Source organism: Streptomyces alfalfae (genome assembly GCF_004127445.1).
Taxonomy (GTDB): domain Bacteria; phylum Actinomycetota; class Actinomycetes; order Streptomycetales; family Streptomycetaceae; genus Streptomyces; species Streptomyces alfalfae.
In genome coordinates this window covers 57672-114119 of record NZ_QEXM01000037.1, presented here as the reverse complement: position 1 = coordinate 114119, position 56448 = coordinate 57672, and the positions used below count along the sequence as shown (strand labels likewise).

General features: G+C 71.1%; 45 protein-coding genes and 2 pseudogenes (1 of these 47 cut by a window edge). 24 read left to right on the top strand and 23 right to left on the bottom strand.

Features of this window, described 5'->3' with window-relative positions:
* The 3 genes from DCW30_RS15590 to DCW30_RS15580 all read left to right on the top strand — a co-directional run.
* A protein-coding gene (locus tag DCW30_RS15590) for an ATP-grasp domain-containing protein (RefSeq protein WP_237283594.1) crosses the window boundary here: on the top strand, positions 1 to 1151 show its 3' portion. 103 nt of this gene lie to the left of the window's left edge; only the last 1151 of its 1254 coding nucleotides appear in the window; its start codon lies off the left edge, out of view; its stop codon occupies positions 1149 to 1151.
* Between the two features lie 86 nt (positions 1152 to 1237).
* Positions 1238 to 3274, top strand: coding sequence for a CocE/NonD family hydrolase (locus DCW30_RS15585; protein WP_076687439.1), 2037 nt, complete (start codon positions 1238 to 1240; stop codon positions 3272 to 3274).
* A gap of 38 nt (positions 3275 to 3312) precedes the next feature.
* Positions 3313 to 4869 (top strand): FAD-dependent oxidoreductase, encoded by a 1557-nt coding sequence (locus tag DCW30_RS15580; protein ID WP_076687438.1) that lies wholly within the window; start codon positions 3313 to 3315, stop codon positions 4867 to 4869.
* Between the two features lie 22 nt (positions 4870 to 4891).
* Here DCW30_RS15580 and DCW30_RS15575 read toward each other — a convergent pair whose 3' ends face one another.
* From DCW30_RS15575 to DCW30_RS15550, 6 genes are all read right to left on the bottom strand, one after another.
* Positions 4892 to 5860 carry a sensor histidine kinase gene (locus DCW30_RS15575; RefSeq protein ID WP_076687437.1) on the bottom strand — a complete coding sequence of 323 codons (969 nt, stop codon included), beginning with the start codon at positions 5858 to 5860 and terminating at the stop codon, positions 4892 to 4894.
* The gene (locus DCW30_RS15570; protein WP_076687436.1) at positions 5857 to 6747 is read right to left on the bottom strand and encodes an MEDS domain-containing protein; all 891 of its coding nucleotides are present in this window, start codon (positions 6745 to 6747) and stop codon (positions 5857 to 5859) included. Before DCW30_RS15570 ends, DCW30_RS15575 begins: the two co-directional genes overlap by 4 nt.
* 73 nt (positions 6748 to 6820) lie before the next feature.
* Positions 6821 to 7978, bottom strand: a complete 1158-nt coding sequence (locus DCW30_RS15565; RefSeq protein ID WP_076687435.1) for an XdhC family protein — start codon at positions 7976 to 7978, stop codon at positions 6821 to 6823.
* Complete coding sequence (locus DCW30_RS15560) at positions 7971 to 10094, bottom strand: xanthine dehydrogenase family protein molybdopterin-binding subunit (RefSeq protein WP_076687434.1); 2124 nt, start codon at positions 10092 to 10094, stop codon at positions 7971 to 7973. Before DCW30_RS15560 ends, DCW30_RS15565 begins: the two co-directional genes overlap by 8 nt.
* Entirely contained in the window at positions 10091 to 11083 is a 993-nt protein-coding gene (locus DCW30_RS15555) for an FAD binding domain-containing protein (RefSeq protein WP_076687433.1), read from the bottom strand. Before DCW30_RS15555 ends, DCW30_RS15560 begins: the two co-directional genes overlap by 4 nt.
* Entirely contained in the window at positions 11080 to 11622 is a 543-nt protein-coding gene (locus DCW30_RS15550; RefSeq protein ID WP_062775998.1) for a 2Fe-2S iron-sulfur cluster-binding protein, read from the bottom strand. The genes DCW30_RS15555 and DCW30_RS15550 overlap by 4 nt, the downstream gene beginning before the upstream one ends.
* A gap of 236 nt (positions 11623 to 11858) precedes the next feature.
* Between DCW30_RS15550 and DCW30_RS15545 the strand changes: the two genes are divergently transcribed.
* The 4 genes from DCW30_RS15545 to DCW30_RS15530 all read left to right on the top strand — a co-directional run bounded on the left by DCW30_RS15545 (position 11859) and on the right by DCW30_RS15530 (position 15273).
* Entirely contained in the window at positions 11859 to 12437 is a 579-nt protein-coding gene (locus DCW30_RS15545) for a TetR/AcrR family transcriptional regulator (protein ID WP_076687432.1), read from the top strand.
* Between the two features lie 207 nt (positions 12438 to 12644).
* Positions 12645 to 13340: a type 1 glutamine amidotransferase domain-containing protein gene (locus DCW30_RS15540; RefSeq protein WP_076687431.1), complete on the top strand. Its 696-nt coding sequence runs from the start codon at positions 12645 to 12647 to the stop codon at positions 13338 to 13340.
* A 2-nt stretch (positions 13341 to 13342) separates the two neighbouring features.
* Positions 13343 to 13933 carry a TetR/AcrR family transcriptional regulator gene (locus DCW30_RS15535; RefSeq protein WP_076687430.1) on the top strand — a complete coding sequence of 197 codons (591 nt, stop codon included), beginning with the start codon at positions 13343 to 13345 and terminating at the stop codon, positions 13931 to 13933.
* Complete coding sequence (locus DCW30_RS15530; RefSeq protein ID WP_076687429.1) at positions 13930 to 15273, top strand: aldehyde dehydrogenase family protein; 1344 nt, start codon at positions 13930 to 13932, stop codon at positions 15271 to 15273. Before DCW30_RS15535 ends, DCW30_RS15530 begins: the two co-directional genes overlap by 4 nt.
* 317 nt (positions 15274 to 15590) lie before the next feature.
* On the opposite strand, the gene DCW30_RS15525 is transcribed toward DCW30_RS15530, so the two are convergent.
* Both DCW30_RS15525 and DCW30_RS15520 read right to left on the bottom strand, forming a co-directional pair.
* Entirely contained in the window at positions 15591 to 16955 is a 1365-nt protein-coding gene (locus tag DCW30_RS15525) for an FAD-dependent oxidoreductase (RefSeq protein WP_076687427.1), read from the bottom strand.
* Between the two features lie 300 nt (positions 16956 to 17255).
* On the bottom strand, positions 17256 to 17678 hold the full coding sequence (locus DCW30_RS15520; protein ID WP_076687426.1) for a YjbQ family protein: 423 nt from the start codon (positions 17676 to 17678) through the stop codon (positions 17256 to 17258).
* A gap of 90 nt (positions 17679 to 17768) precedes the next feature.
* On the opposite strand from DCW30_RS15520, the gene DCW30_RS15515 reads away from it, so the two are divergent.
* Positions 17769 to 18878 (top strand): FAD-dependent oxidoreductase, encoded by a 1110-nt coding sequence (locus tag DCW30_RS15515; RefSeq protein ID WP_076687425.1) that lies wholly within the window; start codon positions 17769 to 17771, stop codon positions 18876 to 18878.
* A gap of 55 nt (positions 18879 to 18933) precedes the next feature.
* Here the strand turns inward: DCW30_RS15515 and DCW30_RS15510 are convergent, their stop codons facing one another.
* From DCW30_RS15510 to DCW30_RS15500, 3 genes are all read right to left on the bottom strand, one after another.
* On the bottom strand, positions 18934 to 19494 hold the full coding sequence (locus tag DCW30_RS15510) for a DinB family protein (RefSeq protein ID WP_076687424.1): 561 nt from the start codon (positions 19492 to 19494) through the stop codon (positions 18934 to 18936).
* Between the two features lie 70 nt (positions 19495 to 19564).
* Positions 19565 to 20413 (bottom strand): endolytic transglycosylase MltG, encoded by an 849-nt coding sequence (gene mltG / locus DCW30_RS15505; RefSeq protein WP_076687423.1) that lies wholly within the window; start codon positions 20411 to 20413, stop codon positions 19565 to 19567.
* Between the two features lie 43 nt (positions 20414 to 20456).
* Positions 20457 to 22262 carry an ABC transporter ATP-binding protein gene (locus tag DCW30_RS15500; protein WP_076687422.1) on the bottom strand — a complete coding sequence of 602 codons (1806 nt, stop codon included), beginning with the start codon at positions 22260 to 22262 and terminating at the stop codon, positions 20457 to 20459.
* A gap of 115 nt (positions 22263 to 22377) precedes the next feature.
* Between DCW30_RS15500 and DCW30_RS15495 the strand changes: the two genes are divergently transcribed.
* From DCW30_RS15495 to DCW30_RS15485, 3 genes are all read left to right on the top strand, one after another.
* Entirely contained in the window at positions 22378 to 22821 is a 444-nt protein-coding gene (locus DCW30_RS15495) for a MarR family winged helix-turn-helix transcriptional regulator (protein WP_076687421.1), read from the top strand.
* Positions 22822 to 22870: 49 nt separating this feature from the next.
* Positions 22871 to 25798: an FAD-binding and (Fe-S)-binding domain-containing protein gene (locus DCW30_RS15490; protein ID WP_076687420.1), complete on the top strand. Its 2928-nt coding sequence runs from the start codon at positions 22871 to 22873 to the stop codon at positions 25796 to 25798.
* Between the two features lie 260 nt (positions 25799 to 26058).
* Positions 26059 to 27549 (top strand): Gfo/Idh/MocA family protein, encoded by a 1491-nt coding sequence (locus tag DCW30_RS15485; protein ID WP_076687419.1) that lies wholly within the window; start codon positions 26059 to 26061, stop codon positions 27547 to 27549.
* A 134-nt stretch (positions 27550 to 27683) separates the two neighbouring features.
* Here DCW30_RS15485 and DCW30_RS15480 read toward each other — a convergent pair whose 3' ends face one another.
* Positions 27684 to 29327, bottom strand: a complete 1644-nt coding sequence (locus DCW30_RS15480) for a peptide-N4-asparagine amidase (RefSeq protein WP_076687418.1) — start codon at positions 29325 to 29327, stop codon at positions 27684 to 27686.
* A gap of 76 nt (positions 29328 to 29403) precedes the next feature.
* The gene (locus tag DCW30_RS15475; protein ID WP_076687417.1) at positions 29404 to 30159 is read right to left on the bottom strand and encodes a L,D-transpeptidase family protein; all 756 of its coding nucleotides are present in this window, start codon (positions 30157 to 30159) and stop codon (positions 29404 to 29406) included.
* Between the two features lie 287 nt (positions 30160 to 30446).
* On the opposite strand from DCW30_RS15475, the gene DCW30_RS15470 reads away from it, so the two are divergent.
* The 4 genes from DCW30_RS15470 (at position 30447) to DCW30_RS15455 (ending at position 38391) form a co-directional block, all read left to right on the top strand.
* Positions 30447 to 32495 (top strand): ABC transporter transmembrane domain-containing protein, encoded by a 2049-nt coding sequence (locus DCW30_RS15470; protein ID WP_079250224.1) that lies wholly within the window; start codon positions 30447 to 30449, stop codon positions 32493 to 32495.
* Positions 32492 to 34273 carry an ABC transporter ATP-binding protein gene (locus DCW30_RS15465; RefSeq protein ID WP_076687416.1) on the top strand — a complete coding sequence of 594 codons (1782 nt, stop codon included), beginning with the start codon at positions 32492 to 32494 and terminating at the stop codon, positions 34271 to 34273. Before DCW30_RS15470 ends, DCW30_RS15465 begins: the two co-directional genes overlap by 4 nt.
* Positions 34274 to 34570: 297 nt before the next feature.
* Positions 34571 to 36559, top strand: a complete 1989-nt coding sequence (locus tag DCW30_RS15460) for an ABC transporter ATP-binding protein (protein WP_129299900.1) — start codon at positions 34571 to 34573, stop codon at positions 36557 to 36559.
* Entirely contained in the window at positions 36556 to 38391 is a 1836-nt protein-coding gene (locus tag DCW30_RS15455) for an ABC transporter ATP-binding protein (protein ID WP_076687414.1), read from the top strand. Before DCW30_RS15460 ends, DCW30_RS15455 begins: the two co-directional genes overlap by 4 nt.
* A 44-nt stretch (positions 38392 to 38435) precedes the next feature.
* On the opposite strand, the gene DCW30_RS15450 is transcribed toward DCW30_RS15455, so the two are convergent.
* On the bottom strand, positions 38436 to 39230 hold the full coding sequence (locus DCW30_RS15450; protein WP_076687413.1) for a metal-dependent hydrolase: 795 nt from the start codon (positions 39228 to 39230) through the stop codon (positions 38436 to 38438).
* Between the two features lie 31 nt (positions 39231 to 39261).
* Here DCW30_RS15450 and DCW30_RS15445 point away from each other — a divergent pair, with 31 nt between their 5' ends.
* Together DCW30_RS15445 and DCW30_RS15440 are read left to right on the top strand one after the other, a co-directional pair.
* Complete coding sequence (locus DCW30_RS15445; RefSeq protein WP_237283465.1) at positions 39262 to 41865, top strand: DEAD/DEAH box helicase; 2604 nt, start codon at positions 39262 to 39264, stop codon at positions 41863 to 41865.
* 46 nt (positions 41866 to 41911) lie between these two features.
* Positions 41912 to 42781, top strand: a complete 870-nt coding sequence (locus DCW30_RS15440; protein WP_062776040.1) for an acyl-CoA thioesterase — start codon at positions 41912 to 41914, stop codon at positions 42779 to 42781.
* A gap of 63 nt (positions 42782 to 42844) precedes the next feature.
* Here DCW30_RS15440 and DCW30_RS15435 read toward each other — a convergent pair whose 3' ends face one another.
* Positions 42845 to 43297 (bottom strand): DUF6397 family protein, encoded by a 453-nt coding sequence (locus tag DCW30_RS15435; RefSeq protein ID WP_123985629.1) that lies wholly within the window; start codon positions 43295 to 43297, stop codon positions 42845 to 42847.
* Positions 43298 to 43406: 109 nt separating this feature from the next.
* The gene (locus tag DCW30_RS15430; RefSeq protein WP_062776041.1) at positions 43407 to 43820 is read right to left on the bottom strand and encodes a roadblock/LC7 domain-containing protein; all 414 of its coding nucleotides are present in this window, start codon (positions 43818 to 43820) and stop codon (positions 43407 to 43409) included.
* 92 nt (positions 43821 to 43912) lie between these two features.
* Here DCW30_RS15430 and DCW30_RS15425 point away from each other — a divergent pair, with 92 nt between their 5' ends.
* Complete coding sequence (locus tag DCW30_RS15425) at positions 43913 to 44341, top strand: PPOX class F420-dependent oxidoreductase (protein ID WP_076687412.1); 429 nt, start codon at positions 43913 to 43915, stop codon at positions 44339 to 44341.
* Positions 44342 to 44450: 109 nt separating this feature from the next.
* Here DCW30_RS15425 and DCW30_RS37485 read toward each other — a convergent pair.
* Both DCW30_RS37485 and DCW30_RS37480 read right to left on the bottom strand, forming a co-directional pair.
* A pseudogene (locus DCW30_RS37485) lies at positions 44451 to 44798 on the bottom strand (ATP-binding protein); the annotation flags it as partial.
* A pseudogene (locus DCW30_RS37480) lies at positions 44791 to 44895 on the bottom strand (DUF742 domain-containing protein); the annotation flags it as partial. The pseudogenes DCW30_RS37485 and DCW30_RS37480, both read right to left, overlap by 8 nt.
* An 82-nt stretch (positions 44896 to 44977) precedes the next feature.
* Here DCW30_RS37480 and DCW30_RS15415 point away from each other — a divergent pair.
* Positions 44978 to 45577 carry a class I SAM-dependent methyltransferase gene (locus tag DCW30_RS15415; RefSeq protein ID WP_076689622.1) on the top strand — a complete coding sequence of 200 codons (600 nt, stop codon included), beginning with the start codon at positions 44978 to 44980 and terminating at the stop codon, positions 45575 to 45577.
* Between the two features lie 42 nt (positions 45578 to 45619).
* On the opposite strand, the gene DCW30_RS15410 is transcribed toward DCW30_RS15415, so the two are convergent.
* On the bottom strand, positions 45620 to 46378 hold the full coding sequence (locus DCW30_RS15410; protein ID WP_076687410.1) for an alpha/beta fold hydrolase: 759 nt from the start codon (positions 46376 to 46378) through the stop codon (positions 45620 to 45622).
* Between the two features lie 137 nt (positions 46379 to 46515).
* Between DCW30_RS15410 and DCW30_RS15405 the strand changes: the two genes are divergently transcribed.
* A complete protein-coding gene (locus DCW30_RS15405; protein WP_076687409.1) occupies positions 46516 to 47052 on the top strand; it encodes a PadR family transcriptional regulator in 537 nt (178 codons plus the stop codon).
* Here DCW30_RS15405 and DCW30_RS15400 read toward each other — a convergent pair.
* A complete protein-coding gene (locus DCW30_RS15400) occupies positions 47026 to 47934 on the bottom strand; it encodes an oxygenase MpaB family protein (RefSeq protein WP_076689620.1) in 909 nt (302 codons plus the stop codon). The genes DCW30_RS15405 and DCW30_RS15400 overlap by 27 nt on opposite strands.
* A gap of 103 nt (positions 47935 to 48037) precedes the next feature.
* Here DCW30_RS15400 and DCW30_RS15395 point away from each other — a divergent pair, with 103 nt between their 5' ends.
* Positions 48038 to 48337 (top strand): hypothetical protein, encoded by a 300-nt coding sequence (locus DCW30_RS15395; protein WP_416069306.1) that lies wholly within the window; start codon positions 48038 to 48040, stop codon positions 48335 to 48337.
* 140 nt (positions 48338 to 48477) lie between these two features.
* A complete protein-coding gene (locus tag DCW30_RS15390; RefSeq protein ID WP_076687408.1) occupies positions 48478 to 49293 on the top strand; it encodes a hypothetical protein in 816 nt (271 codons plus the stop codon).
* A 78-nt stretch (positions 49294 to 49371) separates the two neighbouring features.
* On the opposite strand, the gene DCW30_RS15385 is transcribed toward DCW30_RS15390, so the two are convergent.
* Both DCW30_RS15385 and DCW30_RS15380 read right to left on the bottom strand, forming a co-directional pair.
* Positions 49372 to 49554 (bottom strand): hypothetical protein, encoded by a 183-nt coding sequence (locus DCW30_RS15385; RefSeq protein WP_062776135.1) that lies wholly within the window; start codon positions 49552 to 49554, stop codon positions 49372 to 49374.
* Between the two features lie 170 nt (positions 49555 to 49724).
* A complete protein-coding gene (locus tag DCW30_RS15380) occupies positions 49725 to 50777 on the bottom strand; it encodes a fatty acid desaturase family protein (protein ID WP_076687407.1) in 1053 nt (350 codons plus the stop codon).
* 245 nt (positions 50778 to 51022) lie between these two features.
* Here DCW30_RS15380 and DCW30_RS15375 point away from each other — a divergent pair, with 245 nt between their 5' ends.
* Both DCW30_RS15375 and DCW30_RS15370 read left to right on the top strand, forming a co-directional pair.
* Complete coding sequence (locus tag DCW30_RS15375) at positions 51023 to 53902, top strand: DEAD/DEAH box helicase (protein WP_076687406.1); 2880 nt, start codon at positions 51023 to 51025, stop codon at positions 53900 to 53902.
* Positions 53899 to 55221: an SWIM zinc finger family protein gene (locus DCW30_RS15370; RefSeq protein WP_079250223.1), complete on the top strand. Its 1323-nt coding sequence runs from the start codon at positions 53899 to 53901 to the stop codon at positions 55219 to 55221. The genes DCW30_RS15375 and DCW30_RS15370 overlap by 4 nt, the downstream gene beginning before the upstream one ends.
* A 464-nt stretch (positions 55222 to 55685) precedes the next feature.
* Here the strand turns inward: DCW30_RS15370 and DCW30_RS36690 are convergent, their stop codons facing one another.
* Positions 55686 to 56300, bottom strand: a complete 615-nt coding sequence (locus DCW30_RS36690) for a hypothetical protein (protein WP_076687405.1) — start codon at positions 56298 to 56300, stop codon at positions 55686 to 55688.
* Positions 56301 to 56448 lie beyond the last annotated feature (148 nt).

Below are 56448 nucleotides of genomic sequence, written 5' to 3'. Positions count from 1 at the left end.
CGGAGAAGATCCTCGACGCCTTCGACGGCAACATCGACGCGATCGTCGGCTACTGGGACTTTCCCGTCAGCACGCTGGTGGCCATGCTCGGCGACCGCTACGGCACCCGCAGCACCAGCCTGGAGTCGGTCGTCAAGTGCGAGCACAAGTACTGGAGCCGTCTCGAACAGCAGAAGGTGATCGACGAGCACCCGCGCTTCGGCCGGGTGGACCTGGAGGCGGCGGACCCGCGACCCCCGGAGGGCGTGCGCTACCCCATGTGGCTCAAGCCGGCGCTCTCGTACTCCTCGAAGCTGGCCTACAGCGTCCGGGACCCGGACGAGTTCCGGGCGGCCGTGGCCAAGATCAAGGACGGGATCGGCCTGGTCGGCCGGCCGTTCGAGCACATCATGGACCGCGTCGAGGTCCCCGAGGAGATGGCGGGCGTCGGCGCGCAGGTCTGCCTCGCCGAGGAGGCGCTCTCCGGCATCCAGGTCGCCGTGGAGGGTTACGTCCACCGGGGTGAGGTCACCGTCTACGGCGTCCTCGACTCCATCAACTATCCGGACTCCTCCTGCTTCCTCCGCCACCAGTACCCCTCCACGCTGCCGGAGCCGGTGGTGCGCCGTCTGCACGACGTCTCCGAGCGGGTGATACGGCAGATCGGGATGGACTCCGCGACCTTCAGCATCGAGTACTTCTACGACCCGGGCAACGACGAGCTGAACCTCTTGGAGATCAACCCGCGGCACTCGCAGGCCCACGCCGAGCTCTTCGCGTTCGTGGACGGCGTCCCCAACCACCACTGCATGGTCAGCCTCGCCTTCGACGAGGACCCCGCCTTCCCGCACGGCAAGGGCCCGTGCGCGACCTCCGCGAAGTGGTACTACCGCTGGTTCTCCGACGGCGTGGTGCACGACGTGCCCACCCGTGAGGAGATCGACCGCATCGAGCGCGAGATCGGGGACGTGCGCATCGAGGTCCTGGTCGAGGAGGGCCAGCGGCTCTCCGACGGCGGCCACCAGGACAGCTACAGCTTTGAACTCGCCCACATCTCCACCGGGGGCGACAGTGAGGAGGAGCTACGGAGCAAGTACGACCGGTGCGTCGCGGCCCTCGGCCTCACCTTCGACGAGACGGAGCCGGGCGGGCGCGACCTCACCAACGACTGACGGACCAACGACCGACAGACCGACGCCGCAGCAGCACGAACCGCCGGACCCGGCGGAACAGTCGACCGAGAGGATGGCACGGCCACATGCGTTACGTGGGCAATCTCCCGTACGCGACCAAAGAGGAAGAACACGTCGTCGTCCCGATGTCCGACGGCACCCGTCTGTCGGCGCGCGTCTGGCGCCCGACGTCCTCGGACGACGCGCCCGTCCCGGCCGTCCTGGAGTACATCCCGTACCGCAAGCGTGATCTGAGTTCCGTGCGCGACTCGATCCACCACCCCTACATCGCGGGACACGGCTACGCGTGCGTGCGCGTGGACGTGCGCGGCACGGGAGAGTCCGAAGGTGTGCTCAAGGACGAGTACCTGGAGCAGGAGCAGGCCGACGCCGAGGAGGTGCTCGCCTGGCTGGCGGAGCAGCCCTGGTGCGACGGGTCCACCGGGATGATGGGCATCTCCTGGGGTGCGTTCGCCGCGCTCCAGGTCGCCGCCCGTCGGCCGCCGAACCTGAAGGCGATCGTGATCTCCTCGTTCACGGACGACCGGTACGCCGACGACATGCACTACATGGGCGGCGCGATGCTGTCCGACAACCTCGCCGAGGCCGGCACCATGTTCGCCTACGGCACCTGCCCGCCCGACCCGGCCGTGGTCGGCGACCGCTGGCGCGACATGTGGCACGAGCGCATGGAGGGCACCCGCCCCTGGGTCCTCGAATGGCTGCGTCACCAGCGCCGCGACGCGTACTGGAAGCACGCCTCGGTCTGCGAGAACTACCGGGACGTACGCTGCCCCGTCCTCGCCTCCAGCGGCTGGGCCGACGGCTACTCCAACGCCGTGACCCGGCTGCTCGGCAACCTCGACGTGCCGCGCAAGGGCCTCGTCGGCCCCTGGTCGCACAAGTATCCGCACCTGGGCGAGCCGGGCCCCGCCATCGGCTACCTCCAGGAGGTGGTCCGCTGGTGGGACCACTGGCTCAAGGGCGAGGACAACGGCGTCATGGAGGGCCCCATGCTGCGGGCCTGGATGCAGGACAGCGTGCCGCCCTCGACCTCCTACGAGGAGCGCCCGGGACGCTGGGTCGGCGAACCGGAGTGGCCCTCGCCGCACATCAAGGAGATCTCCCACCCCCTGCTGCGCCACCGCATCGCCCGGCAGGGCGAGGTGCCGGAACCGGCGGAGCCCGGCGCGGCCATGACCGTGCAGTCACCGCTGTCGGTCGGCCAGTTCGCCGGGAAGTGGGCCTCCTACAACGCGCCGCCCGACCTCCCCTACGACCAGCGGGAGGAGGACGGCGGCTCGCTGGTCTTCGACTCGCCCGAACTGACCGAGGCGGTGGAGATCCTCGGCTCGCCCTCCGTCGACCTCGACCTGTCCGTCAGCGAGCCGGTGGCCACGGTCGCCGCCCGCCTCTCCGACGTCGCCCCCGACGGCCGGACCACGCGCGTGACGTACGGCGTGCTCAACCTGACCCGCAGGGACGGCACCGGCGAGCCCGAACCGCTGGAGCCCGGAAAGCGCTACCGCGCGACGCTCCAGCTCAACGGCGTGGCCCAGTCGTTCCCGCCCGGCCACCGCATCCGCCTGTCCCTGTCCACGTCGTACTGGCCGCTGGCCTGGCCGCCGCCCCGCCCCGTCCTGCTCAGCGTGTACGAGGGCACCAGCGCGCTGCGGCTGCCGGTGCGCCCCGTCGCCGAGCCCGACAACGCGCCGCAGCGCCCCTTCGAGGAGCCGGAGGGCGCGGAGCCGCTGGCCACGACCCGGCTGACGCCGCCGGACCAGCGCTGGGAGGTCCGGCGCGACCTGGTCACCTACGACTCCGCCCTGGAGATCGTGAAGGACCGGGGCACCGTGCGCTTCGAGGAGATCGGCCTCGACGTCGGCTGCCGCGCCTTCGAGCGGTACACCTCCACCGGGGAGGACTTCACCTCGGTGGGCGGCGAGTCGGCCTGGACGATGACGTTCAAGCGGGACGACTGGGACGTGCGCGTGGAGACCCGCACGGTGCTGCGGTGCGACGAGGACGACTTCCTCGTCGACGCCACGCTCGACGGCTACGAGGGCGAGCGGCGCGTCTTCTCCCGCACATGGAACGAGACAGTGCCCCGCGACTGGCTCTGACGGAGCCCCCGAGAACCCCCGACACCAAGGAGATCCCCATGTCTGGCTCGCCCCCCACTCCGGCCGGTCCACTGCCGGGCCGCCCCGAGTCGTACTGGATGGACACCACCCCGGCGACGTCCTACGCGCCCCTGGCCGAGGACATCGAGGTGGACGTCGCCGTGGTCGGCGGCGGCATCGCGGGGCTCAGCACGGCGTGGGAGGCGGCCCGCAGGGGCCGGACCGTGGCCGTCCTGGAAGCCGACCGCGTCGCCGCCGGGGTGACCGGCTACACCACCGCGAAGCTGTCCTCGCTGCACTCCCTCGTCTACGAGCAGCTCCGCAGCACCCGGGGGCCCGAGGCCGCCCGTCTGTACGCGCGGTCGCAGCAGGAGGCGGTGGAGCGGGTGGCCGCCATCAGCACCGAGATCGGCGTGGACTGCCGTCTCGAACGGGCGCCCGCGTACACGTACACCGTCCTCCCCGAGCGGAGGGACGAGCTGCGGGCCGAGGCCGCCGCCGCCGCGGAGGCCGGTCTTCCGGCGGAGTACACCGAGGCCACCGGCCTGCCCTTCGACGTCGCGGGCGCGGTGCGGGTGGCGGACCAGGCGCAGTTCCATCCCCGCGAGTACCTGCTCGCGCTCGCCGAGGACCTGCGCGCGCGGGGCGGGGTCGTCCACGAGCGCACCCGGGTGACCGGCCTGGAAGAGGGCGCCCCCTGCCGGGTGACGGCCGAGTCGGGGCACACGGTCACCGCGAAGGCGGTCGTCGTCGCGACCCACTACCCCGTCTTCGACCGGGCGCTGCTCTTCGCCCGCCTCTCCGCCAACCGGGAACTCGTCGTCGCCGCGCCGCTGGCCGCGGGGCGGGACCCGCGGGGCATGTACATCACCCAGGACGAGGGCAAGCGTTCGGTGCGCACCGCTCCGTACGGGGACGGCGGGCGGCTGCTGATCGTGACGGGTGAGGGCTTCACGCCCGGCACCGGCGACGCCGCGGCCGGGTTCCGGGCCCTGGACGCGTGGATGCGGGAGCGCTTCGACGTCGGCGGGACGGTCTACCGCTGGGCCGCTCAGGACAACTCCGTCACCGACGGCGTGCCCATGGTGGGCCCCTTCCACCCCGGTGCCCGCAACACGTACGTGGCCACGGGGTTCGGCGGCTGGGGCATGAGCGGCGGCGTCATGGCGGGCACGCTCCTCTCCGGGCTGATCGACGGGGAGAAGTCCCCCTGGTCCGACCTGTACGACCCGCGCCGGCTGCTGAGCACCGTGCGGGAGGCTCCGGCGCTGCTCGGCCAGCAGGCGGAGGTGGCGAAGCACTTCGTCGGGGACCGCCTCAAGTCCTCCCACGTGGACTCCGTGGACGAGATCCCCGCCGGTTCGGGAGCGGTGGTGCGGGTCGAGGGGAGCCGCTGCGCGGTCCACCGTGACGAGGACGGCGCGCTGCACGCCGTCTCCGCGCGCTGCACCCACCTCGGCTGCCTGGTCGCCTTCAACGAGGCGGAGACCACGTGGGAGTGCCCCTGCCACGGCTCCCGCTTCGCCACCGACGGCTCGGTGCTGCAAGGACCCGCGACCCGCCCCCTGGAGCGCAGGGAGCTGCCCGGCTCCTGAATGGCACGCCCCGCAAGAGCCCTCAGCGGCGGAAGTGCAGTCGCAGGACCGCTCCGCCCGCCCCGAAGTCCTCGGTGACCAGGTCACACAACTGCCGTACGACCCACAGGCCGTGGCCCTTCGGGGCGTGCGGGTCGGGCGGGACCCGGCCGAGGAAGCCGGTGTCCCGCACGGCGGGGGCGGTGCCGCCGCCGGCGTCGGCGACCTCGCAGACCACCCAGTCCGAGTCGTTGAACACCCTCAGCACCCCGCGGCCGCCCCCGAACCGGACGGCGTTGACCACCGCCTCGTGGACGGCCGCGACCATGTCCCGCGCACGGTCCTCGGCCATGCCGCACCGCCTGGCGTACTCGGCGACGGCCAGGCGTGCGGCCACCGAGTCCCCGCGCGTGAACGCGACCGTGCGGGGCGCGCCGGAGGCGGCGAGCGGGGCCGGCGACACGCGGTCGAGTTCCGAGCGCTCGGCGTAGAAGTCGGCCGGGTCCGCGTACGGGCCGCGGACGTCCGGCGCGGCGGCCCCCGAGGCCATCTCCGGGTGGGTGCGCCCCACGGTGTCGAGCACGTCGGCGGGCAGCACACGGGTGTCGTAGGGGCAGATGATCCAGTGGCCCGAGTGGGCGAACGCGGCGTTGACCACGGACTCGTAGCGGATCCACTCCCGTGTCTCGGCGGCCGTGCGGCCCGTCCACACCGGTTCCCCGATGACGCGGACGCGGCGGGCGCCGCCCTCGTCCCGTGCGGTGCAGTACGCGTGGTACCTGCCGAGGGTGCGGGAGGGGTAGTGGTACCAGTCGACGGCGTCGAAGAACTCCACGTCTCGCGCGGCGCTGCCGAGGGCGTCCCGCAGGAGCGCGATGTTGTGGCCCGCGACGACGGCGAGCACCGCGTCGTCCGCCGCGAGGCCGTCCCTGACGAAGTCGGCCGTGCCGGCGACGAATCCGTCGTCCGTGGCGTAGGACAGCGCCTGGTGGACGAAGCCGAGGCGCGTCATGCCTCCTCACGCTCCTCTCCCCAGGAGAGGCCGGGCACGCGGTCCCAGCCGGCGGCGTGCAGGACCCTGCGCACCTGCGGGGCCACGCCGTCGAGGACCATGCCGCCGCCCAGCGCGTGGAGGCTCAGCCCGGTGAAGACGAACAGCCGCAGCGCGCAGACGTCGGCGAAGGTCAGCTCGCGCAGGTCGACGCGGGCGCGGTGCGGGTTCTCGGCCCGTCCGGCGGCCCGCCGGGTCTCGGCGCGCAGGGCGCGGGCGACCGCGGTGAGGTTGCTGTCGTCCACCTCGCCGCGCAGGGCCAGGCCCGGCGGGGCGAACGTCCGGGTGATGCGCAGCAGTTCGTCCTGCCAGATGTCGTCGGCGACGACCCTGCCGTGGTGCGGGGCGTCGAGGGCGGCCAGTTCACGCGCGTCGAAGGCGAGGCGGTCGTACTGGCACAGGCCGATCACGGGCAGCACCTGGAAGGCGGGGCCGAGGAGCTTCTCGGCGTCGCCGGGCCCTCCGGGCGCCCCGTCGCCCCGCTGCGAGGCCTCCAAGGCCACCCGCAGGCCGAGGAGGCCGTCCGCGGCCGTGCCCTCGGCCTCGCGGCACACCAGCTCACCGAGGTCCTGGGGGTCCGCGCTCGGGCGCCTCACCCGCAGCCGGCCGTCGGCGAGCGCGTCGGCCACGTCGTGGCCCTGGCGCCGCAGCCGCTCCCGGAGACCTTCCAGGGGGCCGGGCGGCGTCTGGGCGGGCGCCAGGAGCAGTCCGCGGTGGCCGCTCGCGAGGCCGTCCACGAGGAACGCGGCGAGCACCGCCTCGCGTTCCTCCTCCGTCGCGTACCCGTGGAAGAGATGGTCCCCGGGCCGCATCTCTCCCACCGCACGCAGGGCGGGACCGGTGTCCATCCTCACGCACCCCCTCCGTGGCGCCACCGCCGCACCGCTACCCGGTGTGGCCGAACGGTTACACCGTACGCATTCAGGCTCGCGCGCGGGACGGGCTTCGGTGATCCGCCGCCACGGTCACGTCGGGGTGGATCGGCGTGCGGGAGCCGGTCAGCGGACGCCCCGTTCCTCCCTGCCGGACGGCGACAATCTCCGCGGCGATGGACAGCGCGGTCTCCTCGGGCGTGCGGGCGCCGAGGTCGAGGCCGATGGGCGAGTGAAGGCGCGTCAGTTCCGCCTCGGTGAGGCCGACTTCGCGGAGCCTGCGGTCACGGTCCTCGTGGGTGCGGCGGGAGCCCATGGCCCCGACGAACGCGACGGGCAGCCGCAGCGCGGCTTCCAGCAGGGGGACGTCGAACTTGGCGTCGTGGGTGAGCACGCACAGGACCGTGCGCTCGTCCGTGGCGGTGTCCGCGAGGTAGCGGTGGGGCCAGTCGACGACGATGTCGTCCGCCTCGGGGAAGCGGACGCGGGTGGCGAAGACCGGGCGGGCGTCGCACACGGTGACGTGGTAGCCGAGGAACTTCCCGACGCGGACCAGGGCCGCCGCGAAGTCGACGGCCCCGAAGACGATCATCCGGGGCGGCGGCACGCTGGACTCCGCGAGGACCGTCACGGCGCTCCCGCAGCGCGATCCGCTCTCCGAGACGACGAACTGCCCGGTGCGGCCCGCCGCGAGCAGCGCCCGGGTCTCCCCCACCGCCGTGCGGTCCAGGTCGGGGTGGCCGCCGAGACTGCCTTCGGGCGCCGCGTCGGGGCGGACCACGAGGGGCCTGCCGAGCAGTTCGGCCGGCCCCTCGATGACGCGGGCCAGAGCGGTGGCGCCGCCGCGGGCGGCCCCCGAGAGGGCGGCGGCGAACACCGCCCTCTCAGGGGCGTCGGCCCGGACCGGCGTGACCAGGACGTCGATGACGCCGCCGCAGGTCAGGCCGGTCGCGAAGGCGTCCTCGTCGCTGTAGCCGAACCGCTCGACGACGGTCCCGCCCTCGTCCAGGGCAGTGACGCACAGGTCGTACACCGCCCCTTCCACGCAGCCGCCCGAGACCGAGCCGATGGCCGTGCCGTCGCCGTCCACGGCCATGGCGGCGCCGGGGCCGCGCGGTGCGCTGCCGCCGACGCTCACGACGGTGGCGACCGCGAAGTCCCGGCCCTCCTCGACCCAGCGGTTCAGGTCGTCGGCGATGTCAAGCACGCGGGCTGCCCGCCTGGATCACCCGGTCGGGGCGGATGGGCAGGTGCCGGTGGCGGACGCCGGTCGCGTGCCAGACGGCGTTGGCGATGGCCGCCGCGGCGCCCACGATGCCGATCTCGCCGATGCCCTTGATCCCGATCGGGTCGTCGGGGTCGGGGTCGTCGACCCAGTCGGCCTCGATGTGCGGCACGTCGGCGTTGGCGGCGAAGTGGTAGCCCGCGAGGTCGGCGCCGACGTGGGCGCCGGTGATCTGATCCCTGACCGCCTCCTCGTGCAGGGCCATGGAGAGGCCCCACGTCATGCCGCCGACGAGCTGGCTGCGTGCCGTCAGGGGGTTGATGATCCGGCCGGCCGCGTAGATGCCGAGCATCCGCCGCACCCGTACCTCGCCGGTGCCGACGTCCACGGCGGCCTCGGCGAACTGGGCGCCGTAGGAGTGCCGTTCCTTCTGGGCGAGCGCGCCGATGGCGGCGCCGGTGTCCGACCTGACGGTGAGGCCCTGCGCCGGGATGTCACCGCCGAGCGCCAGCTGCTCGCGCAGCTCGATCGCCGCGTCCCGCACCGCCCAGCCCCAGGAGCGGGTGCCCATCGAACCGCCGGCGATCGTGGCGGGCCCGAAGTCGCTGTCGGCGATGTGCACGCGGATACGGCCGGGCTCCACCTCCAGGGCGTCCGCGGCGACCAGGGTCAGCGCCGTACGCGCGCCGGTGCCGATGTCGGACGCGGTGATCCGCACGGTGAACGTGCCGTCGGGCTCGGCGGTGGCGCTCGCCGTGGAGGGGGCGACGATCACGGGGAAGGTGGCCGACGCCACGCCGGTGCCGAGCAGCCAGCGCCCGTCGCGGCGCACCCCGGGGCGCGGGTCGCGCTCGGCCCAGCCGAACCTGCGCGCGCCCTCCTCGAAGCAGGCCGTGAGGTTGCGGCTGCCGAACGGCAGACCCGAGACGGGGCCCACCTCCGGTTCGTTGCGCACGCGCAGCGCGATGGGGTCCATGCCGCACTTCTCCGCCAGCTCGTCGAGCGCGGACTCCAGCGCGAACGAGCCCGGGGCCTCGCCCGGGGCCCGCATGTAGGTGGGCGTCGGCACGTTCAGGCGTACGACGCGGTTGACGCTGCGGTGGGCGTCGGCGGCGTACATCGGGCGTCCGAAGGAGGCGCTCGACTCGACGAACTCATGGACGGTCGACGTCAGGTTCAGCCCCTCGTGGTCGACGGCCCGCAGCCGCCCGTCCGGCTCGGCGCCGAGCCGCACGCGCTGGGCGGTCGGGCTGCGGTAGCCGACCAGGGAGAACACCTGACGGCGGGTCATGACGACGCGCACCGGCCGGTCGAGCACGGTCGCCGCCATCACGGCGAGGACCTGGTGGACGCGCAGGCCCTTGGCGCCGAAGGCGCCGCCGACGTGCTCGGAGCGCACGCGGACCGAGGCCGGGTCGAGGGAGAACAGCTTCGCCAGCTCGTCCGCGATCCAGGTGCTGCCCTGGTTGGAGTCGATGACCTCCAGGCGTCCGCCGTCCCAGCGGGCGGTCGCCGCGTGCGGCTCCATCGCGTTGTGGTGTTCCTCGGGCGTGCTGTACTCGGCGTCCACCACATGGGTGGACGCGGCGAGTTCGGCCTCCACGTCGCCCTTCTCCACGCGCATGCCGTCGCCGTCCGGTGTGTAGCTGCCGGGGCGCCCGGGGAAGAAGTCGACGTCGTGCGGCTCCTTGTCGTAGTGGACGACGAGCGACTCGGCGGCCTCCCTGGCCTGTTCGGAGGTCTCGGCGACGATGAGCGCGACGGGCCAGCCCGCGCAGGGGATCTCGTCGGTCTGGAAGACCGCGACGGTCGGGTCGGGGCGGCCCATCATGCCCTCGTACGCGGCGTCCACCCGCGGGGCGTTGCCGTAGTACAGGACGTCCAGGACGCCCGGCATCCGGCGGACGGGCTCGGCCTCGACCGAGCGTATGCGGCCGCGGGCGACGGTGGAGAGCACCAGCCAGCCGTGGGCGAGGTTCGCGAAGGGCACCTCCGCGGCGTAGCGGGCCGCTCCGGTGACTTTGGCGACGCCCTCGACGCGGGTGTGCGCGGAGCCGACGGCGCCGGTGACCGCGGCGGGTCCGGTGGTCGTGGTCATCGGGCGGCCTCCTCGGTGAGTTCGGTGAGCACGGCCACGGTGAGGTTGCGCAGGAGCGTGACCTTGTAGCCGTTGCGGGGCAGCGGGCTCGCGGCGGCCAGTTCCGCGTCGGCCGCCGCGGCGAACGCCTCGGCGCTCGCTGGGCCGCCGGTCAGCGCCCGTTCGGCGGCGTGGGCGCGCCACGGCCGGGACGCGACCGCGCCGTAGGCCAGGCGCACCTCGCGCACGACGCCGTCGCGCACGTCCAGGGCGGCGGCGATCGAGCCTATGGCGAACGCGTACGAGGCGCGCTCGCGCACCTTGCGGTAGCGGGAGGCGGCGGCGACCGGGGCGGGCGGCAGGGTGACGCCGGTGATCAGCGCGCCGGAGGGCAGCGCGGTCTCCAGGTGCGGGGTGTCGCCGACCGGCAGATAGAAGTCGGCGAGCGGCAACTCGCCGGGCCCTTCGGCGGTTTCGTAGCCGATGACGGCGTCGAACGCAGCCAGGGCCACGCCCATGTCGGAGGGGTGGGTGGCGACGCAGTGCTCGGTGGCGCCGAGGATCGCGTGGTTGTGGTGCTCGCCCTCGACGGCGGGGCAACCGCTGCCGGGTTCGCGCTTGTTGCACGGCTTGGTCACGTCGGTGAAGTAGCCGCAGCGGGTGCGCTGGAGGAGGTTGCCGCCGACGGTGGCCATGTTGCGGAGCTGGCCGGAGGCGCCCGCGAGGACGGCCTGGGCGAGCGCGGGATAGCGGCGCCGGACCTCGGGGTGGGCGGCGAGGTCGCTGTTGGTGACCGTCGCGCCGATCCGCAGGCCGCCGTCCTCGGTGGACTCGACGCTGTCCAGGGGCAGTTCGCGTACGTCGACGAGGCGCGTGGGCCGCTCGACGCCGGTCTTCATCAGGTCGACGAGGTTGGTGCCGCCGCCGAGGTAGCGGGCGTCGGGGTCGGCGCCGAGCAGGGCGACGGCCCCGGAGACGTCGTGGACCCGCTCGTATCCGAAGTCCTTCATACCGTCTCCTCCTCGGCGCGCGCGGCACGCGCGACCGCCTGCACGATCGACACGTACGCCCCGCAGCGGCACAGGTTGCCGCTCATCCGCTCGCGGATCTCCTCGGCGGTCAGTTCGGGCACGCCCGCTTCGGGCCGTATGTCGGTGGTCGCGGCGCTCGGCCAGCCGGCCGCGTGCTCCTCGATGACGCCGAGGGCGGAGCAGATCTGGCCGGGTGTGCAGTAGCCGCACTGGAAGCCGTCGAGGTCGAGGAAGGCCTGCTGCACGGGGTGCAGCCGGTCACCGTCGGCGACGCCCTCGATGGTGGTGATCTCGCGCCCCTCGGCGGCGACCGCGAGCTGCAGGCACGAGACGGCGCGGCGGCCGTCGATCAGGACCGTGCAGGCGCCGCACTGGCCCTGGTCGCAGCCCTTCTTGGTGCCGGTCAGGTCGAGTCGCTCGCGCAGCGCGTCGAGCAGGGTGGTGCGATGGTCGACGGACAGCGTGTGCTTCTCACCGTTGACCTTGAGGGTGAGGGCACTGGACGTCGATGGAGCCATGAGCAGCCTTCTTTCGCGGATCGCGGAGGACGAGGCGGTCCCGGCGGTGGTACGGGAAGCGGTGGCGCTGTGCAGAGGGGGGAGAGGCGCGGCACGAAGGCACGGGCCGCCCCCGGTGGCTGTGTCTGCCGCTATGGTGGGCCCAAGCGGACAGTTGTCCGTTAGCTTCAAGAACTTAGTGGACAGCTGTCCGCTTAGCAAGGTCCAGGCCGGCCACGGCAGGAGAGGTGACGCGAATGGGCCAGCATCGGGACGGCCCCTTGCGCTCCGACGCCCAGCGGAACCGCGAGCGCATCCTGGAGGTCGCCCTCGCCGAGCTGACGCGGGCGAGCGACGCGCCGCTGAGCGTGATCGCCAAGAAGGCGGGCGTCGGCCAGGGGACCTTCTACCGCAACTTCCCCAGCCGCGAGGCGCTCATCCTGGAGGTCTACCGGTACGAGGTGCGGCAGGTCTCCGAAGCCGCCTGCCAGCTGCTTCACACCCGCTCCCCCGACCAGGCCCTGCGGGAGTGGATGGACCGCCTCGTCCAGTACGCGATGGCCAAGGCCGGCCTCGCCGACGCGATCCGCAAGGCGACCAGCGCCCTCGGCAGCCTGGCCGGGGTGGGGTACGGTCCGCTGACCGAGGCCGTCGCCCTGCTCCTGGAGGCGAACGAGAAGGCGGGCACCATCCGCCCCGGCGTCACCCCGGACGACTTCCTGCTCGCCATCGCCGGACTGTGGCAGATCGACCCGCACGGCGACTGGCAGGCGCGCGCGGGACGCCTGATGGACCTGGTGATGGACGGCCTGCGGGCCGGTGCGCCCGGGCGCTGAACCCGTTCGGCGGTACGCCGCCGCACCGGTCCGCGGGCCGCCCTCCCGGCAGCCCCATCGGTTTGCCGATACCTCCCATCGGGTTCCGCATTGGATACCTATGTCCGATCGGTCTACCTTCGAGATGTCGCCGCACTGACGTTCTGCACACGGAATGTCAGACCCTCGGACGACCCGCACCCTCGTCGTCATCTCGGAGAGCACACCATGTCGAAGATCCTTTTCGTTGTCACCGGCGCCGACCAGTGGACGCTGGCGGACGGCAGCAAGCACCCGACCGGCTTCTGGGCCGAGGAGGCCGTCGCCCCCTACAAGGCGTTCAAGGCCGCAGGTCACGAGATCGTCGTCGCCACCCCCGGGGGTGTCGTCCCGACCGTCGACCGCGGCTCGCTCGCCCCCGAGGCCAACGGCGGCAAGGAGGCCGCCGACGAGGTGGCCGCCGCCCTCGACGGCTTCACCGAGCTCAAGAACCCCATCGACCTCGCCGGAGTGGACCTCGCGGACTACGCCGCCGTCTTCTACCCCGGCGGTCACGGCCCCATGGAGGACCTCGCCGTCGACGCCGACTCCGGCAGGCTCCTCGTCACGGCCCTGGAGATCGGCATGCCGCTCGGCGTGGTCTGCCACGCCCCCGCCGCCATGCTCGCCGCCACCAGGGACGACGGCGGCAACGCCTTCGCGGGGTACCGCCTGACCGGCTTCACCAACGCCGAGGAGACCCAGGCCGGCCTCGCCGACAAGGCCAAGTGGCTGCTCCAGGACCGTCTCGTCGAGGCCGGCGCCGACTTCCAGGAGGGCGAGCCCTGGGCGCCGAAGGTGGTCGTCGACCGCAACCTCGTCACCGGCCAGAACCCGGCGTCCTCCGCCCCGCTCGCCGCCGAACTCCTGAAGAAGCTGGCCTGACGATGGCCGCCGACCGGCTCGACGAGGTCCTCGACGCCGCCTACGACTGCCTGACGCGGTACGGCGTGCGACGCACCACGATGGACGACATCGCCACCTCCATGGGCGTGTCCCGGTCAGCGGTCTACCAGTACGTACGCGGCAAGGACGACGCCTTCCGCCGGCTCGCCGGACGCCTGCACGAGCAGGCGCTCCTGCGGGCCCGGGAGGCGGCGTCCGCCGACGCGCCCGCCGAGGAGCGGCTGCACGGCATCCTCGCCGCCAAGCTCGACCTGGTCCTGCGCCTGAGCCAGGACTCCCCGCACGCCGCTGAGCTGGCCGACGGCAGGGCCCGCCTCTTCGGCGGCATCTGCACGTCGTTCACCACGGACCTACGGGATCTCCTGACGGCCCTGTTCGACGAGGAGGGCACCGCCGACGGCGTCGAGCCGCCGCAGGCCGCCGACATCTGCGTGGCCCTCGTCGTCGGCCTCGAATCCGTGCCGGGCGCCCGTGATCTGCTGGGCCCGGCGTCCGCCGCCCTCGCGGCCGGACTGCTCGGCACGGGCCCTCCGCAACCCCACACCCCCACTCCGCAAGGAACGCATCGATGAGCACCACCGCCACCCCCGCCCAGGGCACCGAGGACATCCCCGCCCTCGTCGCCCGCCTCCGCGCCGCCTTCGCCACCGGCCGCACCCGGCCGCTGGCCTGGCGCGAGGAGCAGCTCACCCGGCTGCGCGCGCTCCTGACCGAGAACCGCGACGCGATCACCGACGCCCTCTACAGCGATCTGCGCAAGCCCCGCCCCGAGGCGTCCGCCGCCGAGGTCGACTTCCCCGTACGCGAGATCGACCACACGCTGGCCAATCTGCGGGTGTGGCTGGAGCCGCAGTCCCTCGACCAGGCCGCGCTCGCCGGGCTGCCCGCCGGAACCACGGCGGGCACGCTCTACGAGCCGCTGGGCACCGTCCTGGTCATCGCGCCCTGGAACTACCCGGTCCAGCTCTCCCTGGTGCCGGTCGCGGGCGCGCTCGCGGCGGGCAACGCCGTCGTCCTCAAGCCCAGCGAGGTCGCCCCGGCCACCTCGGCTCTGATGGCGCGCCTGCTGCCGCGGTACCTGGACCCCGAGGCGGTCGCCGTCGTCGAGGGCGACGTGCCGCGCACCACGGAGCTGCTCGCGCAGCGCTTCGACCACATCTTCTACACCGGCAACGGCACGGTGGGCCGCATCGTGATGCGGGCCGCGGCCGAGCACCTGACCCCCGTCACCCTGGAACTCGGCGGCAAGTCACCGGTGTTCGTGGACCGGGACACGGACGTGACCGCGGTCGCCGCCCGCCTCGCCGACACCAAGTTCCGCAACTCCGGGCAGACCTGCGTCGCCCCGGACTACGTCCTCACCGACCCGGCCACCGCCCGCGCCCTGGAGAGCGCCCTCGCCGAAGCGGTGGAGAAACTGTTCGGCCCCGACCCGCAGTCATCGGCCGCTTACGGGCGCATGGTCAACCAGCGGCACTTCGACCGCGTGGCCGCGCTGCTCGACTCCGGCACCACGGCGTTCGGCGGGCAGACCGACCGCGACGACGTCTACATCGCGCCGACCGTCCTGACCGGCGTGACGGGCGACGACCCCGTCATGCGGGAGGAGATCTTCGGCCCGGTCCTGCCCATCGTGGAGGTCGCGGACCTGGATGAGGCCATCGCCTTCATCAACGACCGCGACAAGCCCCTGGCCCTCTACGGCTTCACCGGCAACGACACCACCCGGCACCGCCTCGCCACGGAGACCTCGTCCGGCGGGCTCGGCTTCGGCCTCCCGATGGCCCACCTCCGCGTGCCCGAGCTGCCGTTCGGCGGGGTCGGCGAGAGCGGCATGGGCAACTACCACGGTCCGCACTCGCTCGCCACGTTCAGCCACCGCCGCGCACGGCTCGACGTGCCGCTCGGCTAGGGAACTCTGAGGGGGCGCCGAGGGCGTCGAGCGCGGCCGGCAGGGGCACGGACGCGTTCGTCACCGAGGCCGGAGCAGAGCTGCGACCTCGGTGACCCGGTCCTGTCCGTAGCGGAGTTGGCCGACGCCCACGGGCACCAGCGCCTCGCCCGAGCGGTCGTCCGCGCGGCGGACGCCCGCCGGCCGCCGGTCCCGGGGACAGAGGTCACCGGGACCGGCGGCCTTGAAGGCGCTTCGGCGCTTGACGCCGGCCGGCACCGCATGGCGCTCGGCGCCTGGCAGGCGCCGCACGGTGTTCGGCAGTTGCCCCTCGGCGTTTACGCCCCGCTCGCGTCCAGCATGTCCTCGCGCTCGACGAGCTTCACGCGCTCACGACCCTGCGGCTCGCCCAGCGCCTTCTCGGCGGCGTCGAGGCGGTACCAGCCCTCCCAGGTGGTGAAGCGGACGTTCCGCTCGGCGAGGAAGGCCTCCACGGCCTCCGGGGCGGGCGCCTCCGGGGTGAGCAGCCGACCGTTCTCGTGGTCGTCGATGAGGCTGGCGACCGTCTCGTTGGCGTCGCCCTTGGTGTGTCCGATGAGGCCGACGGGACCGCGCCGGATCCAGCCGGTGACGTACGTCGACGGCATGTGCTCGCCGGACTCCTCGATGACCCGCCCCGCCTTGTCGGGGACGGTCCCGGACGCGATGTCCCAGGGCAGCTTCGGCAGTTCGTCGGAGAGGTAGCCGACGGCACGGTAGACCGCGCCGAGGTCCCAGTCCTTGAACTCGCCGGTGCCCTTGACGTTGCCGGTGCCGTCGAGGGCGGTGCGCTCGGTGCGCAGGCCGACCACCTTGCCGTCCTCGCCGAGGATCTCCACGGGCGACTCGAAGAAGTGCAGGAACAGCTTGTGCGGGCGGTCGCCGACGTCGCGGATCGCCCAGTTCTCCAGCGTCTTGGCGACCATGTCGGCCTGCTTGTTGCCGCGCCGCGTGGCGATCGAGCCCTCGTCGTAGTCGATGTCCTCGGGGTCGACGATGACCTCGATGTTCGGGGAGTGGTCGAGCTCCCGCAGCTCCATCGGGCTGAACTTGGCCTGTGCGGGGCCGCGACGCCCGAAGACGTGCACCTCCAGCGCCTTGTTGGCCTTGAGGCCCTCGTGGACGTTCGGCGGGATCTCGGTGGGCAGCAGTTCCTCGGCGGTCTTGGCGAGGATGCGCGCCACGTCGAGCGCGACGTTGCCGACGCCCAGGACGGCGACCTTCTCGGCCTCCAGGGGCCAGGTCCGCGGCACGTCGGGGTGCCCGTCGTACCAGGAGACGAAGTCGGCGGCCCCATGCGAACCGTCGAGGTCGATGCCGGGTATGTCCAGGGCTCGGTCGGCCGTGGCCCCGGTGGAGAAGATCACGCCGTCGTAGAAGCTGCGCAGGTCGTCGAGGCTGATGTCGTTCGGGTAGTCGACGTTGCCGAAGAGGCGGATCTGGGGCTTGTCGAGCACCTGGTGCAGGGCCGTGATGATGCCCTTGATGCGCGGGTGATCGGGGGCTACGCCGTAGCGGATGAGGCCGAACGGCGCCGGCATCCGCTCGAAGAGGTCGATCGACACACCGGGATCGACGGCCACTGCGGACTTCAGCAGCGCGTCGGCAGCGTAGATCCCGGCGGGGCCGGCTCCGACAATGGCTACCCGCAGAGGGCGAGGCATGTTCAGGTTCCCTTCGAGCGGTTGCGGTGGGTTACGCACCGTAAGCCTAAACTAAGGCAAACCTAAGTCAGTAGCCGGGTCCGGGTTATGACCCCATAAGGCGAGCTTATGAGGCCACCTATGCATGACTTATGACCATGGAGCGGTGGCCCCTCCGCCCCGCACGGCCTGGAGCGCTGAGTGGGCCATCCGCGCGAGTCGCCTCCAACCGAGGCGCTCACGTCGGCGCCGCGCGCAGCGGACGGGATCGATGGCGAGCCCAGGCCCGCGCCTTCGGCAGCCGGCTCGGCGGGGGCGGGCTCAGCCGAGGAAGCTGAGCCGGACCTTCCGGTCGGGGTTGTCCACGTTCGTGTCCACGAGGCACACCGACTGCCACGTTCCGAGCTCCAGCCTCCCGCCGACCACCGGCAACGTCGCGTGCGGCGGAACGAGCGCGGGCAGGACGTGGTCGCGGCCATGACCGGGGCTGCCGTGGCGGTGCTGCCAGCGGTCGTCGGCCGGGAGCAGGGTGTGCAGCGCGGCGAGGAGGTCGTCGTCGCTGCCGGCGCCGGTCTCCAGGACCGCGACGCCCGCCGTCGCGTGCGGCACGAAGAGGTTCAGGAGACCGTCGCGGCCGGCCGCGACCTCGCTCAGGAAGGCCTCGCAGTCACGGGTCAGGTCATGGACCGTCTCGGTGGAGCCGGTGGTGACCCGGAGGACTCGGGTGGTGAACACATCGGACATGGCCCCATTCTCCCCCACCCGGCCTCCCCTCCAGCGATACGGAACGCCCGCTCCGGGAAGATCCGGCCACACCGGCGAGTTAGTAGAAACGTGAACGACATCGGGGTACGAGAAGCAGCGGGCGGCGCGGCTGCGCACGAGGTCGACGTCGTCGTCATCGGCGCCGGGCAGGCGGGCCTGTCCGCCGCCTACCACCTGCGGCGGGCGGGCCTCGAACCCGGCCGGGACTTCGTGGTCCTCGACCACGCGCCACGGCCCGGCGGCGCATGGCAGTTCCGGTGGCCTTCTCTCACGTACGGCAAGGTGCACGGTATGCACGCCCTGCCCGGCATGGAGCTGACCGGCGCCGACCCCACGCGAGCGTCCTCCGAGGTCATCGGGGAGTACTTCACGGCCTACGAGGACCGCTTCGACCTGCGGATACGGCGTCCCGTCAATGTCGACGCCGTGCGGGAGGGCGACGGCGGGCGGCTGCTCGTGGAAACCTCGGCGGGCTCCTGGACGACGCGTGCGCTGATCAACGCCACGGGCACGTGGGACCGGCCGTTCTGGCCCCGCTACCCGGGCCAGGAGACGTTCCGTGGACGCCAGTTGCACACCGCCGTCTATCCGGGGCCCGAGGCCTTCGCCGGACAGCGGGTGATCGTCGTCGGCGGTGGCGCGTCAGGCACCCAGCACCTGATGGAGATCGCTCCCCTGGCGGCGGAGACCACCTGGGTCACCCGGCGTCCACCGGTCTTCCGTGAGGGTCCCTTCGACGAGAACTGGGGCCGCTCGGCCGTCGCCATGGTCGAGGAGCGCGTACGCCAGGGACTGCCGCCACGCAGCGTGGTGTCGGTGACCGGCCTCCCGGTGAACGACGCGATCCGCGAGGCGCGGGCCGCCGGGGTCCTCGACCGGCTGCCGATGTTCGACCGCGTCACGCCGACCGGCGTCGCGTGGGACGACGGGCGCCGGGTCGACGCGGACGTCATCCTCTGGGCGACGGGCTTCCGCGCGGCGATCGACCACCTGGCGCCGCTGCGCCTGCGCGAGCCCGGCGGTGGCATCCGCATGGAGGGCACACGGGCCGCCGCCGATCCCCGCGTCCACCTGGTCGGCTACGGCCCCTCGGCCAGCACGATCGGCGCCAACCGGGCGGGCCGAGCCGCCGTACGCGACATCCAGCGGCTGCTTTCGGGGGCGAGGGCGGTCGTCTGAGGCGCCAGGGGCGGTCCGAGATGCCGGAGGCGGCCTGCGATGACCTGGGCCGGGCCTACTGGCCGACCCGTCCGTCGACGCACTCCCGCAGCAGGTCGGCGTGGCCGCAGTGGCGGGCGTACTCCTCGATCCTGTGCACCATCAGCTCACGTACGGCGACCCGCTCCCTGCCGACGCGTTCGCCCAGGTCCTGGTGCTCGGCCAGCGCCGCGTCGGTCGCGGCCTGCTCACGCTCCAGGGCGGCGAACGCGGCGTCGACCTCGGCGGGGTCGGCGACGGCTCCGTCGAAGTCCGCGTCCTTCTCGCCGTACAGCTTCGGCACCGGGTCGCCGACGGTCACCCAGTTGCGCCAGTCCCGCTCCACCTCGACGAGGTGCCGGACCAGGCCCAGCAACGACATGGTCGACGGCGGGACCGACCTGCGCGCCAACTGCTCGGCGTCCAGCCCCTCGCACTTCATCCGCAGGGTCAGCCGGTAGTTGGCCAGGAAGTCCAGCAGTGTCGCCAACTCGCCGTCCGGGGTCCCTCCGGCGTTCTCACGGGGGTCCTCGTCCGGGTCGGCCCACATGTCGGGGAAGACACTCGCCTGGCTCCATCGTGCCGCTGGGTCACTCATGCGCCCATGGTGGTCCCTCCGGACACGGGCCCGCCAGTGATTTTGGCCTGTGGCCGCGACGGTCCTGCCGTCAGCTCCGCTTGCTCACCTCGTTGAACTCCCTCACGTTCCGCTGGTGCTCCTCGTAGTTCGCCGTGAAGCGCGTGTCGCCCGGCTTCACCGTCACGAAGTACAGCCAGTCCCCGGCCGGTGGGCGAGCCGCGGCCCGCAACGCCTCGTCACTCGGATTGCCGATCGGCGTGGGCGGCAGGCCCATGCGCGCATAGGTGTTGTAGGGACTGTCGACCTTCGTGTCGCGGTCGCTGGTGATCAGCGTGGAGCGGTTGAGCGCATAGTTGACGGTGGAGTCCATCTGCAGGGGCATTCCCTGGTCAAGACGGTTGTAGATGACGCGGGCCACCTTGCCCATCTCCCGCTCGGAGCCCGCTTCCGCCTCGATCATGCTGGCGATCGTGACCGTCTGGTAGACGCTCATCGCGTTGCGGTCGGCGCCCGCCGTGACGCTGCCGCGGCCGTACTTCTGGTTCGCCGTGTTCACCATGTACGAGAGCACGGAAGCCGGGGTCGACCGGGAACTCAGCGGATAGGTCGCCGGGAAGAGGTAGCCCTCGGGATTGCCGCCCGCCTCGACGGGAAGCTTGAGCCCGGCCTCGGGCACCGCCCGCTGCGTGGTCCCCGCCGGCACACGCAGGGCCTCGTCCACCGCCTTGTACACCTGTCCCGCCCGCCAGCCCTCCGGGATGGTCAGGGTCTCGGGCCGTGCGTCGTCGTCCGGCAGCAGCAGTGGGACCGCCACGGCGACGGCGGTGGCCGCCACAACGGCTCCGCCCGCGATCAGGGCGATGCGCCCCCGGCGCGCCAGTCGAGTCCTGCCCCGTCTCGTGCCCCGTGTGCCCCAGCGCGGAGTCTTGGTCTGCATGTCGGAACGTTACCCCGCAAATGGGGGCATTCTCTGCATATCTTCATGTCGCGGGCTCCAGTTGGGCGTCCCGGCGGACGAGGGCGGCGTAACGACCGTCGCGCTCCATCAGTTCCTCGTGCGTACCCCGTTCGGCCGTGCGCCCGCCGTCCAGGACGACGATCTGGTCGGCGCCGCGGACGGTGGAGAGCCGGTGGGCGATGGTCACAGTGGTGCGGTCGGCGGAGAGGGCGTCGATGGCCTCCTGCACCGCCCGCTCCGTACGCGTGTCCAGCGCGCTGGTGGCCTCGTCGAGGATGAGGACCGGCGGATCGCGCAGGATGGTGCGGGCAATGGCGAGCCGCTGCTTCTCACCGCCCGAGAAGCGGTGGCCGCGCTCGCCGACCACGGTGTCGTACCCGTCGGGCAGGGACGCGATGTGGTCGTGGATCTGCGCGGCACGGGCGGCGGCCGCCAGTTCCTCGTCCGTGGCGTCGGGCTTGGCGAAGCGGAGGTTGTCGGCGACCGAGGCGTGGAAGAGATACGTCTCCTGGGAGACCACGCCGACCGCGCGGGCCAGGGTGTCGAAGTCCAGGTCCCGCACGTCGACCCCGTCGAGGGTGACCCGGCCGCCCGTGACGTCGTACAACCGGGGCACGAGGTGGCTCAGAGTGGACTTCCCCGAGCCGGTCGGACCGACCACGGCCAGGCTGCCGCCGGCGGGTATGGTCACGTCGATGCCCTGGAGGGTGGGCGCCGACTTCTCGTCGTAGCGGAACTCGACGTCCTCGAAGCGCACCTCGCCCTTGATCCGGTCCAGACGGACGGGGTTCTCGGGCTCGGTGATGTCGACGTCCAGGTCGAGGTACTCGAAGATGCGCTGGAAGAGCGCGAGCGAGGTCTGGATCTGCACCCCGGTGGAGAGCAGGCTCACGGTCGGCCGGAACAGGCCCTGCTGGAGCGAGACGAAGGCGACGAGCGTGCCGATGGAGACCGTCGGGCCGCCCATCTGGAAGGCGAGACCGGCGCTCCAGTAGATGACGGCGGGCATGGCGGCCATCACGATCGAGATGACGGCCATCCGCCAGCGGCCCGCCATGTTCGAGCGGATCTCCAGGTCGACGAGACGCTCGGACTCACCGGCGAAGGACTCGGTGAGCGAGTCGGCCCGGCCCATCGTGCGGCCGAGGACGATGCCGCTCACGGAGAGCGACTCGGTGACCGTCGCCGCCATCGCGGCCATCTGCTTCTGGCGCTGCGTCGCGATCTTCTTGCGCTCGCGGCCGACGCGGCGGCTGATCCACACGAAGACCGGGAGCAGCAGCAGCGAGACGACCGTCAGCCGCCAGTCGAGGGCGAGCATGGCGACGATCGTGGCGATCACGCTCGTCAGGTTCGACACCAGGGACGTCGCGGTGGACGTGACGGTCGCCTGCATGCCGCCGATGTCGTTGGCTATCCGGGACTGGACCTCACCCGTGCGGGTGCGGGTGAAGAAGGCGAGAGACATGCTCTGCAGCCGGCCGTAGACCGCGGTGCGCAGGTCGTGCATCACCCGCTGCCCCACGGACGTGCTGATCAGGGTCTGCAGCACGCCGAAGACGCTGGTGACCACCGCGCTGAGGATCATGCCGAGCGCGAGCAGGCTCAGCAGGCCCGTGCGCCCCTGCGGGATGGCGGTGTCGAGGATCTCTTTGAGCAGGAAGGGCGTGGCGACCGAGACCAGGGACGCGGCGCAGACCAGCAGGCCCACGAGCGCGAGGCGGCCGCGGTAGGGACGGAAGAGGCGGAGGATGCGGCGCATCTGGCGCGGCGGTTCCTGGCCGGGGGCCTTGGGTGGCGGCGTCCAGGTGGGTTCGTCGTGGCGCATGGGCTCCTTTCGGACGCTGGCCGGACGGCCGGCAGACGTGACCGACGGTGACTCGGAGAGCGTAGCTCACTGTTACCTACACTCACAATGTACAAGGTCCTGGTAAAGTTCCCGCATGAAGACCCCGGATCCCGACGGCCTGCTCGCGGAACAGCTGCTGCGGCTGACCCGCAGACTGCAGCGGATACAGAAGCGCCATCTGGTGCCGGTCGGCATCACTCCCGCGCAGTCCCGCCTGCTGCGCACCCTCGCGCACTACGAGACGCCGCCCCGCATGGCCGATCTCGCCGAGCACCTGGAAGTGGTCCCCCGCGCCGTGACCACCCTGGTCGACGGTCTGGAGACGGGCGAGCTGGTGCGCCGTGTGCCCGATCCCACCAACCGCAGGGTGATCCGCATCGAGCTCACCGACGCCGGCCTCAAGGCCCTCGGGGAGCTGCGCCGCGCGCGCCGGGCCGCCGCGGAGGACATCCTGGCTCCATTGGACACCGAGCAGCGGGCGCAGCTGGGCACTCTGCTGAACGCGCTGTTCGACGTCCCGGACGACCGGCGCCGCTGACACGTCCGGACCGCAGCCCGCGGAACCACCGCCACCGCCGAGGAGAGCCATGCCGCTGCTGGAGCCCGAGCCGGACACCCTGCGCCCCACGACGCGCGAGAAAGGCCCGGCGGCCGACCGCGTGCCGGACGGGCGGGCCGCCGGCACCCCCGAGCCGCTGCGCTCCGAGCTGATCGCGCTGCTCGGCGCGGACAAGGTCCTGACCAAGGTCTCCGACCTGGTGAAGTACGCATCGGACGCGAGCCCGTACCGCTTCCTGCCGCAGGTCGTGGTCGTCCCCGAGGACATCGACGACGTGTCGGCGGTCCTCTCGTACGCGCACGGCAAGGGCCGCGAGGTCGTCTTCCGCGCGGCGGGAACCTCGCTGAACGGTCAGGCGCAGGGCGAGGACATCCTGGTCGACGTCCGCAAGCACTGGTCCGGCATCGAGGTGCTCGGCGGGGGCGAGCGGGCCCGCGTGCGCCCCGGCACGACGGTGGTGCGCGCCAACACCACGCTCGCCCGGTCCGGCCGGGTCCTCGGCCCCGACCCCGCGAGCGCCATCGCCTGCACCCTCGGCGGTGTCGTCGCGAACAACGCGTCGGGCATGACGGCGGGCACCACCCGCAACTCCTACCGCACGGTCGCCTCGCTGACGTTCGTCCTGCCCTCGGGCACGGTCGTGGACACGGCCGCCCCGGACGCCGAGGAGGCCCTGGCACACGCCGAGCCCGCCCTGTGCGAGGGCCTCCTCGCGATCAAACGGGAGATCGAGGCGGACGCCGACCTCGTGGCCCGTATCCGTGCCAAGTACCAGCTCAAGAACACCAACGGCTACCGCCTGGACGCCTTCCTCGACGGCTCGACGCCCGTGGAGATCCTGCGCGGCCTGATGGTCGGCTCCCAAGGCACCTTCGGCTTCATCTCGGAGATCGTCTTCGACACGCTTCCGCTGGACCGGTACACGACCACCGCCCTGCTCTTCTTCCCCTCTCTCACCGCGGCCGCCGCGGCGGTGCCGGTGTTCAACGCCGCGGGCGCGCTCGCCGTCGAGCTGATGGACGGCAACACCCTGCGGGCCTCGGTCAGCGTGCAGGGGGTGCCCGCCGACTGGGCCGAGCTGCCGCAGTCGACGACCGCGCTCCTGGTGGAGTTCCGCGCCCCGGACGAGACGACGTGCGAGGCGTACGAGGCCTCGGCGGCCAAGGCCCTGGAAGGTCTCGAACTGGTGGCGCCCGTGCCTTCCGTGACGAACACGTTCACGCGCGACGCCAAGACCATCGGCGGCTACTGGAAGGCGCGCAAAGCCTTCGTCACCGCCGTCGGCGGTTCCCGCCCCTCGGGGACGACCCTGATCACGGAGGACTTCGCGGTGCCGCCGGGACGGCTCGCGGAGGCCTGCGAGGCCCTTCTGGAGCTGCAGACACGGCACGGCTTCGACACCGCCGTCGCGGGCCACGCGGCCCACGGCAACCTGCACTTCCTGCTCGCCTTCGACGCGGGCCTGCCGTCGGACGTGGACCGCTACGCCGCCTTCATGGACGAGTTCTGCCGGCTGACCGTGGAGCGGTTCGACGGCTCCCTCAAGGCCGAGCACGCCACCGGCCGCAACATCGCGCCGTTCCTGGAGCTCGAATGGGGGCCGAAGGCCACCGAGTTGATGTGGCGCACCAAGCAGGTCATCGACCCCGACGGGGTCCTCGCCCCGCGCGTCGTCCTCGATCGCGACCCGAAGGCGCATCTGCGCGGCCTGAAGACCATCCCCAAGGTGGAGCTCATCGCGGACCCGTGCATCGAGTGCGGCTTCTGCGAACCGACCTGCCCGAGCGAGGACCTCACCACGACGCCGCGCCAGCGCATCGTGCTGCGCCGGGAGATGATGCGCCAGGAGGCGGGTTCCCCCGTGGAGGACGGCCTCGTCGAGGCGTACGGCTATGACGCCGTCGACACCTGTGCGGGCGACTCGACCTGCAAGCTGGCCTGCCCGGTCGGCATCGACACCGGCGCCCTGATGAAGGACTTCCGGCACGCTCGGCACTCGCCCCGAGAGGAGCGGCTCGCCGCGCTGGCCGCGAAGAACTTCAAGGCCGTCGAGGCCTCCGCGCGGCTCGCCGTGGCCGCCGCGGACCGCATCAGCGACCGGCTGCTCACCGCGGTGACGCGTACGGCCCGCAAGGCGGTCCGCCCCGACCTCGTCCCGGAGTGGCTGCCGCAGATTCCCGGGGCCGCCGCACGCAAGCTGCCGCGTACCACGCGCGCGGGGGCGTCGGCCGTCTACTACCCGGCGTGCGTCAACCGCATCTTCGCCGGCCCCGACGGCCACTCCCTGCCCTCACTTCCCGAAGCCGTCGTCGCCGTGTCCTCGCGCGCCGGCAGGCCGGTCTGGATCCCGGAGGACGTCGCGGGCACGTGCTGCGCGACGATCTGGCACTCCAAGGGCTACGAGGCCGGCAACCGGCTCATGGCCAACCGCATCGTCGAGGCCGCCTGGGGCTGGACCGCGGGCGGCCGGCTGCCGCTGGTCGTCGACGCCTCGTCGTGCACGCTCGGCATCGCGCACGAGGTGGTGCCGTATCTGACCGCCGAGAACCGCGCGCTCCACCACGAGTTGACCGTTCTCGACTCGATCGTCTGGGCCGCCGACGAACTGCTCCCCCACCTGACCGTGCGCCGCAGGATCGGCTCCGCCGTCCTCCACCCCACCTGCTCGATGCAGCATCTCGGCGACGAGGCGCAGCTGCGCGCCGTCGCCGAGGCGTGCGCGGACGACGTGACCGTCCCGGACGACGCGGGGTGCTGCGCCTTCGCGGGCGACCGCGGCATGCTCCACAAGGAGCTGACCGAGTCGGCCACGCGCAAGGAGGCCGCGGAGGTCGCGGGCCTCCGCTTCGAGGCGCATCTCTCGGCGAACCGTATGTGTGAGATCGGCATGGACCACGCGACGGGACGGGAGTACTACTCCGCCCTGCTCGAACTGGAGCGCGCGACGCGTCCCTAGTGGCTCCCGGCACCCGGGCAGCCCGGCGCCGAGGGACCGCCATGGGTGAGCGGTGGCCGGTTGTCGCCCGGCCGCTGACGGCTCGCGGCCGCCGGAGCGGTCACGGGTGACCCGCGACCGCCGGCTCCGGAAGTCCATGTAGTCATGGCGGAAGTCCAAGTTCCTGGCCACTTCCGCCCCTTGCGCCCCCGTGGCAGCCCTAACAGGGTGGCTTCCGCCCCAGTGGTAGAGACCAGCCGCCTTTCAGCTACGGAGGTCCGATGCACGACGAGAACGCGACACCGACTCCCGACAGCGCGAACCCCGACGGCCTTGCCGAGGGCATGACGGGTGACGGCCACTCGCGCCGCGCGGTGCTCCGCACGGCGGGCCTCGCCGGGGCGGGGATCGGCATCGGCGCCTTCGCGAGCGGCACGGCGCACGCCGACGCGCCGGGCGCCATGCCGGCCGCCGCGCCGGAGGCCGCTCAAGCCGCCGAGGACACGGCCAAGGCCCCCGTCCGCAAGGGCCGCACGATGATCGGGGTGCCGTTCGAGCGGCGCTCCACGGTCAGGGTCGGCATCATCGGCCTCGGCAACCGCGGCGGCTCCATGATCGACCTGTTCCTCGCGGTCCCGGGCGTACGGGTCGTGGCCCTCTGCGACCCGGTCAAGGACAAGACCGCGGCCGCCGCGAAGAAGGTCACCGCCGCGGGCCAGCCGGCCCCCGCGACGTACACGAAGGGCGAGCACGACTACGAGCACCTGTGCAAGCGCGGGGACATCGACTTCGTGTACGTGGCCACGCCCTGGGACTCCCACTTCGCGATCGCCAAGTCGGCGATGCTGAACGGCAAGCACGTCGGTGTGGAGTGCCCCATCGCCCTGCGCCTCGACGAACTGTGGCAGCTCGTCGACCTGTCGGAGCGGACCCGCAGACACTGCATGCAGCTCGAGAACTGCTGTTACGGCAAGAACGAGATGCGTGTCCTGCGGATGGCCCACGCGGGCAAGTTCGGCGACCTCCTGCACGGCGCGGGCGCGTACAACCACGATCTGCGCGGTCTCATGTTCGACCCCGACTACTACGAGGGCCCATGGCGCCGCCTCTGGCACACCCGGCTCCGCGGCGACCTCTACCCCAACCACGGCTTCGGCCCCGTCGCCAACTACATGGACGTCAACCGCGGTGACCGCGCCACCCACATCTCCAGCTTCGGCACGCCCGCTCTCGGTCTCGCGCAGTACCGCAAGGAGCACATGCCCGCGGGCGACCCCAGCTGGAAGGAGACGTACATCGAGAGCGACCGCACCATCAGCCTCGTACAGACGGCGAAGGGTCGCGTGATCCGCTTGGAACACGATGTCAGCACCCCGCATCCGTACAGCCGCATCAACAGTCTGGGCGGCACGAGGGGCGTCTTCGAGGACTATCCGGAGCGCATCTACATCGAGCCCGACCACACGAACGACGAATGGGGCGACTTCGCCGCGTACGCCGAATTCGACCACTGGCTCTGGAAGGAGCACTCCAACCCGCCGGGCGGCCACGGCGGCATGGACTACATCATGGTCTTCCGGCTGATGCAGACCATGCGGCTCGGCCTCGTGCCGGACTTCGACGTGTACGACGCCGCGACGTGGACGGCGCCCGTACCGCTGAGCCACCTCTCGATCAAGGCCAAGGGCGCTCCGCAGGCGATACCGGACTTCACCCGGGGCCTCTGGAAGAAGGCCCGCCCCGGGATGGACTCAAAGAAGCCGAAGGAGTAGCGGCCGCCGGGCGATTCTCCGGGGCCCTGATGCGGGCCGGGGCCAGCGGCGGACACCCTCCTGCCGCCGCTGGCCCCGGGCCAGCCTGGGGCCACTGCCCACCGCTGCTCCTGGCCTGGCGCTGTCGCCGTCGCTCAGCAGCGGCGCCGGTCGACGGTCAGCGCGCCCTGCTCCGTGGCCAGCGTCCGGTCATAGCAGCCGCCGTCGCCGTACTGCCGGTAGCGCTCGCGCGAGGTGCCCACCGCGTGCCGCTCCTCCCGGGGCGCGGTGGCGGTGTACGTGGCCTCGCCGTCGTAGCGGTCGTCGGTCACCGATCGGCCGGTGCGCCGACCGCCGTGGGTCGTGACGCTCTCGGCGCGGTCACCGAGAGAGATCTCGGTGCGCAACCGGTCGTCGGCGCCCAGTGTCGTGGTGCCGTCCATCGTGTACGTACGATCGGTCCGCACCGCGCGGCCGTTCACGGTGACCGTCTCGCGATCGGACCAGGTGGCCTTGAGCGCGTCCAACGACTCCCCCTCGGCCCACCGGTGTACGGACGTGTTCTTCAGGGCCCGTGTCACGGTCGTCGTGACGCGGCCGTGCGACGTTTTCACGTGGCCGGAGACGGTGAGGCGGTGGCCGCCCTTCGTGTCGAGCCGGTGTGTGCCCTCGGCGGTGGAAGCCGGGGTGTACGCCGTGTCGTTGGCAAGAGGCCCGGCGTCGTGCCTGGTCAGCTCGCCGGTGACGTGCTTGCTCCGCTCGTCCTGCCAGACCAGGACGTTGACCGGGACGCTCCAGCCCGTCTGGGCCTTGGGCACGCCGACGACGGATACCTCGACCTTGTGCGGCCGACCGTCGTTGAGGATCCCGGCGAAGGGGGTCAGGTCGTACTCGATGGGCTTGATGTCGAAGGCGCGGGGCCCCGGAAGCACGTACCAGAGGAAGGGGTTGGACCACCCGCCCGTCCACACCGTCGGGAACGGTGCGGCGATGCCCGCCACCTGCCCGTCCACCTCGACCTGCACCTCACGGTAGGGGCCCTGGTCAGCCTTGCAGGAGTAGGGCGCGGCGTCCGGAACCGTCAGATACCAGTACTCCTCACAGCCCCCACCGGAGCCGGTCGCGTAGACCTCGGCGACGATGCGTTCGCTGTTGCGCGGGGTGGTGAGGGCGGAGTCGTCACCGAGGGGCAGTACGCGATCGGGCGCCGCGCTTCCGGACCCGGTGCCGGGGTTCTTCTCGGGCTCGGCTCCGGTGTTCTTGCCCCGCTCGTAGAACGTCAGTGTCACCTTGACGTCGATGACGCCGGTGTACGTCTCATTGACGACGTTGCCGATCAGCATCTCGACGCTTTGGTTCTGGCGCAGCGTCTCGCTGTAGCGGGTGACGTCCTTCTCCACGGACCAGCTGACGCCGTCGGCGGACGGCTCCGGCGTGGACGTGCGGAAGACCTCTACGCCCCCGATACGCAGGTACCCCAGCCGGTCGTACTGCCTGCCCTTCACCTTGCCGTCCAGGCGCAGCACCACCTTGCCCCAGCGGTCCCCACAGCCGCGCGGCGGCGTGTAGTCGCCCGTGAAGGGCGTGAAGTCCTTGAACTGCGCCTCGGCGACCGTGACGGCACAGGACTTGGTGCGCGGCTTCTCTATCGGGGGCGCGGCGGTGACCGGGTCGTGCCAGTCGGTGCCGAACTCGGGCGGGGCGGGGGGTTTCACGGCCGCCGCGGACGGGCTCGTACCGAGGAGCGTGCCTGCGGCGACGACCACCCCGACGAGCATGGACATGACGCGTCTTCTCATGGGGGTGTTCTATGGGGCAGCGGGCGATCACCGCAATGGGGTGCCCGGCCGGGCGCCACGCATGAGACCGGGGTCCTCACGTCGCGAGGTTGGTCTTGTCCCCCATCACCACGACCGGGTGCTGCTTCGGGTCCAGTGTGCGCAGCAGGTACGCCATGCCCGACTTCGACAGGCTGACGCACCCCGAGGTACCGCTGCCGTGGTCCATGTGCAGCCAGATGCTTCCGCCCTTGGTCTGGCCCTGCGGACGTGTCGGGTCGTTGGGCGGTGTGCCCTTGGCACGGTTGTAGTCGATGGCGATGACGTAGTCGAAGTCGTGCCAGTGCGTCTTGGGCCAGTAGTGAGGCGCCTGCATCGACACGGACTCCGTGTACGGGAGCTTGGCGCCGGGGTCGGCGAGGACACCGCCCGCGTCGGTGAGGGTGAACACGCCGACAGGGCTGCGCTTGTCGTCCTCGCGGTGATCGGTGGTCCAGCCCTTCTTGCCGTTGTGCGCGGGCCAGGTACGCGCCTTCTCCCAAGTGCTGTCCGTCTTGCCGGTCTTCGTGTACAGGACGACGGTCGAATCGGCGGAGTTCACGCCGTCTCCGTAGACCGCGACCACCTGACGTGAGTCCTCGGGGATCTTCGTCTGCAGACGGTCACCGACATCGGGGATCCGCCCGGCTTCGGCCGCGCGCGCCCGGGAGCCGTCCCCATGCTCCGCCCCCTTGGCGTGTCCGGATCGCTGTCCGGCCCCAGAGGCGTCATCGCTTCCGCTCCCGCAGGACGTCAGGAGGACTGCACAGGCCGCCACCGCGACCACCGTTCGCACCGCACCGGCTATACGCATCCGCCCATGGTCGCATTCGGCCCAGGTCACCCCCGCTCAGCCCGGTCCTCCGGGCGAAGAAGGGGCCGATTCTTTACTTCGAGACGGAAAACCGTTTGCTTCGGACCACCGAATGAGGTGAACCTTTCACGGTTTGTTACCGCCGTCCGTTCCGGCTCGTTCCGGTCTCGACTGCGACCCCGGCAGTGATCTCGCGTGCGTACTCGCCCGCGGCATCGGCCGCGTCGTCGCCTTCGACGCCCGCTTCGACGGAGCCGACGGCCACCGCTCACGACTGCTGGGACGACATGCAGATTCGCGATCTTCCCTATCCCGACCCCGGCGTCCCCGATGTCAGGTCGGGCCCGCGCTTCCTGCTGTGGCTTGGCCGGAACCAACTCGGGGGGCAGCTCAGATCCCTCGCCTGGGGCCTGCTGCACTTCGGCTCCATCGCGGGCCTGCCCTACGCCGTCGGCATCGCCGTCGAGGCCGTGCTCGATCGATCCGGCGGGCGGCTCGCGCTCTCGGGCGTGCTGCTCATCCTCCTCGGCCTCGCCATCGCGGCGGGCGACACGATGCTGCACCGCACCGCGGTCACCAACTGGATCACCGCCGCGGCCCGCGTGCAGCAACTGCTCGCCCGCAAGACTGCCCAGCTCGGCTCCGTACTCACCCGGCGCGTGGCCGCCGGTGAAGTCGTGTCCGTATCCACCGGTGACGTCGAGAAGATCGGTTGGTTCGTCGAGGCGCTGTCCCGGTTCGCGGCAGCCGCCTGCACGATCCTGCTGGCCTGCGTCGGCCTCCTCATCTACCAGCCCGCCTTGGGCCTCGTCGTCGCTGTGGGCGTACCGGTGCTCGCCCTCGCCGTGCTCCCCCTGCTGCCGCGCGCCACCCGGCGCGCCGATCTCCAGCGCGAGAAGGCGGGCCGAGCCACGGAACTGGCGTCCGACACCGTCGCGGGGCTACGGGTCCTGCGCGGCATCGGCGGTGAGGACCTCTTCCTCGACCGCTACCGCCGCGCCTCGCAAGAGGTCCGGACGGCCGCGGTCCGCAGCGCCCGGATGTGGGCGGTGATCTCGGCGACGCAGGTCCTGCTGCCGGGGCTGCTGCTGATCGCGCTGGTCTGGCACGGCGTGCACCTCGCCCGCGAGGGCCGCATCACCGTCGCCGAACTGGTCACGGTCTACAGCGCGGTCATGATGCTCAACTATCCGCTGCGCCACTTCGAGGAGATCGCCATGGCGTACTCCTTCTCCCGGCCCAGCGCCAAGCGGGCGGCACGCGTGCTCGCCCTGGAGCGGACGGAACCGGGGGCCGCACCGACGGCCTCCCCCGCGCAGGACCAGCAGGCAGCGGCACCGCCGAAGCAAGGCAAGGCTGCATCGGACTCTCTTGGCGGTGCGACGGCAGTGGCTCCGTCGCAGCGCGTTGACGTGCCGCCGTCCGGCGGCGAGCAACCGCCCTCGCACCGCCGCGAACGTGCCCTGGCAGGCGGTTCCCGGCACCCGGGCGACCTGTTCGACCCGGCGACGGGACTCCTCGCGCCGGCCGGCCGCCTCACCGCCGTGGTCTGCGGCGACCCCGACGAAGCCGGACGGCTCGCCGAGCGGCTCGGCGGCCACCCCACCTTCGAGGACGCGGCGAACCTGCCGTCCGTACGCCTGGGAGATGTCGCGCTGGACGAGATGCCGCTCTTTGACGCCCGCACCCACGTGCTCGTGCAGGACAAGGACCCCGTCCTGCTCTCGGGCACCCTGCAGGCCCTCCTCGACGTGCCGTCATCCGGAACCGTCGCCCCGGCCGAGGCCCTCGCGGCGGCCCAGTGCTCGGACGTTTTGGACGCGCTGGCCCAGGCGTCGGTGAGCGACGATCCGATGGCCGCCCATCTCACGGAACGCGGCCGGTCCCTCTCCGGAGGCCAGCGCCAGCGCCTGGCCCTGGCGCGCTCGCTGGTCACCGATCCCGACACGCTGGTACTCGACGAGCCGACGTCCGCCGTCGACTCGCACACCGAGGCCCGGGTCGCCGACGGCATCCGCCGGCTGCGCTCGGGGCGGACCACCGTGGTGCTCACCTCGTCCCCGCTGCTCCTCGACCGCGCGGAACGTGTCGTGTTCCTCACCGACGGCGCAGTAGCCGCGGTGGGCGCACACCGCGACCTCATGCACAGTGAACCGCGGTACCGCGCGGTCGTGACCCGCGAGACCGACGACGAGCAGACCGCTGTGGCCGAGTCCGGCCCGGCCGGCTTCGACCCCGACTTCGAGGCTGACTTCGAGCCGAAGATCAGCACCGCCACGGCGAGCGCGAACGCGACCGCCAGGACGACCGCCAGCAATCTCGAGGAGACCGCATGATCGGCCTGGCGCCACCGGAGTACGATCCGGCGGCCCCCACCACGGCGGAGACCCTGCCCATCGGCACGCCCACGACGGTACGCACCTACGTCCGCGAGCTGTTCCAGCGCCACCGCACGGCCTTCGTCCTGCTCATCGCGGTGAACACCCTCGCCGTCACCGCCTCGATGGCCGGCCCCTACCTGCTCGGCGACCTCGTGGAGAAGGTCTCGCACGACGCCCGCGACCTCCACCTGGAACGCACCATCGGCCTGTTCGCGCTCGCCCTCGCCGTGCAGTCCTTCTTCGTACGCGAGGTGCGGTTGCGGGGCGCGATGCTCGGTGAGCGGATGCTCGCGGATTTGCGGGAGGACTTCCTCGTACGATCCGTCGGGCTGCCGCCGGGGGTCCTGGAGCGGGCCGGCACGGGTGACCTGCTCTCGCGCATCACCACCGACATCGACCGCCTCGCCAACGCCATGCGTGAGGCCGTGCCGCAACTCGCGATCGGCGTGGTGTGGGTCGTGCTGCTGCTCGGCGGACTCGTCGTGACCGCACCGCCGCTGGCGCCCGCCGTACTCGTCGCCGTGCCGCTCCTGGTGGTCGGCTGTCGCTGGTACTTCAAACGGGCGCCCGCCGCCTACCGTTCGGAGGCCGCCGGATACGCCGCCGTGGCAGCCGCCCTCGCCGAGACCGTCGACGCGGGCCGCACCATCGAGGCCCACCGGCTCGGTGCGCGCCGCATCGAGCTGTCGGAACGCCGCATCAAGGAGTGGACCGCCTGGGAGCGCTACACCCTCTACCTGCGGTCGGTCCTCTTCCCCGTCATCAACTTCACCCACACCGCCGTGCTCTGCTCGACGCTGATGATCGGCGGCGTCTTCGTGCTGCAGGGCTGGATCGGCGTCGGCCAGCTGACCACGGGCGTCCTGATCGCACAGATGCTCGTTGACCCCCTGGGGATCATCCTTCGCTGGTACGACGAACTGCAGGTCGCCCAGGTCTCCCTGGCACGTCTCGTCGGTGTTCGCGACATCGAACCGGACGCCGACGACACCTCCGTCACCCCGCGCGGCCGCCACGTCCGCGCCGACGACGTCCACTTCGGCTACCGCGAGGGCGTCGACGTCCTCCGCGAGGTCTCCCTGGCCGTCGAACCCGGTTCGCGCGTCGCCCTGGTCGGACCGTCGGGCGCGGGCAAGTCGACGCTGGGCAGGCTGCTCGCCGGTATCTACGGACCGCGCACCGGGCAGGTCACCCTGGGCGGCGCGGAGCTGTCGGCCATGCCCGCCGAGGAGGTCCGTGCGCATGTGGCCCTGGTCAACCAAGAGCATCACGTCTTCGTGGGTTCCCTGCGTGACAACCTGCTCCTGGCACGGACCGGTGCGCGGGACGCCGAACTGTGGGCCGCGCTGGGAGCCGTCGACGCCGCCGACTGGGCCCGCGGCCTCGACGAGGGGCTGGACACCGAGGTCGGCTCCGGCGGCTTCGCACTGACTCCCGCCCAGGCCCAGCAGATCGCGTTGGCCCGGCTCGTCCTCGCCGACCCCCACACACTGGTCCTCGACGAGGCGACGTCGCTCCTCGACCCGCGCGCGGCGCGGCACCTGGAGCGTTCGCTCGCCCGCGTCCTGGACGGCCGCACCGTCGTGGCGATCGCCCACCGCCTGCACACCGCCCACGACGCTGATGTCATCGCCGTGGTCGAGAACGGCCGCATCAGCGAACTCGGCAGCCACGACCAACTGGTCGCCGCGGGCGGCGCGTACTCCGCCCTGTGGCGGTCCTGGCACGGTTAGGCGCGGCGGCTCGGTCGGGGGATTCCGCACGGTCGGAGGTGACGGCACGGATACGGGTGCGGGCCGTGGTCTCGCCACCGCGCGACGCCGCCGCGGCCTCGGTCCGGCACCAGTTGGTCCCGCTTTCCGCGCGGATCGGCTGGGGCCGGGCCGTTTCGTGCCGGGCCGCTTCGCGTCAGGTCGGGGCCGCTTCGTGCCGGGCTTCGTGTCGGACCGCTTCGCATCAGGCCGGGGCCGCCGCTTGTCGTGAGGTGAGCCGCCTGTTCCCCTGTGGCCAGGGGTAGTTAGGGTACGTGGATGGCCACTGCATCGACCACGGGCCCCGGCGTCCCGGACCGACGCGGGCCCGCCCGCTACCTCTGGTGGCTGGTCGTCAGCCAGCCCAAGCGGGTCGCTCTCGGCGCTGTGCTCGGCAGCGCGTGGATGGTCGGTCTGACGCTTCCCCCGTACGTCCTTTCGCGTGCCATCGATGACGGGCTGCGCCCCGGCGACGAGGGCGCACTGATCGGTTGGACCGCCGCCCTCTTCATCGTCGGCATCCTCGACGCCTGGCTCGGAATCATGCGGCACCGCACGATGACCCGCATCCGGTTGGACGCCTACTTCCGGACCGTGCGTGTCGTGATGGACCACGCCACCCGACTCGGCGCGGCCCTCCCCCGGCGTGTCTCGGCGGGCGAGGTCGTCACCATCGGCCACTCCGACGTGGGCGTCATCGGCTCGACCCTCACCGTCACCGGGCCCGGGGTGGGCGCGGTGATCGCCTACGCCGTCGTCGCCGCCCTGCTCCTGTCGTTCTCCGTACTGCTGGCCATCGTGGTCCTGCTCGGAGTGCCTCTGCTGGCGCTGTTCGTCGGGCCGTTCCTCAGCAGACTTCAGGGGGCGGAGACCGCGTACCGGGAACGGCAGGGCGCACTGGCCGGCGTGCTCGGCGACCTGGCCGCCGGGCTGCGGGTCCTCAACGGTCTGGGCGGCAAGCAGGTCTTCGCGGCCCGCTACCGTGCGGGGTCTCGAGAGCTGAGGGACGAGGGCCACCGGGTCGGCTCGTCCATGAGCTGGATCCAGGCCTTCGGGATCGGCCTGCCCAGCGTGTTCCTGGCCGCCGTGACCTGGCTCGCCGCCCGCATGGCGGCCCAGGGCGCCATCACCGTGGGCGAACTGGTCGCCGTCTACGGTTACGTCGCCGTCCTCGTGGTCCCGGTGTCGTCCTTCCTCGAGAGCGGCTACGACATCAGCCGTGGTCTGGTCTCGGCCCGCCGGGTCGTGGACTTCCTGAACCTCGCGCCGGAGACGTGGTCGGCGGTGCCCACGAGCGGCGGGAAGAGCGGGACCGTGGCGCTCGGCGCGTCGGGCGAAGCCCCCGGTGTCGGCGAACACGCCCTCGGCGTCCGCGAGGCCACGGTCGGCGCTCCCGAGGCGCCGGCCGTCCTCCACGACCACCTCTCGGGAGTGAAGGTGGAACCCGGCATCCTCACCGCGCTCGCGAGTACTCGTACGTCGGAGGCCACGGAGGTCGTCGATCGCCTCGGCCGATTCACCCTTGGCTCGGTCACCTGGGGAGCGGTCCGCCTGGACGCCGTCCCCCTGGAGCAGGTCCGCGCGCGCATTCTCGTCGCCGACAATGAAGCCGCCTTGTTCGCCGGGACGCTGCGCGCGGCGCTCTCCGGTCGTCTGGCCCCGGACGAGGACGCCCTCACCCATGCAGTCGAAGCGGCTGCGGCCCGTGACATCGTGCTCGGCCTCCCGGACGGCTTCGATGCCCGTCTCGACGCCCACGGTCACAACCTCTCCGGCGGTCAACGGCAACGCGTCCGCCTGGCCCGGGCCCTGCTGGCCGACCCCGAGGTGCTGCTGGCGGTCGAACCCACATCGGCCGTCGACGCCCACACCGAGGCCAAGATGGCTGCCGGTCTCCGCGCAGCCCGTGCCGAGCGCACGACGCTCGTCACCACCACCTCTCCCCTCGTCCTCGACCAGGCAGACGTCGTCTACCACCTGGTCGACGGCCGCGTCTCCGCTGTGGGCAGCCACGCCGGCCTCTTGGCGCGCCATCCCGACTACCGCCGCCTTGTGTCGCGCGACACCGAAGAGGCCACGACGGCCGGGGCCACGGACGTCACGGAGGCCACGGAGATGAGGGGGAGCACCGGCACGGACATGCACCCGACGACGGACGTTGCCGAGAAGGAGGCCGCAACGGCGGCTGATGCGGAGCAAGGCCGACCAGACGACCGCGAGAACTCCCGCCCCTGCTCCCCCGAGCCGACTCACGGGACCCTCCGATGACGCCGCCCCGCAGCGGCAACGCGCCCGAAGCCGCCGTCAACCATCTGCCCGTCGCCGACCCCCGCCAGGTCCACCGCGCCGCCCTGCGGTTGATCCGGCAGGACGCCGGGGCCTTCGCCGCCATGCTCTTCCTCAACGCGCTGGCCGCGGCTGCGGGCCTCGTCGGCCCGTGGCTCCTGGGGCGCATCGTGAACACGGTGAAGGACGGTGGGAGCGTCGCCGCCGTGGATCGCCTCGCCCTCGGCATCCTCATCGGCGCCGTCGCCCAGCTCCTCCTGGCGCGCCACGCCCGCTACCTCGGCCATCGCTTCGGCGAGCGCACCCTCGCCCGCATCCGCGAACAGTTCGTCGACCGCGCGCTCGCCCTGCCCTCCTCGGTCGTCGAGCGCGCCGGCGCGGGTGACCTGACGGCACGCGGTACGTCCGACATCGCGACCACCGGTCAGACGCTGCGGGACACCGGACCCGATGTCTTCGTCGCGGCCGTGCAGGCACTCTTCATCATCGGTGCGGTGCTTCTGCTCGATCCGCTGCTCGGTGTCTGCGGGATGCTCGGCCTCACGGGAATCTGGTTCGCCACCCGCTGGTACCTGCGGCGTGCGCGCTCCGCCTACCTCGCCCAGGGTGAAGCGCACTCCGCGCTGGCCGAGGTGCTCGCCGCCACCGCGTCCGGAGCCCGCACCATCGAAGCCTTCGGCCTGCGGGAGCGGCGCATCGCCGACAGCGAGAGGGAGATCGAGCGCTGCGTCGCCGCTCATGAGCGCACTCTGTACCTGCGGAGCGTCCTCTTCCCCGCCGTCGACATCTCGTACGTGATCCCGGTCGTCGGCATGCTGCTGATCGGCGGTGCCCTGCACGCCCACGGCACGGTGAGCCTCGGCGCGGTCGTCGCCTCGGCGCTCTACCTCCGCCAGCTCTCGCAGCCGCTGGACACGATTCTGCAACGCGTCGAGGAGTTGCAGAGCAGTGGTGCTTCCTTCGCCAGGGTAGAGGGTCTGGCCGCCACCCCTGTGGAACCGACGTCTCCCAGCACCCTCGCTCCCGAGAACGACCGCATCGACGCCGAGGGCGTGCGGTTCTCCTACACCGGAGGCCCCGACGTCCTCCGAGGCGTCGACCTGTCCGTCCGTCCCGGCGAACGTCTCGCCGTCGTCGGCCCTTCCGGCGCCGGAAAGACCACTCTGAGCCGGCTCCTGGCAGGCATCGACACACCTGCCCAGGGTTCGGTGTCCGTCGGTGGGGTCCCGATCGCGGCTCTGCCCTCCGACCGGCTGCGCCGTCAGGTCGTCCTCGTCACTCAGGAGCACCATGTGTTCCATGGCACTGTCCGGGACAATCTGCTGATCGCGTCGGAGTCCGCCACGGACGCCGAGCTGCACGCCGCTCTCACCGCGGTCGGCGCCGAGTGGACCACGGACCTGCCGGACGGCCTCGACACCGAGCTCGGCTCCGGCAGCCATCAGCTGGATGGCGCGCAGGCCCAGCAGCTCGCTTTGGCCCGTGTCGTGCTCGCCGACCCGCACACGGTGATACTCGACGAGGCCACGGCGCTCCTGGACCCGGCCAGTGCCCGGCACACGGAGCGGGCTCTGGCGGCCGTCCTGAGCGGCCGAACCGTCATCGCCATCGCTCACCGCCTGCAGACCGCTCACGACGCGGACCGCGTCGCGGTGATGGAGAACGGCCGCGTCACGGAGCTCGGCAGCCACGACGACCTCGTGAGGGCCGGCGGAGCGTACGCCGCCCTCTGGCACTCCTGGCACGGCGACCAACCCGTCGCCTCCGAGGCCCAGCCGCCTCCCGGCGAGGGTGAGAGCCAGCCCGGCGGCTGACCCTCGGTTCGGCCGGCCGCCGTGGCGGCGTAGGCCGCTCGGCCTCAGATGAAGTTGAGCGCGGCTGCGCCGCCCACTCCGCCGAGCAGCATGAACACCGGCATCAGCACCTTCAGCTCGATCCAGCTGCCGGCCCGGAAGCGCAGTGCTTTCGGCGGCCCGATCGGATACCAGCGCTTCCGGCCTATGGGAATGGGCCACAGGATCGGGCATCCGGAGATCGTCAGTGCGTCCCCGATGTCGTGCACCAGCGCACCGAGCACGATCGGCAGGCCGAGCCACAGGTACTCCTGGCCGGGCGCGGTGAAGAACCAGTCCGAGCCGTTGCCCGGTTTGTCGAGGACGCCGGCGAGGATCCAGGCGCTCGTGGCGGCGAGCAGCCACACCAGCACATCGCTGCTCGACCCGCGCGCCGCCCGCCACAGCAAGCCTTCGATGGCGAGCACCATGTGGACGAAGAGGATCGCGAGCACCGCCCAGCGCCCGCCGAAGATCGCCAGGGCTGAGGCGCCGGCGCCTATGAGCACCGCCCACAGCCAGGTGTGGGTGAGCGTGCGGTGGCCACCGGAACGACGCGGGTCGCCGGCCTTCCGTGTCGCTTTGTAGACGGCATAGGAGAGCTTGTCGACAATTTCGCACAGACCGCGCGAGACGGGTCCAAAAGACCGCGAAATGGTCGCGGACTTGTGATCGAGGTCGGGCGCGAGGGCCGCCCCGGCACAGATGAGCGCCCCCACGAGAAGGACCGGCCAGGGCATCATGCGCCCCGCGGCCGCGGCGGCCGCGCCGACCCCGAGCCAGGCCGCCGCTCCCGACAGTGAGTGTGCCGGTCCCATCATTGCTGCAGCCCGCCTCATTCCCCATGTGCTGATGCCCCGTTGGCGACACAGCGTAGCGTTCGTGATCTTTCGAGAGACCGCCGGTTCCCTGATCCGGTCGGAAGGAAGGCAAGATGGGGGTGTGACCCTTATCGATCAGCTGCCGCCGGATGCCGACCCCGATGCCCTCTTCGAAGCCTTCTCCACGTGGGCCGAGGAACAGGGGATCACTCTCTACCCGGCCCAGGAGGAGGCGCTGATCGAGGTGGTCTCCGGAGCGAACGTGATCTTGTCCACTCCCACGGGCTCCGGCAAGAGCCTGGTGGCGGCCGGCGCACACTTCACCGCCCTCGCCCAGGACAAGGTCACCTTCTACACGGCCCCCATCAAGGCACTGGTGTCGGAGAAGTTCTTCGACCTGTGCAAGCTCTTCGGCACCGAGAACGTCGGCATGCTCACGGGTGACGCGTCCGTCAACGCCGACGCCCCCGTCATCTGCTGCACGGCCGAGGTCCTCGCCTCGATCGCCCTGCGGGACGGCAAGGACGCCGACATCGGCCAGGTCGTGATGGACGAGTTCCACTTCTACGCCGAGCCGGACCGCGGATGGGCATGGCAGATCCCGCTGCTCGAACTGCCGCAGGCACAGTTCATCCTCATGTCGGCGACGCTCGGCGACGTCAGCATGTTCGAGAAGGACCTCACGCGCCGCACCGGCCGCCCCACCTCGGTCGTCCGCTCCGCGACGCGCCCCGTGCCGCTGTCGTACGAGTACCGGCTGACGCCGATCACCGAGACGCTCACCGAACTTCTGGAGACCAAGCAGGCTCCGGTCTACATCGTGCACTTCACACAGGCACAGGCCGTCGAGCGCGCCCAGTCGCTGATGAGCATCAACATGTGCACACGTGAGGAGAAGGACAAGATCGCCGACCTGATCGGCAGCTTCCGCTTCACCACCAAGTTCGGCCGCAACCTCTCGCGCTACGTGCGCCATGGCATCGGCGTGCACCACGCCGGCATGCTGCCCAAGTACCGCCGCCTGGTGGAGAAGCTCGCCCAGGCCGGTCTTCTGAAGGTCATCTGCGGTACGGACACTCTCGGCGTCGGCGTCAACGTCCCGATCCGCACCGTCCTCTTCACCGCGCTGACCAAGTACGACGGCAGCCGGGTCCGCACTCTGCGTGCGCGGGAATTCCATCAGATCGCCGGCCGGGCCGGACGCGCGGGCTTCGACACCGCGGGCTTCGTGGTCGCGCAGGCGCCCGAGCACGTCATCGAGAACGAGAAGGCGCTCGCGAAGGCGGGTGACGACGCGAAGAAGCGCCGCAAGGTGGTCCGCAAGAAGGCGCCGGATGGCTTCGTCGGCTGGACCGAGAACACCTTCGAGAAGCTCATCGCCTCCGAGCCGGAGCCGCTGACCTCCCGCTTCCGCGTCACGCACACCATGCTGCTGTCCGTGATCGCCCGCCCGGGCAACGCCTTCAAGGCGATGCGTCACCTGCTGGAAGACAATCACGAGCCGCGCAAGGCGCAGCTGCGGCACATCCGCCGCGCCATCGCGATCTACCGCTCGCTCCTGGCCGGCGGTGTCGTGGAGAAGCTCGACGAGCCGGACGCCACGGGCCGCGTCGTGCGCCTGACCGTCGACCTGCAGCAGGACTTCGCGCTCAACCAGCCCCTGTCGACCTTCGCCCTCGCGGCCTTCGAGGTCCTCGACCCGGACTCCCCCTCTTACGCCCTCGACATGGTCTCGGTGGTCGAATCCACCCTTGACGACCCCCGTCAGATCCTCGCGGCCCAGCAGAACAAGGCGCGCGGCGAAGCGGTGGCGTTGATGAAGGCGGACGGTGTCGAGTACGAGGAGCGGATGGAGCGGCTCCAGGACATCACCTACCCCAAGCCGCTGGAGGAGCTCCTCTACCACGCCTACAACACCTACCGGACGAGTCACCCGTGGGTCGGCGACCACCCGCTGTCCCCGAAGTCCGTCATCCGTGACATGTACGAGCGGGCGCTGTCCTTCACCGAGTTCACCTCCTTCTACGAACTCGCCCGCACCGAAGGCATCGTGCTGCGCTACCTGGCCAGTGCGTACAAGGCTCTTGAGCACACCATCCCGGACGACCTGAAGTCGGAGGACCTGGAGGACCTGATCGCCTGGCTCGGCGAGATGGTCCGCCAGGTCGACTCCAGCCTCCTCGACGAGTGGGAGCAGCTGGCCAATCCCGAGGTCATGACGGCCGAGGAGGCCCAGGAGCGGGCCGACCAGGTCAAGCCGGTCACGGCCAACGCCCGCGCCTTCCGCGTCCTGGTGCGCAACGCGCTGTTCCGCAGGGTCGAGCTGGCCGCCCTCGACCATGTCGAGGAGCTGGGCGAGCTGGACGCCGAGTCCGGTTGGGACGCGGACGCCTGGGGCGAGGCCATGGACAAGTACTGGGACGAGTACGAAGATCTCGGGACCGGACCCGACGCGCGCGGCCCCAAGCTGCTCTCCATCGAACAGGACCCGGAGCATGGTCTGTGGCGCGTCCGCCAGACGTTCGCCGACCCGAACGGCGATCATGACTGGGGCATCAGCGCGGAGGTCGATCTCGCGGCATCCGACGAGGAGGGCCGCGCCGTCGTGCGGGTCACGGACGTCGGCCAGCTCTGAAGTCCGCCAGTAATCGTGTGTCCCCGACAGGAGTCGAAGAAGCGTCATGAGCAACCCCGCCGAACGGCTGGTCGACCTGCTGGATCTGGAGCAGATCGAGGTCAACATCTTCCGGGGCCGCAGCCCCGAGGAGTCCCTGCAGCGTGTGTTCGGCGGGCAGGTCGCCGGGCAGGCCCTGGTAGCGGCGGGCCGCACCACGGAGGGCGACCGCCCCGTGCACTCACTGCACGCGTACTTCCTGCGCCCCGGCCGTCCGGGCGTGCCCATCGTGTACCAGGTCGAGCGGGTCAGGGACGGGCGCTCCTTCACGACGCGTCGCGTCACCGCCGTCCAGCAGGGCCGCACGATCTTCAACCTCACCGCCTCCTTCCACAAGCCCGAACAGGGTGCTTTCGAACATCAGCTGCCGCCGCGTATCTCCGCTCCTGACCCGGAGTCGCTGCCGACCGTGGCCGAGGAGATCAAGGAGCACTTGGGCGCGCTCCCCGAGCAGCTGGAGCGCATGGCCAGACGCCAGCCCTTCGACATCCGTTACGTGGACCGGCTGCGTTGGTCCACCGAGGAGGTCAAGGACGCCGAACCGCGCAGCGCGGTGTGGATGCGCGCCGTCGGCCCGCTGGGTGACGACCCGCTCGTGCACACCTGCGCGCTCACCTACGCGAGCGACATGACGCTGCTCGACGCCGTACGCATCCCGGTCGAACCGCTCTGGGGACCCCGTGGCTTCGACATGGCGTCGCTCGACCACGCCATGTGGTTCCACCACCCGTTCCGCGCCGATGAGTGGTTCTTGTACGACCAGGAGTCCCCCATCGCGACGGGGGGCCGCGGCCTCGCCCGCGGCCGTATCTACGACACCGAGGGCCGGCTCCTCGTATCAGTGGTGCAGGAAGGCTTGTTCCGCCCCCACGCGTGACGTCACTGGACCGGCATCAGCGGCCTTTACATATGGCCCTGGCGTTGCACGTCGTCGCGCGCGTCACTCGCTCTGCACCTGCCTACGGCGCAACCACTTCCTCATCAGGCCGCGCGACTCGTGTTCCGACACGCCGATCGCGTCGTCCCTCCGGTGCTCGGGCTCCGCGCGAGCCGAAGCCGAGTCGACTACTGCGACTGGAGCGGCTAGAGCTGTTGCCGGTGGACCTGGGGGCCGGGGCGCCGGGCGTTCCGAGCGGGCCTGGGAGAGGCCGAGCTGAAGGCTGGCGTGCAGCGCGCCGGGATAGCTCTCGCTGTCACGTACACGGTCGATCTCCGCACGGGTGACACGGCGCTGTGTTCCCTGTGGGCCGCCGATGACGCGGATGCGTCCGAGCGATACGGCGAGATCGAACTCGCCGCGTTTCAGGCCCAGCTCTTTCGCCGCACCACTCAGTGCGACGGAGGGCGGAGCCGCTGTCGCCGTGGGCGGCTGTGTGGTCATGACGTCCGTCATGTTCGTTCTCCCCCGTGAGACGTTTTGCTCTCGGGAAAGACCGTAGCCCGGTTGCCACGACCTTCGCTGAGCCTGTGGATAACTCCTGACAGGGCAGCGTCAGGACTGGTCAGAGGTCCACGACGGGCGCTCGCTCAGGCTGCCGTGCCCCTACGGCCAAGTGCTCTCCGACGCGATTCACGAGCAGCGTCATCTCATAGGCGACCTGGCCGATGTCAGCCTCCGCCGCGCTCAGGACGCACAGACAACTGCCGTCGCCCGCCGCGGTGACGAAGAGGACTGCGTCATCGAACTCGATCATCGTCTGGCGGACGTTGCCCGCGTGAAAGTGGCGCCCCGACCCCTTGGCGAGGCTGTGCAACCCCGACGAGACCGCCGCCAGGTGTTCCGCGTCCTCGCGCCGCAGGTCCGAACTGGCACCGGTGACCAGCCCGTCGTTGGACAGCACCAGCGCATGGCGAACGTGCTCCATCCGCTGCGTCAGGTCGTCCAGCAGCCAACCCAGCCCCGTGCTCTGCGCCATCGTTCCCGTCTCCCCGAGTCGGTCCTCCTGGCTGGAGGATCTGACCTGCCAGCCTTCCCCACGACCGGCGCCCCGGCAAGCATGATGGGGGCATGGCACAAAAGATGACCGATGACCAATGGCGGGCATTCGTCTCACACGGCACGCGAACCGGCAAGCTCTCGACCGTCAGGGCCGACGGCAGCCCGCACATCGCACCGATCTGGTTCCTTCTCGACGGAGACGACCTGGTGTTCAACACCGGCAAGGAGACCGTCAAGGGCCGTAACCTCGCCCGTGACGGCCGCGTGGCCCTGTGCGTGGACGACGACCAGCCACCATTCGCCTTCGTTGTACTGCAGGGCCGCGCCGAGCTGGTAGAGGAGCTCGACGAGGTCCGCCACTGGGCGTCCAGGATCGGCGCACGTTACATGGGCGAGGACCGGGCCGAGGAGTTCGGCGAGCGCAATGGTGTGCCCGGCGAGCTCCTGGTACGCATGAGTATCGACAAGGTGCTCGCACACACCGGAATCTCCGAGTGAGGGTTCGCGCCGCCGCTGGACGCACCTCATGCCGGAATTCGGCCTGAAGACTCCCCGACCACCGGCCGGAGGTCCGGCTGGTGGTCCGAATCTCCGGACGGACCGGCGCTCAGCCCACCGAGTCGAACGCCGGGCGGCGTGCATCCGCCCGGCTGCTCGACCAGCCGAATCAGCACCTCTTTCCCCGAGTCACGGTCCCGTGCGTCACAGAGCACCATGGGGCGCCGCGGTCGAAGTCCAGGGCTCGTGGAACCTCCTGCGCGCCGTATGTACGTGCAGACCCACCCTGATGGTGATGCGCCCGAAGTCCATGACGACAATCGTCGTGGTCTTCCGGGCGACGCCCTCGGTGTCCGTCCACCATCTGGCCCGCCTCGCTGAGCAGTTCCTCGGTCCGTAGGGAGCGGATCTCGCTGACCGCGCCGACCAAGGTGGTCTTGCCGACCTCGAAGCCGCCGGTCGGGAAGCTGTGCGGGCCGAACCGGTCGACCGACCTCGACGTGCCCCAACTTGAGCAGGTCGCCGAGGAGCATTCTCACCACACCCACACCCACACCCACACCCACACCCACACTTACGCCCCGCTCGACCGAGTGCGCCCCCGCGCGCGCGGCGCTCTACGCAATCATGGGTCGCATGAGTGACGACCACACGAAGGTCCAGGAGTTCTTCACGGCCCGAGCCGCCGACTGGGACGCTCGTTTCCCCGATGACGGCCCCGCCTATCGAGCCGCGGTCGCCGAACTCGGCCTCCGTAAGGGCGCGCGGGTGCTCGACGCGGGCTGCGGTACAGGGCGTGCCCTGCCGGCGCTCAGGGACGCCGTCGGACCTTCGGGAGCGGTGCTGGGCGCCGACCTGACTCCCGCGATGCTGGAGGCCGCCAGGCAGGCGGGAAGGGACCGTTACGGGCAACTCCTGCTCGCCGATGTGACACGCCTGCCGCTGGCCGCCGCGTCGCTCGACGCCGTCTTCGGCGCCGGGCTGATCTCGCATCTTCCCCAGCCGACGAAGAACTTGACGGAGTTGCGGCGCGTGGTGCGCCCCGGAGGGCTGCTCGCCCTCTTCCACCCCATCGGCCGTGCGGCGCTCGCGGCCCGACAGGGCCGGCAGATCACACCGGACGATCTGCGCGCGGAGGCCAACCTCGCCCCACTGCTCGCAAGCTCGGGTTGGCTCATGACGTCGTACGTCGACGAGGACGCGCGGTTCCTCGCGCTCGCCGAACGCGTGGCTTGAACAAATCGATCGCCGACCCGGCCGGCGGCTGCATGCAGTGGGTCAGGGGCGCCCGGAGACCGCGGCGACGAACGCGTCGGCGTTGTCGAACATGATGTTGTGCCCGGCGTCCGGCACGGTCATGACCGTGACTCCGGATGCCTCCAGGACTTCGCGCCCCGCGAGGTCACCGCTCGACGCCCCCTGCAAGTAGACACGTTCGATGGTCAGTTCTTCGAGCATCCGGCGCATCGTGGGCCGCGTGCCTCTGATGAGACCGACGGCGCTCCGGTGCAGGGCACGGGGGTCGGCCAAGCGCATGGTGGCCGCCCAAGTGGGGCCGACTTTCTCCAGCACGCGCGCGTAGCCGCCGCTTTCGACGAAGTCGCGTTCCTCGTAGGAGGCTATCCCGCTACTGCCCGCCGTCGCCGGCGGATGCGGATCGAGATTGGCCTCCGTGAGGACGAGGCGTGAGACCAGTTCGGGACGCCTGTACGCCAGGACGACGGCGATGGAACCGCCCATGCTGTGAGCGATGATCTCCGCTCCGGCCACGCGGGCCTCATCGAGAACCGCGGCCAGTGCCTCCGCATGGTCTTCCAGCGTGTAGCCGAAGTCCGCAGGCCGGTCGCTGATGCCGTGTCCGGGGAGGTCGACGAAAAGTGAACGTCGCCCCACCAGTTCGGGCCTGGCGGCGATATGCGCGTGGTAGATCGTCGACGCCGCGCCGAGACCGTGCACGTATACGCGAGCAGCGTCGGCGCCGGCGACCTCCGTCCATCGCACTCGGCTGCCCCCAGCGTCGAACCGTGCTTCACGCATCGTCGAGTCCCTTCCATGCGGTGCCGTCATGCTGTGGCCCACCTCGGTCGGGCCCATACCAACAATACATCGGTGTCGATGTACAACGTGGGTGATGTACACCGTGCAGAACGGCGAGATGCGGCAGAATGCGAACCATGCTCGAACTGGCCATCCTCGGTTTCCTTTACGACAGCCCCCTGCACGGCTACGAGCTGCGCAAGCGCATCACCGCGCTGACCGGTCACGTACGACCCGTGGCCGAGAGCACTCTGTATCCCGCCATCAAGCGCCTGGAGAAGGCAGGGCTACTGGCCCGGGAGACACAGCCGGGGGCGGTGGCCGCGCCGCGTCACGTCCTGAATCTCACCGCTGGCGGCAGGCAGGAGCTGCGCAGACGTCTCGCGGAACCAGCGACGGGGGACATCACCGACGAGAACCGCTGGTTCACGCTCCTCGCCTTCCTCCGTCACTTGGACGACGCGGCGGCCCAGGCCGCTGTACTGCGCAGACGGCTGGCCTTCCTGGAGGAACCCGCCAGCTTCTTCTACGACGGGGAGCGGCCGCTGCGTGCGGAGGAGCTCGACGACCCCTTCCGGCGAGGCATCCTCACGATCGCGCGCGCGACCAGCCGAGCCGAGCTGGAATGGCTGCACTCGACACTGGCGTCACTCGGCGACGGGGCCAGCCGCTGAGCTGCCCCCGTGCGGCACCGGGCACCCCCGGACGCCGGGGACCGGGAATGTCCCGAGCGCGGAGATCCGGTAGCCGTCCGGGTACCCCTTGATCTCACGGTTCTGCCGTGCGTGGTGCGGGGCCCGGCGTGGAGGCATCAGGCGCACCGCGCGCCCCCTGAGCCTCACCGCGCCCCTGACCAGCGAACGAGTGGCGGCACCCGGCCGCTCATAGCGGAACGCCCGCAGCAAGGGCTCGTCGAGGAGCGCGAGAGTGGCGGTGCGCAGCATGGGCGCCATCGGGCGTGGATACCACGATGCCATCAGATCGAGGGTCGCGTCGGACACCTCGCGTGCTCCCTGGTCCCAGCCGAAGTGAGCCGCTTCATAATCGTCCAGGCATCTTTCGAACTCGGCGTACGAGGCCGGGATTCCCTTGATGCCCATGTGCTGCCCGAGCGTACGGTAATAGACGGCTGCAGCGGTCGTCTCGTGGTGTGAGAGCCTGCGCCAGCCGTAGGCGTCGATCCAACGCTTGGGCACCACGACGAAGGTGCACAGTACGTAACGCATGTCGTCATTGCTGATGTCGTAGCTGCGATGCATCTGATTGATGCGCCGGATCGCGGTCCGGCCTTCGTCGCTGGTGAAACCGTGCTCCACGACGGCGTCCAGCAACAGCACCGTATCGTCGTACCTCTTCTGCGTACGGGCCGTCAGCTCGGCTGTCCTGGCGAGCAGGCGGCCGATGCCGGGAACGGCGTAGGTGCGGTAAAGAGCCAGTTCGAGGGCGCGCGTGTAGTCCCACGGGAATTCGAAAGTGGCGGTGAGCCGGTAGATCTCGAGGAAGTCCTTCTCCGGGTCGAGGCGCCTGATCTGCTCAAGTCGCTGGAAACGCTTCACCGCGAAGTCCCCCTTCTGCCACCGGAGCACTCACTCTACGTTGGGAGAAGGCCGCGTAGGCCTCCAGAGGCGGGATGCTGTGCTCGGGAGAAGGTAGTCCAAAGTGATCGACAAGCTCCGTAAGTTCTGGCGTGCCGACAAACCTGCCGATGAGCGGGGCGTACACACCGCCGGGGAACCGAAGCGCACGCACAATCTCTTCGAGGCGGCCGCCGTCTACACCGCGGCGTGCGCCGAGGACGATCAGGACGAGATGGACCGAGCCAGGCAGTGGGTCTCTCCGGAGGCCTTGTCGTTCGGCCTCAGTGAGCTCGCCTGCCGAGCGGTCATCGCCCTCGCCCGAGAACGCGACCAGTCACCCCAGGATGTGGCCCGCTCGCTCATGGGGCTGCCCGCCGCGTGAGCATCGGCTGCGGTGGCGGGCGCGTCGAAAGTCGTCGGACGGGTCCGGTCCTCGGTGATTTTCCTGGTCATGCTCCTCTCGACGATCTCTGGGGCGACTGGTTAGGGTGCGCCGACGGACGAAGCGAAGGGGAGGCAGCCATGGCCGGGACGGATGACGCCGTCGGCACCGACGACGACGCGCTGTACGTGCTGACCGCGGTGCTGCTGACACCCGCGAAGTTCCCCAGCGTGCTGGGCGACGACTATCCGGAGGCGTGTGCGGCGCTCGGCCTCGCACCACTCGCCGCGGGCTACGGCCTGGTCCTGGGCCAGGATGGCGAGGGTGCGCGCTGGACTGTCGTCGTCGACGATGTCTCCCTAGTGGCCGTCGCGATCGCGTCCTGGGACTGCGGCATGGAGTACGACCTGTCGCCCGATGAACGCACCGTGGTCACCGCACGGCCCGGCTGGCCCCTCGCGGTCGCCGTCGCGGCACCGGGCGTCCCCGCTCCGCACGACCCGGAACCGGGGGCCGGCGACGGGCAGCCGCTCGCGCCGCCGCCCTCCGACATCTGGGGGCCGGCTCAGCGGCGGCAGGGAGCCGACGAGATAGCGCTGCAGTGGGCGACCTGGCGGGAACAACTCGACGAGGCCGACTTCGCCACGGAGGGTTCGCCAAAGCTTTCGAGCAGCCTGGACGAGGCCCCGCTGACCGGTGTGCGACGTGTCATGGCCGAAGCTCGTTCGTACATCGACTCCCCGCCGCCTCTGGGACGAGTCCGGTCGTCCTTCGCCTCCGGGGGAAGCCGCATCCTGCGTGCCGACGGGCCCGGTTGGTCGCTCGTCGCGAGGACCGACGACATCGCGTTCGTCCTGTTGGACGAGGAGCCCGGCGAAGTGCTGCCGGTCGGCCGCGGCCCAAGACTCCCCGCTCTTCTGGAAGCCCTCGACAAGATGGCGGTCCGCCCTTCGTGAGCCGGTCCGCCACCCCCTGGGACATCGACCGGTCGGTCCCATGAACAAAGCGCTCACCGGCTCACGGCTCCAGAGCCCTCAGTGGCCTATCTCCTTGCGTGTGACACGACGCAGTCTGCGCCGCTGACCGGAATCGAGCGCGAGATAGGCAGCGGCGGGAACCCCGAGCACGATCAGAAGTGCGGCCCACCACGGCAACCAGATCAACAGGATGATCCCGGCCGCCACGCCCCCTGCGGCGATCTTCGCCTTCTTCGACATGTGCGTCGCCTCCTCCGCGGCTACTGCCGCTCTCTGTCGTGAAAAACGGCCGCGGCCCTGCCTCAGTTCCACGCAGCGCCCCTGAGAGATCCCTGACTCCAGCCCCTACTGGTTCCCGGGCCGCTTCCCATCACGGGTCACGTCCACCCCACCCGTCCGACCCCCTCGCCCTACTCGACGCGCAGGGGCTCGCCGACCTCGTACATGTGGCGCAGCACCTGTCGGTAGGAGTCGACGAAGCCGGCCTCCGTGTAGGGGATGCCCACGGCGGCGCAGTGGGCACGCACGGCCGGCTTGGCGAGCCGCAGATGGGGGCGGGGCATGCTCGGGAACAGATGGTGCTCGATCTGGTGGTTCAGCCCACCGAGGAACCAGTCGATGACCGGGTTGCCGCGGATGTTGCGCGAAGTCAGCACCTGGCGATGGAGATGCCCCCAGCGCTCGCCGTCGGGGTCCGGCATTTCCATGCCCTTGTGGTTCGGGGCGAAGGCGAGACCGAGGTGCAGCCCGAACAGCGCCTGATGCACGGCGGCGAAAGCGAGTGCATGGCCGACCGGCATGGCGGTGAGCAGCAGCGTCACGTAGCCCACCAGGTGGGCGACGAGGAGGACGCCTTCCACCAGGCGCTCGCGCGGAGGCTGGCGGCGCAGATCCTGGAAGCCGTAGATCTTCATGGCGACGCCCTGGAGGAGCGTGAGCGGAAAGAAGAGCCAGGCCTGGTTCCGGGTGAGCCAGCGACGGAAGCCCATGCGGACTCGGGCCTGCTTGCTCGTCCACACGAGGACGTTGGCGGCCACATCAGGGTCCTTCTCGATGTGGTTGGGGTTGGCGTGGTGCCTGTTGTGCTTGTCGTTCCACCAGGCTGAGCTCATCCCGAGCAGGAGGTTGCCGTGTATGAGACCGATGGCACGGCTGACGGACCGCTTGCCGGTGATCTGAGAGTGCCCGGCGTCGTGCCCGATGAATGCCGTACGGGCGCACAGGACGGACAGCACCGGGGCGAGGAGCAATACCCACCAAGAGCCGCCCACGAAGTACATCGCGATGCATACGGCCGTGAGTGCGATGGCATTGACCGCGATGGTGCGCGTGTACCAGCCGATGCGGCGATCCAGGAGGCCCTGCCCCTTGACGGTACGCAGGAGGGGCGCGAAGTCGCTTCCGACGGGCTGTCGGCCAGTGGATGATGGGGAGCGTTCCGCTACTGCTGCGGCCTGGGGCATGGATGGGTCTCCGGTCTCCGTAACGACGGTCTGACCCGTTGAAACGTACGGACCGGCACTCTATGGCGGCCATGGCGCCACCACCCGGATCCGGGCGGGGGCCAGCACCGCCGCGATGGGGGGTTGACTCCACCCCGCCAACTACAGTGACGCGGATCACTTGCGAGTCGCTTCCGGGCGACCTCGCCCATCATGTACTCTCGGCCGCCCCACAAGTAGTCAAATTTGAGGAATGCGCTATCGCTGTGCAGAGGCTTCCCGTCGTCTCCCCTTCCGAGATCTCCGAACTATCGGAATGTTCCGTTCTCTTCGCACCCGCCGACCCCGCTCGCGGCGGCCGGGTCGCCTTTTGGCGGCCGGACGGCACCGAACCGCCTTCCTCCTCCGTAGGCACCACCGAGGAATGGGACATCGCCATCCCGGGCGACGGTGACGCCGAACTCGTCACCGTGTCCGTGCTCCTCCTCCCTGTGCGCGACGCGCTGCCGGTCCTCACACGCGCGCGTGCCTCGTCGCGGGCCCACCCGACGGCCCGCTTCTGGGGCACGGCCGGAGTCCTCGCCCTGCAACTGACCGCCCGCGGGCTCCTCCTCCCGGGGCTCACCGCCAGTGATCACGATGCCTGGCGTGCCGGGCCCCTGGGAGCCGAGGACGTGCGACGGCTGCGCGAGCTGGCCGCGGCGATGCCTCCGGCCGCCCACGCGCTGCCCTTGGGCGACGACGCCCCGCTGCGGCTGCCCGAGCCGGAGCGGCTGCTCCGGCAGTTCCTCGACGCCGTGGCCGACACACTGCCGCGCTCTGCCGCTGCGGTCACGGCGGCCGGTGGACCCGCTTTCGCGGGACGGGGGCCGCTGCGCGCTCCGGAGCACCGGGCCTGGGCGGCAGATGTCGCGGCCGGGCACGACGTGGGGGTGCGGATTTCGCTGCGGGTGGAGATTCCGGGCCTGGCCTCGGTCGCCGGCGACGGCACCCGGCTGCCGGTCCGTGCCGTGCTGCAACTTCACAGTGTCAGTGACCCCACGCTCGTCGCGGACGCCTCCGAAGTGTGGACCGGGAGTGCGGCCTCGGAAGAGGCCTTCGGGCCACGCGCGAAGATGGACGCGCTCCTCGCACTGCGTCGCGCCACGCGCGCGTGGCCACCGCTCGCCCCACTGCTCTCGGCCACTGTGCCCGACGCGATCGAACTCGCCGACGATGAGGTCACCGAACTGCTGGGCAATGGAGCACACTTGCTCGCTGCGGCGGGCGTCGACGTGCACTGGCCCAGGGAGCTGGCGCGCAGCCTGACCGCGCGAGCCGTCATCGGCCCGCCGGACGACAGACCGGACGGCGCCGAGAAGCGCCCGGACAGGCTGGCCTCGGACACGCCCTCGTTCCTCTCGGCCGACGCGCTGCTCGCCTTCAACTGGCGTTTCGCGCTGGGTGACCAGGAACTGACCCGCGAGGAACTCGACCGGCTCGCCGAGACGAATCGTCCTGTGGTGCGCCTGCGCGACCAGTGGGTACTCATCGACCCCGAAGAAGTGCGCCGCGCACGCAGCCGGCAGGACCGCAAGGTCACCCCGATCGACGCTCTCAGCGCCGCCCTCACGGGCACGACCGAGGTCGAGGGGCGGCACGTGGAGGTGGAGCCGACAGGATGGCTCGCCACGCTCCGCGAGCGCCTCGCGGACCCGGAGGGCATGCAGCCGGTCGGCCAGCCCGAAGCGCTCGCCGCGGAGCTTCGCGACTACCAGCTGCGGGGGTTGAACTGGCTCGCCCGCATGACCTCGCTCGGCCTCGGTGGCTGTCTGGCCGACGACATGGGGCTCGGCAAGACCATCACGCTGATCTCGCTGCACCTGCACCGGCAGACGCAGGAGGACTCCACCGGCCCGACGCTGGTGGTCTGCCCGACGTCGTTGATGGGCAACTGGCAGCGGGAAATCGAGAAGTTCGCGCCCGGCACACGCGTGCGTCGGTTCCACGGCGCCCAGCGGGGCCTGGAGGACCTGGCCGACGGGGAGTTCGTGCTGACCACCTACGGCACGATGCGGCTCGACGCGGAGAAGCTGGGGCAGACCCCCTGGGGCATGGTGGTCGCCGACGAGGCCCAGCACGTGAAGAATCCGTACTCGGCGACGGCGAGGCAGCTGCGGACCATCAAGGCACACGCGCGTGTGGCGCTCACCGGAACACCCGTGGAGAACAACCTCTCCGAGCTGTGGGCCATTCTGGACTGGACCACTCCGGGGCTGCTCGGCAGGCTCGGTACTTTCCGGACGCGCTATGCCCAGGCAGTGGAAGGCGGCTCGGACCCGGGGGCCGCCGAACGGCTGGGACAACTTGTACGGCCGTTCCTGCTGCGCCGACGCAAGTCGGACCCGGGGATCGCGCCGGAGCTGCCGCCGAAGACGGAGACCGATCGGGCCGTATCCCTGAGTCAGGAGCAGACAGGGCTCTACGAAGCGGTGGTCCGCGAGACCCTGGCGGAGATCTCGGGAGCCGACGGGTTCGCTCGGCGCGGGCTGATCGTCAAGCTCCTCACCGCGCTCAAGCAGATCTGCAACCACCCGGCGCAGTACCTCAAGGAGGACGATCCGCACATCGCGGGCCGCTCCGGGAAACTGGAACTGCTCGACGAGTTGCTCGACACGATCCTCGCCGAGGAAGCCGGCGTGCTCGTCTTCACGCAGTACGTCCAGATGGCGCGGCTCATCGAGCGGCACCTCGCGGACCGTGGTGTCCCCTCGCAGTTCCTGCACGGAGGGACGCCGGTCGCCCAGCGCGAGGCGATGGTCCAGCGTTTCCAGGACGGGGAGGTACCGGTCTTCCTGCTGTCCCTGAAGGCGGCTGGGACCGGATTGAACCTGACGCGTGCCGAGCACGTCGTGCACTACGACCGCTGGTGGAACCCCGCCGTCGAGGCGCAGGCCACCGACCGCGCGTACCGCATCGGGCAGACACAGCCTGTGCAGGTCCACCGGCTGATCGCGGAGGGCACGATCGAGGACCGCATCGCCGAGATGCTGCTGCGCAAGCGTGAGTTGGCGGACGCCGTCCTCGGTGCGGGCGAAGCCGCCCTCACCGAGCTGACCGACGCCGAACTGTCGGATCTGGTGGAGCTGCGAGGGGGCACGCGATGAACGACGTCCATGACGACGCGTACGGAGCCGAGAACGACGACCCGCGCGTGGACGCGCCCTCCCTTGAGCGCACGTTCGCGGCCTTGCCGCCCGCGCACGGCCGGGGCTTCGCGCAGAGCTGGTGGGGCCAGGCCTGGCTGAAGGCCCTCGAGGAGACCGCGCTCGACAACGCCCAGCTCAAGGCGGGGCGCAAGCTGGCGCGTGCGGGCGCCGTGGGCGCCGTCTCGGTGCGCCCCGGCCGGATCACCGCGGTCGTCAAGGACCCGGACGGCACACCGCACCGATCCGACGTGCTGCTCCAAGAGCTGAGCCCGGAGGAGTGGGACCGCTTCGCGGACGTGGCCATCGAGCGGGCCGGGCACATCGCGGCGCTCCTGGACCGCGACATGCCACCCCATCTGGTGGAGGACTCGGCGGCGGCCGGCATCGAACTGCTGCCCGGCATCGGCGATCTGGAGCCCGAGTGCGACTGCGAGGCATGGGACCACTGCGGGCACACATCGGCACTCTGCTACCAGATGGCGCGCTTGCTCGATCAGGACCCGTTCGTCCTCCTGTTGATGCGAGGGCGCGGGGAGCGCGCGCTCCTCGATGAGCTCCAGGTACGCAGCGTCGCTCGCACTGACGCGCCGCAGCCCGGTGAGGCACCCCAGGATGCCGCCCTGGAGGGCGTCAGCGCCGCGGAGGCGTACGCGGAGGGCGACATCCTGCCTCCGCTGCCCGCTCTGCCCGAGCTGCCTTCAGGGCCCGGCCTGCCGCCGACGCTCGACACCGAGGTAGAGCCGGACGCGGGCCTGGACGTGACTGCGGTCGAGTTCTTGGCGGCACAGGCGGCAGCGGAGGCGTACCGGCTGTTGACCGACGCCCTGGCCCCCGGTCATGAGCTGCATGCGGTGGAGGCCGAGTTGACCGCGGAGGAGGACGCCGTGCGACTGGCCGCCGCGGAACCGGAGGCCGGGGTCCGGAACCGGCTCGCGGCAGTGTCCGGGCGCGGTCGCGAGGGTCTCGCGCTGGCTGTGCGGGCCTGGCGGTTCGGCGGCCGAGCCGGCCTGCACATACTGGAGGAGGAGTGGAGACCGGAGGGCGAGGCACTGGCACGCGCGCGTGCCGCACTGGACGCGGCCTGGGACGAGGACGAACGGCCGCCTCTGCGGGCCGCGCACAACCACTGGACCGTGGTCGACTCAGACGTGCAGTTGCGGCATGGGCGTGACGGCCGCTGGTGGCCCTACCGAAAGGAACACGGCCAGTGGTCCCCGGCAGGGCCCGCTGCGCACGATCCCGCGACGGCGCTGGCCGTGGCGAGCGGCAGTGAGTGAGACGATCCAGCCGGATTGAGCGAGGCGGCGCCTCAGCAGTGCCTACCGGCGCGCGCCGACCGCCCGGCCGCGCGCCGGGAACACCGGCACGCGCGCTCCCCCTGCGCAGCGATTGAGCACGGCCACCTCATCGTCGACCGTAGAAGCACGTCGGATCAGGGAGGTCTGACCACACGAGCTACTCGGGCTCACCATGGGGATGGCGAAATCATCGGCTCTGCCTGCCACGGCCTGGCTGAAAGGGGAGAATCAGGGACACTCTGCCGCACACGCACTGATCGGACCGGTGCATGCCGACGCCGCCTCCCGCCCCTCGCGGGAGGCGGCGTCGGCGCGTCCGAGCCAGGGCGCGTGGGAGTGAACGGCAAGCGTCTCCGTCCACCTGATGGGCTCACAGGACGGACCTATGAGCCACAGCGCCTTCTCGCGCACGTCTGTGCGGCTTCCGGGCTATGGGACACCTCTCAGGACAGCGGCTTGGTGAGCTTGTGTTTGCCCGCCCCGGCGTCTCCCGCCAAGCTGCACGCGACGTCGTCGATGCCGATCCTGTAGCCGGAGACGTCCGGGCACTGCACCAGAGTGCCGCGTACCGTGCCGGACGGCTGGTTGCGCGCCTTGCGCTCGAGCGGCTGTCGGCACAGGTCGGCCGCCGCCTTCTTCAGCTCCGCGTTCGTCGTGTAGGAGCCCTTGAGTCGCACAATGCCGACCACTTCGGCGTCGTGTGGGGTGCGACATGACTTCGTCGCGGCGCGCCCCGGCTTGCCGGTATTGACGTTGAAACAGTCACCGGTCTTCAACCGGTAGTACGGGACTTGCCCGGCCGCAGGCGCGGGGACGAGCGAATCGAGGTCGCTCGGGAAGTCCGTCGGCAGTGAGGGGGCCGTACTGGGGAGGTCAGTGGGGAAGCTGGTGGGCAGCTCGCCCGGCAGCCCCGAGGGGAGGCTCAGGGACGGCGTCGGCTCGGGCTCCCCGCTGCTGCTCTCGATCGGCCCCTTCTTCTCCTTCCCGTCGCCACCGTCCCTGGCGACGAGGACGACCGTGGCGATGGCCCCCACGACCACCATGGCCGCCAGCAGCACGAGGAGCCCCTTGTGCCGCCCTGGAGGCCCACCTGGCGGTGTGGCCGGTGGCGGCCGTCCCCCAGCCGCCTGGAGGCGGCCCGTAGCCGCCTCCAGGCGGCGGTCCGAACCCCCCGCCTCCCGTGGGAGGCGGGCCGGCGGGGGGCGA

What these genes read in the sequence shown, in the direction of transcription:
- DCW30_RS15585 (WP_076687439.1), top strand. Translation starts at nt 1,238, where the DNA reads ATGCGTTACGTGGGCAATCTCCCGTACGCGACCAAAGAGGAAGAACAC.
- DCW30_RS15580 (WP_076687438.1), top strand. Translation starts at nt 3,313, where the DNA reads ATGTCTGGCTCGCCCCCCACTCCGGCCGGTCCACTGCCGGGCCGCCCC.
- DCW30_RS15575 (WP_076687437.1), bottom strand. Translation starts at nt 5,860, where the DNA reads ATGACGCGCCTCGGCTTCGTCCACCAGGCGCTGTCCTACGCCACGGAC.
- DCW30_RS15570 (WP_076687436.1), bottom strand. Translation starts at nt 6,747, where the DNA reads ATGGACACCGGTCCCGCCCTGCGTGCGGTGGGAGAGATGCGGCCCGGG.
- DCW30_RS15560 (WP_076687434.1), bottom strand. Translation starts at nt 10,094, where the DNA reads ATGACCACGACCACCGGACCCGCCGCGGTCACCGGCGCCGTCGGCTCC.
- DCW30_RS15555 (WP_076687433.1), bottom strand. Translation starts at nt 11,083, where the DNA reads ATGAAGGACTTCGGATACGAGCGGGTCCACGACGTCTCCGGGGCCGTC.
- DCW30_RS15550 (WP_062775998.1), bottom strand. Translation starts at nt 11,622, where the DNA reads ATGGCTCCATCGACGTCCAGTGCCCTCACCCTCAAGGTCAACGGTGAG.
- DCW30_RS15545 (WP_076687432.1), top strand. Translation starts at nt 11,859, where the DNA reads ATGGGCCAGCATCGGGACGGCCCCTTGCGCTCCGACGCCCAGCGGAAC.
- DCW30_RS15540 (WP_076687431.1), top strand. Translation starts at nt 12,645, where the DNA reads ATGTCGAAGATCCTTTTCGTTGTCACCGGCGCCGACCAGTGGACGCTG.
- DCW30_RS15535 (WP_076687430.1), top strand. Translation starts at nt 13,343, where the DNA reads ATGGCCGCCGACCGGCTCGACGAGGTCCTCGACGCCGCCTACGACTGC.
- DCW30_RS15530 (WP_076687429.1), top strand. Translation starts at nt 13,930, where the DNA reads ATGAGCACCACCGCCACCCCCGCCCAGGGCACCGAGGACATCCCCGCC.
- DCW30_RS15525 (WP_076687427.1), bottom strand. Translation starts at nt 16,955, where the DNA reads ATGCCTCGCCCTCTGCGGGTAGCCATTGTCGGAGCCGGCCCCGCCGGG.
- DCW30_RS15520 (WP_076687426.1), bottom strand. Translation starts at nt 17,678, where the DNA reads ATGTCCGATGTGTTCACCACCCGAGTCCTCCGGGTCACCACCGGCTCC.
- DCW30_RS15510 (WP_076687424.1), bottom strand. Translation starts at nt 19,494, where the DNA reads ATGAGTGACCCAGCGGCACGATGGAGCCAGGCGAGTGTCTTCCCCGAC.
- mltG (WP_076687423.1), bottom strand. Translation starts at nt 20,413, where the DNA reads ATGCAGACCAAGACTCCGCGCTGGGGCACACGGGGCACGAGACGGGGC.
- DCW30_RS15500 (WP_076687422.1), bottom strand. Translation starts at nt 22,262, where the DNA reads ATGCGCCACGACGAACCCACCTGGACGCCGCCACCCAAGGCCCCCGGC.
- DCW30_RS15495 (WP_076687421.1), top strand. Translation starts at nt 22,378, where the DNA reads ATGAAGACCCCGGATCCCGACGGCCTGCTCGCGGAACAGCTGCTGCGG.
- DCW30_RS15490 (WP_076687420.1), top strand. Translation starts at nt 22,871, where the DNA reads ATGCCGCTGCTGGAGCCCGAGCCGGACACCCTGCGCCCCACGACGCGC.
- DCW30_RS15485 (WP_076687419.1), top strand. Translation starts at nt 26,059, where the DNA reads ATGCACGACGAGAACGCGACACCGACTCCCGACAGCGCGAACCCCGAC.
- DCW30_RS15480 (WP_076687418.1), bottom strand. Translation starts at nt 29,327, where the DNA reads ATGAGAAGACGCGTCATGTCCATGCTCGTCGGGGTGGTCGTCGCCGCA.
- DCW30_RS15475 (WP_076687417.1), bottom strand. Translation starts at nt 30,159, where the DNA reads ATGCGTATAGCCGGTGCGGTGCGAACGGTGGTCGCGGTGGCGGCCTGT.
- DCW30_RS15470 (WP_079250224.1), top strand. Translation starts at nt 30,447, where the DNA reads ATGCAGATTCGCGATCTTCCCTATCCCGACCCCGGCGTCCCCGATGTC.
- DCW30_RS15465 (WP_076687416.1), top strand. Translation starts at nt 32,492, where the DNA reads ATGATCGGCCTGGCGCCACCGGAGTACGATCCGGCGGCCCCCACCACG.
- DCW30_RS15460 (WP_129299900.1), top strand. Translation starts at nt 34,571, where the DNA reads ATGGCCACTGCATCGACCACGGGCCCCGGCGTCCCGGACCGACGCGGG.
- DCW30_RS15455 (WP_076687414.1), top strand. Translation starts at nt 36,556, where the DNA reads ATGACGCCGCCCCGCAGCGGCAACGCGCCCGAAGCCGCCGTCAACCAT.
- DCW30_RS15450 (WP_076687413.1), bottom strand. Translation starts at nt 39,230, where the DNA reads ATGATGGGACCGGCACACTCACTGTCGGGAGCGGCGGCCTGGCTCGGG.
- DCW30_RS15445 (WP_237283465.1), top strand. Translation starts at nt 39,262, where the DNA reads ATGCCCCGTTGGCGACACAGCGTAGCGTTCGTGATCTTTCGAGAGACC.
- DCW30_RS15440 (WP_062776040.1), top strand. Translation starts at nt 41,912, where the DNA reads ATGAGCAACCCCGCCGAACGGCTGGTCGACCTGCTGGATCTGGAGCAG.
- DCW30_RS15435 (WP_123985629.1), bottom strand. Translation starts at nt 43,297, where the DNA reads ATGACGGACGTCATGACCACACAGCCGCCCACGGCGACAGCGGCTCCG.
- DCW30_RS15430 (WP_062776041.1), bottom strand. Translation starts at nt 43,820, where the DNA reads ATGGCGCAGAGCACGGGGCTGGGTTGGCTGCTGGACGACCTGACGCAG.
- DCW30_RS15425 (WP_076687412.1), top strand. Translation starts at nt 43,913, where the DNA reads ATGGCACAAAAGATGACCGATGACCAATGGCGGGCATTCGTCTCACAC.
- DCW30_RS15415 (WP_076689622.1), top strand. Translation starts at nt 44,978, where the DNA reads ATGAGTGACGACCACACGAAGGTCCAGGAGTTCTTCACGGCCCGAGCC.
- DCW30_RS15410 (WP_076687410.1), bottom strand. Translation starts at nt 46,378, where the DNA reads ATGCGTGAAGCACGGTTCGACGCTGGGGGCAGCCGAGTGCGATGGACG.
- DCW30_RS15405 (WP_076687409.1), top strand. Translation starts at nt 46,516, where the DNA reads ATGCTCGAACTGGCCATCCTCGGTTTCCTTTACGACAGCCCCCTGCAC.
- DCW30_RS15390 (WP_076687408.1), top strand. Translation starts at nt 48,478, where the DNA reads ATGGCCGGGACGGATGACGCCGTCGGCACCGACGACGACGCGCTGTAC.
- DCW30_RS15385 (WP_062776135.1), bottom strand. Translation starts at nt 49,554, where the DNA reads ATGTCGAAGAAGGCGAAGATCGCCGCAGGGGGCGTGGCGGCCGGGATC.
- DCW30_RS15380 (WP_076687407.1), bottom strand. Translation starts at nt 50,777, where the DNA reads ATGCCCCAGGCCGCAGCAGTAGCGGAACGCTCCCCATCATCCACTGGC.
- DCW30_RS15370 (WP_079250223.1), top strand. Translation starts at nt 53,899, where the DNA reads ATGAACGACGTCCATGACGACGCGTACGGAGCCGAGAACGACGACCCG.